General features: G+C 41.1%; 54 protein-coding genes (1 of these 54 running past the window's edge). 43 read left to right on the top strand and 11 right to left on the bottom strand.

The features are described 5' to 3' along the window. The 11 genes from PCY07_RS00270 to PCY07_RS00220 form a co-directional block, all read left to right on the top strand. Positions 1-1,395, top strand: partial view of an SEC10/PgrA surface exclusion domain-containing protein gene (locus PCY07_RS00270; protein WP_301354921.1) — the 3' portion only. 1,245 nt of this gene lie to the left of the window's left edge; only the last 1,395 of its 2,640 coding nucleotides appear in the window; the start codon falls outside the window, past its left edge; the stop codon is at positions 1,393-1,395. Between the two features lie 78 nt (positions 1,396-1,473). After that, positions 1,474-2,799: a DUF6287 domain-containing protein gene (locus PCY07_RS00265; RefSeq protein ID WP_301354922.1), complete on the top strand. Its 1,326-nt coding sequence runs from the start codon at positions 1,474-1,476 to the stop codon at positions 2,797-2,799. An 18-nt stretch (positions 2,800-2,817) separates the two neighbouring features. Further along, the gene (locus PCY07_RS00260; protein WP_301354923.1) at positions 2,818-3,555 is read left to right on the top strand and encodes a hypothetical protein; all 738 of its coding nucleotides are present in this window, start codon (positions 2,818-2,820) and stop codon (positions 3,553-3,555) included. Between the two features lie 370 nt (positions 3,556-3,925). Next, positions 3,926-6,148, top strand: coding sequence for a polyribonucleotide nucleotidyltransferase (pnp, locus tag PCY07_RS00255; RefSeq protein WP_301354924.1), 2,223 nt, complete (start codon positions 3,926-3,928; stop codon positions 6,146-6,148). A gap of 24 nt (positions 6,149-6,172) precedes the next feature. Continuing rightward, positions 6,173-6,790 (top strand): serine O-acetyltransferase, encoded by a 618-nt coding sequence (cysE, locus tag PCY07_RS00250; protein WP_003013745.1) that lies wholly within the window; start codon positions 6,173-6,175, stop codon positions 6,788-6,790. Between the two features lie 12 nt (positions 6,791-6,802). Further along, positions 6,803-7,669, top strand: a complete 867-nt coding sequence (locus tag PCY07_RS00245; RefSeq protein WP_301354925.1) for a GNAT family N-acetyltransferase — start codon at positions 6,803-6,805, stop codon at positions 7,667-7,669. A 20-nt stretch (positions 7,670-7,689) separates the two neighbouring features. Then, a complete protein-coding gene (gene cysS / locus PCY07_RS00240) occupies positions 7,690-9,033 on the top strand; it encodes a cysteine--tRNA ligase (protein ID WP_301354926.1) in 1,344 nt (447 codons plus the stop codon). After that, positions 9,026-9,424 (top strand): Mini-ribonuclease 3, encoded by a 399-nt coding sequence (locus tag PCY07_RS00235; RefSeq protein WP_301354927.1) that lies wholly within the window; start codon positions 9,026-9,028, stop codon positions 9,422-9,424. The genes cysS and PCY07_RS00235 overlap by 8 nt, the downstream gene beginning before the upstream one ends. Next, a complete protein-coding gene (locus tag PCY07_RS00230; RefSeq protein ID WP_195915815.1) occupies positions 9,421-10,281 on the top strand; it encodes a helix-turn-helix domain-containing protein in 861 nt (286 codons plus the stop codon). The genes PCY07_RS00235 and PCY07_RS00230 overlap by 4 nt, the downstream gene beginning before the upstream one ends. A gap of 124 nt (positions 10,282-10,405) precedes the next feature. Continuing rightward, entirely contained in the window at positions 10,406-11,536 is a 1,131-nt protein-coding gene (locus tag PCY07_RS00225) for an ABC transporter ATP-binding protein (protein WP_118228587.1), read from the top strand. Positions 11,537-11,602: 66 nt separating this feature from the next. Continuing rightward, a complete protein-coding gene (locus PCY07_RS00220; RefSeq protein ID WP_301354931.1) occupies positions 11,603-13,270 on the top strand; it encodes an alpha-glucosidase in 1,668 nt (555 codons plus the stop codon). A 491-nt stretch (positions 13,271-13,761) separates the two neighbouring features. Here the strand turns inward: PCY07_RS00220 and PCY07_RS00215 are convergent, their stop codons facing one another. Continuing rightward, complete coding sequence (locus PCY07_RS00215) at positions 13,762-16,983, bottom strand: LPXTG-anchored zinc carboxypeptidase (protein ID WP_301354933.1); 3,222 nt, start codon at positions 16,981-16,983, stop codon at positions 13,762-13,764. 165 nt (positions 16,984-17,148) lie between these two features. Continuing rightward, entirely contained in the window at positions 17,149-18,111 is a 963-nt protein-coding gene (locus tag PCY07_RS00210) for an aromatic acid exporter family protein (RefSeq protein WP_301354935.1), read from the bottom strand. 96 nt (positions 18,112-18,207) lie between these two features. On the opposite strand from PCY07_RS00210, the gene rlmB reads away from it, so the two are divergent. From rlmB to rpsI, 5 genes are all read left to right on the top strand, one after another. Further along, positions 18,208-18,936 carry a 23S rRNA (guanosine(2251)-2'-O)-methyltransferase RlmB gene (rlmB, locus tag PCY07_RS00205; protein WP_042760193.1) on the top strand — a complete coding sequence of 243 codons (729 nt, stop codon included), beginning with the start codon at positions 18,208-18,210 and terminating at the stop codon, positions 18,934-18,936. 18 nt (positions 18,937-18,954) lie between these two features. Next, positions 18,955-19,467, top strand: a complete 513-nt coding sequence (locus PCY07_RS00200; protein ID WP_301354937.1) for an NYN domain-containing protein — start codon at positions 18,955-18,957, stop codon at positions 19,465-19,467. Next, on the top strand, positions 19,467-20,330 hold the full coding sequence (locus PCY07_RS00195) for a DegV family protein (protein ID WP_301354939.1): 864 nt from the start codon (positions 19,467-19,469) through the stop codon (positions 20,328-20,330). The genes PCY07_RS00200 and PCY07_RS00195 overlap by 1 nt, the downstream gene beginning before the upstream one ends. A 152-nt stretch (positions 20,331-20,482) precedes the next feature. Next, positions 20,483-20,929, top strand: a complete 447-nt coding sequence (gene rplM, locus PCY07_RS00190; RefSeq protein ID WP_002876943.1) for a 50S ribosomal protein L13 — start codon at positions 20,483-20,485, stop codon at positions 20,927-20,929. 18 nt (positions 20,930-20,947) lie between these two features. Then, complete coding sequence (rpsI, locus tag PCY07_RS00185) at positions 20,948-21,340, top strand: 30S ribosomal protein S9 (RefSeq protein ID WP_000075969.1); 393 nt, start codon at positions 20,948-20,950, stop codon at positions 21,338-21,340. A 106-nt stretch (positions 21,341-21,446) separates the two neighbouring features. On the opposite strand, the gene xerC is transcribed toward rpsI, so the two are convergent. The 7 genes from xerC to PCY07_RS00150 all read right to left on the bottom strand — a co-directional run bounded on the left by xerC (position 21,447) and on the right by PCY07_RS00150 (position 26,333). Then, positions 21,447-22,664 carry a tyrosine recombinase XerC gene (gene xerC, locus PCY07_RS00180; protein WP_214255267.1) on the bottom strand — a complete coding sequence of 406 codons (1,218 nt, stop codon included), beginning with the start codon at positions 22,662-22,664 and terminating at the stop codon, positions 21,447-21,449. 65 nt (positions 22,665-22,729) lie between these two features. Next, the gene (locus PCY07_RS00175; protein WP_018364576.1) at positions 22,730-22,993 is read right to left on the bottom strand and encodes a helix-turn-helix domain-containing protein; all 264 of its coding nucleotides are present in this window, start codon (positions 22,991-22,993) and stop codon (positions 22,730-22,732) included. Continuing rightward, complete coding sequence (locus tag PCY07_RS00170) at positions 22,984-23,583, bottom strand: replication protein (protein ID WP_301354975.1); 600 nt, start codon at positions 23,581-23,583, stop codon at positions 22,984-22,986. The genes PCY07_RS00175 and PCY07_RS00170 overlap by 10 nt, the downstream gene beginning before the upstream one ends. A 121-nt stretch (positions 23,584-23,704) precedes the next feature. Next, a complete protein-coding gene (locus PCY07_RS00165; protein ID WP_301354976.1) occupies positions 23,705-24,316 on the bottom strand; it encodes a hypothetical protein in 612 nt (203 codons plus the stop codon). Continuing rightward, positions 24,316-25,401, bottom strand: coding sequence for an AAA family ATPase (locus tag PCY07_RS00160; RefSeq protein ID WP_214255270.1), 1,086 nt, complete (start codon positions 25,399-25,401; stop codon positions 24,316-24,318). The genes PCY07_RS00165 and PCY07_RS00160 overlap by 1 nt, the downstream gene beginning before the upstream one ends. Further along, a complete protein-coding gene (locus tag PCY07_RS00155; protein WP_214255271.1) occupies positions 25,401-25,715 on the bottom strand; it encodes a hypothetical protein in 315 nt (104 codons plus the stop codon). Before PCY07_RS00155 ends, PCY07_RS00160 begins: the two co-directional genes overlap by 1 nt. Before the next feature lie 99 nt (positions 25,716-25,814). Next, a complete protein-coding gene (locus tag PCY07_RS00150) occupies positions 25,815-26,333 on the bottom strand; it encodes a hypothetical protein (protein ID WP_367316941.1) in 519 nt (172 codons plus the stop codon). A gap of 337 nt (positions 26,334-26,670) precedes the next feature. On the opposite strand from PCY07_RS00150, the gene PCY07_RS00145 reads away from it, so the two are divergent. The 4 genes from PCY07_RS00145 to PCY07_RS00130 are packed head-to-tail and all read left to right on the top strand — an operon-like array spanning position 26,671 to position 32,935. Next, positions 26,671-27,867 (top strand): helix-turn-helix transcriptional regulator, encoded by a 1,197-nt coding sequence (locus tag PCY07_RS00145; RefSeq protein WP_301354977.1) that lies wholly within the window; start codon positions 26,671-26,673, stop codon positions 27,865-27,867. Beyond that, positions 27,867-29,474 carry a site-specific DNA-methyltransferase gene (locus tag PCY07_RS00140; protein ID WP_301354978.1) on the top strand — a complete coding sequence of 536 codons (1,608 nt, stop codon included), beginning with the start codon at positions 27,867-27,869 and terminating at the stop codon, positions 29,472-29,474. Before PCY07_RS00145 ends, PCY07_RS00140 begins: the two co-directional genes overlap by 1 nt. Further along, on the top strand, positions 29,471-31,690 hold the full coding sequence (locus PCY07_RS00135; protein WP_301354979.1) for a DEAD/DEAH box helicase: 2,220 nt from the start codon (positions 29,471-29,473) through the stop codon (positions 31,688-31,690). The genes PCY07_RS00140 and PCY07_RS00135 overlap by 4 nt, the downstream gene beginning before the upstream one ends. A gap of 39 nt (positions 31,691-31,729) precedes the next feature. Further along, entirely contained in the window at positions 31,730-32,935 is a 1,206-nt protein-coding gene (locus PCY07_RS00130) for a hypothetical protein (protein WP_301354980.1), read from the top strand. A gap of 271 nt (positions 32,936-33,206) precedes the next feature. On the opposite strand, the gene PCY07_RS00125 is transcribed toward PCY07_RS00130, so the two are convergent. After that, positions 33,207-33,623, bottom strand: coding sequence for a hypothetical protein (locus PCY07_RS00125; protein ID WP_214255274.1), 417 nt, complete (start codon positions 33,621-33,623; stop codon positions 33,207-33,209). Positions 33,624-34,162: 539 nt separating this feature from the next. On the opposite strand from PCY07_RS00125, the gene PCY07_RS00120 reads away from it, so the two are divergent. The 6 genes from PCY07_RS00120 (at position 34,163) to PCY07_RS00095 (ending at position 38,585) form a co-directional block, all read left to right on the top strand. Then, a complete protein-coding gene (locus PCY07_RS00120; RefSeq protein ID WP_214255275.1) occupies positions 34,163-35,503 on the top strand; it encodes a nucleotidyltransferase domain-containing protein in 1,341 nt (446 codons plus the stop codon). Then, positions 35,500-36,072 (top strand): SLATT domain-containing protein, encoded by a 573-nt coding sequence (locus PCY07_RS00115; RefSeq protein WP_214255276.1) that lies wholly within the window; start codon positions 35,500-35,502, stop codon positions 36,070-36,072. The genes PCY07_RS00120 and PCY07_RS00115 overlap by 4 nt, the downstream gene beginning before the upstream one ends. Positions 36,073-37,110: 1,038 nt before the next feature. Next, on the top strand, positions 37,111-37,320 hold the full coding sequence (locus PCY07_RS00110) for a helix-turn-helix transcriptional regulator (protein ID WP_031576108.1): 210 nt from the start codon (positions 37,111-37,113) through the stop codon (positions 37,318-37,320). Continuing rightward, entirely contained in the window at positions 37,317-37,505 is a 189-nt protein-coding gene (locus tag PCY07_RS00105) for a hypothetical protein (RefSeq protein WP_013904663.1), read from the top strand. The genes PCY07_RS00110 and PCY07_RS00105 overlap by 4 nt, the downstream gene beginning before the upstream one ends. A gap of 13 nt (positions 37,506-37,518) precedes the next feature. After that, on the top strand, positions 37,519-37,869 hold the full coding sequence (locus PCY07_RS00100; RefSeq protein ID WP_301354981.1) for a PspC domain-containing protein: 351 nt from the start codon (positions 37,519-37,521) through the stop codon (positions 37,867-37,869). 14 nt (positions 37,870-37,883) lie between these two features. Next, a complete protein-coding gene (locus PCY07_RS00095) occupies positions 37,884-38,585 on the top strand; it encodes a DUF3169 family protein (RefSeq protein WP_301354982.1) in 702 nt (233 codons plus the stop codon). Positions 38,586-38,865: 280 nt separating this feature from the next. Here PCY07_RS00095 and PCY07_RS00090 read toward each other — a convergent pair whose 3' ends face one another. Next, the gene (locus PCY07_RS00090) at positions 38,866-39,069 is read right to left on the bottom strand and encodes a CsbD family protein (RefSeq protein ID WP_049489171.1); all 204 of its coding nucleotides are present in this window, start codon (positions 39,067-39,069) and stop codon (positions 38,866-38,868) included. Positions 39,070-39,395: 326 nt separating this feature from the next. On the opposite strand from PCY07_RS00090, the gene PCY07_RS00085 reads away from it, so the two are divergent. The 17 genes from PCY07_RS00085 to PCY07_RS00005 form a co-directional block, all read left to right on the top strand. Beyond that, positions 39,396-39,986: a rhomboid family intramembrane serine protease gene (locus PCY07_RS00085; protein WP_301354983.1), complete on the top strand. Its 591-nt coding sequence runs from the start codon at positions 39,396-39,398 to the stop codon at positions 39,984-39,986. Positions 39,987-40,130: 144 nt separating this feature from the next. Next, positions 40,131-41,252: a VanZ family protein gene (locus PCY07_RS00080; protein ID WP_301354984.1), complete on the top strand. Its 1,122-nt coding sequence runs from the start codon at positions 40,131-40,133 to the stop codon at positions 41,250-41,252. Between the two features lie 284 nt (positions 41,253-41,536). After that, a complete protein-coding gene (locus tag PCY07_RS00075) occupies positions 41,537-41,803 on the top strand; it encodes an ACT domain-containing protein (protein ID WP_003004214.1) in 267 nt (88 codons plus the stop codon). A gap of 18 nt (positions 41,804-41,821) precedes the next feature. Next, positions 41,822-43,159: a PFL family protein gene (locus PCY07_RS00070; RefSeq protein ID WP_013904669.1), complete on the top strand. Its 1,338-nt coding sequence runs from the start codon at positions 41,822-41,824 to the stop codon at positions 43,157-43,159. 82 nt (positions 43,160-43,241) lie between these two features. Then, complete coding sequence (locus PCY07_RS00065) at positions 43,242-43,931, top strand: histidine phosphatase family protein (RefSeq protein ID WP_013904670.1); 690 nt, start codon at positions 43,242-43,244, stop codon at positions 43,929-43,931. Between the two features lie 116 nt (positions 43,932-44,047). Continuing rightward, positions 44,048-44,749, top strand: coding sequence for a histidine phosphatase family protein (locus PCY07_RS00060; protein ID WP_301354985.1), 702 nt, complete (start codon positions 44,048-44,050; stop codon positions 44,747-44,749). Beyond that, positions 44,739-45,512: a M15 family metallopeptidase gene (locus tag PCY07_RS00055; RefSeq protein WP_301354986.1), complete on the top strand. Its 774-nt coding sequence runs from the start codon at positions 44,739-44,741 to the stop codon at positions 45,510-45,512. Before PCY07_RS00060 ends, PCY07_RS00055 begins: the two co-directional genes overlap by 11 nt. 167 nt (positions 45,513-45,679) lie before the next feature. Beyond that, on the top strand, positions 45,680-46,714 hold the full coding sequence (hrcA, locus tag PCY07_RS00050; protein ID WP_301354987.1) for a heat-inducible transcriptional repressor HrcA: 1,035 nt from the start codon (positions 45,680-45,682) through the stop codon (positions 46,712-46,714). A 24-nt stretch (positions 46,715-46,738) separates the two neighbouring features. Further along, the gene (gene grpE, locus PCY07_RS00045) at positions 46,739-47,263 is read left to right on the top strand and encodes a nucleotide exchange factor GrpE (RefSeq protein ID WP_301355021.1); all 525 of its coding nucleotides are present in this window, start codon (positions 46,739-46,741) and stop codon (positions 47,261-47,263) included. A 242-nt stretch (positions 47,264-47,505) separates the two neighbouring features. Continuing rightward, on the top strand, positions 47,506-49,329 hold the full coding sequence (dnaK, locus tag PCY07_RS00040; RefSeq protein ID WP_013904674.1) for a molecular chaperone DnaK: 1,824 nt from the start codon (positions 47,506-47,508) through the stop codon (positions 49,327-49,329). 208 nt (positions 49,330-49,537) lie between these two features. Beyond that, entirely contained in the window at positions 49,538-50,170 is a 633-nt protein-coding gene (locus PCY07_RS00035; protein WP_301354988.1) for a DJ-1/PfpI family protein, read from the top strand. Between the two features lie 216 nt (positions 50,171-50,386). After that, the gene (gene dnaJ / locus PCY07_RS00030; RefSeq protein WP_013904676.1) at positions 50,387-51,520 is read left to right on the top strand and encodes a molecular chaperone DnaJ; all 1,134 of its coding nucleotides are present in this window, start codon (positions 50,387-50,389) and stop codon (positions 51,518-51,520) included. Positions 51,521-51,681: 161 nt separating this feature from the next. Then, positions 51,682-55,221, top strand: coding sequence for a family 20 glycosylhydrolase (locus PCY07_RS00025; RefSeq protein WP_301354989.1), 3,540 nt, complete (start codon positions 51,682-51,684; stop codon positions 55,219-55,221). A gap of 287 nt (positions 55,222-55,508) precedes the next feature. Continuing rightward, positions 55,509-56,255 carry a tRNA pseudouridine(38-40) synthase TruA gene (truA, locus tag PCY07_RS00020; protein WP_301354990.1) on the top strand — a complete coding sequence of 249 codons (747 nt, stop codon included), beginning with the start codon at positions 55,509-55,511 and terminating at the stop codon, positions 56,253-56,255. After that, a complete protein-coding gene (locus tag PCY07_RS00015) occupies positions 56,248-57,009 on the top strand; it encodes a bifunctional hydroxymethylpyrimidine kinase/phosphomethylpyrimidine kinase (protein WP_070590502.1) in 762 nt (253 codons plus the stop codon). Before truA ends, PCY07_RS00015 begins: the two co-directional genes overlap by 8 nt. Next, complete coding sequence (locus tag PCY07_RS00010; protein WP_175742826.1) at positions 56,999-57,469, top strand: ECF transporter S component; 471 nt, start codon at positions 56,999-57,001, stop codon at positions 57,467-57,469. The genes PCY07_RS00015 and PCY07_RS00010 overlap by 11 nt, the downstream gene beginning before the upstream one ends. A gap of 3 nt (positions 57,470-57,472) precedes the next feature. After that, positions 57,473-57,671: DUF436 family protein (locus PCY07_RS00005; RefSeq protein ID WP_301556721.1), on the top strand; the 199-nt coding region annotated here is incomplete at its 3' end.

The following is a 57,671-nucleotide window of genomic DNA, read 5'->3' as shown; positions in this document are numbered from 1 at the left end:
AAAAAATATTCGGATTTTTACAAGAATAATGGTGGGACTCCGGAGATAGTACTGACAAACTTTAAACATCTATTTGATGTGTTAATTGAATATAGTGCAAGAGAATCTCTTGGCCAACTTTTACCTGAATGGCATAAAGAAAACATGGGTGGATACACTATGTTGAACTTGAAACAAGATATTGCTAGTTCTATCCGTCAAATGATGTTTGCTGACGGCGATCAATCAAATGGTCACACTAAACACTTGATTAGTCTTCAAGGTACTGGAATCGGTATCAGCGTAAGTTCTGGTTCACTTCACATCTTGTCAACAAGACAGTCTACAAATCAGGATAAAGCTGATTACATCAGTACGGATGCCGAATATAAAGCATCTTTGACAGCTTCTGTAGAAAAAGAAGAACAAGTACTACAAGCAGCTAAAGATAAGAAAGCGATCGCTGACCAAGCGGTTAAAGCTGCTGAAAATGACCTTGCTTCTGCAAAATCAGCTCAAGTTGACGCTCAAACAGCCTTAAACGCAGCCCAAAACACTATCGCTAAAGCTCAAAAAGCATACGATGACGCTCTCGCAGTTAAAGAACAAACACCTACGGCTCAAACTAAAGTCGATGAAACAGCAAAAGCTCTCGAAGCTGCAAAAGCAGAACTTGCAACAGCTAAATCAAATCTTGCAAACTTGCAACAAGTTCGTGCGCAACGCGAATCTGAATTGAAAGATGCTAAAGCTAAATTGATTGCTCAAGAAGAAGCTCTTAAAGTTGCTCTTAAAACAGCAATCGATGCTGAAAACGATTTGAAAGCAAAAGGTCGTGCTACGACTGAAGCTAAAGCTCAAGTTGAACGTGCTAAACAAGCTGTTAAATCAGCTGAACAAGCTGTACAAGACGCAAAAGATTATCTTGAATTGCTCAAGAATGCACCTGTGAAACTTGCTGAAGCTGAAAAAGTATTGGCTGAAGCAAAAGCTAAAACAGCTGAAGCTAAAGCAATTCTTGAAACGGAAATTGCAAAACTCGAAGCATTGAAGTTGAAAGCTAAAGTGTCTCAAGAAGATTACAAACGTGTCTTCGAAGCATACCAAAAACTCGTTCAAGCAAAACAATTGGAAGAAACAATTCGTCGTGAACAAGAACGTATCAAACACGAAAACGAAACTCGTCGCAACGAACCAGTTCGTCATGAACCAACTGAAAACAAAGTGATGAAGACAACTAATCCAACTGCAACAGTAACACCTGGTGCAATCACACCAGCAGTACCTCAAACTAAACAAGCAAACACTAAAGAATTGCCATCAACTGGTGAATCTGCAAGTGCACTTGGACTTATGGGGCTAGCAATGGCTGCTCTAGGTCTTGCTGGATTGAAACGCAAACGCGAATCAAAATAAAAACACTATTTAGGCTGGGGAAACCCAGCCTAAAATGATATAATTTTAAGAAAAAGATTGTTAAATGGGGAATTTTTTATGAAAAAGGTCATGATTTCACTATTGGCGGGTGCATCCGTTTTATCTTTGGTGGCTTGTGCGCCGAAGCGCTATGAACGCCAAAGTAAACCAAAGACAGCAACGTCATCAGCTGTCAAAAAAGAAAAGAAGGATACAGGTCAGAAGTATTATCAAGAGGTTTTGAAGCGGTATGCTAAGTATGATACAGCTCTTAAAAATGGGGATAAAGCAGGCCTGTTTGCAGAATTGGGTAAATTGCCAGCTGGTTCAGAAGAAAGCACTTATCTAGATGCTTTGGAACGCTTGGAAACTCCGGTTACCTTCCAATATGCATTTACAGACTTGAACCAAGATGGAGTGGATGAGCTCTTGGTGTCTAATCAATACACTGGAAATAAACAGTATGTTTCTGCAATCTATTATCTCAAGGGTCAAAAAGCTGAATTGCTCCATACAGCTTATACAGCTGCGGTGGGTGGCTATCGCTCCAGCTTAGATGTTTTTGACAATGGACAAATCGTCTATGCCACTTGGCAATCTATTAATCCAGAAATGGAATTGAGCCTTTATTCGCTAGGAAAAGGGGAGGCCAAGGAAGAAAAGAAAGCAACCATTCAAATTGGTGGGGATCAAACAGCAGAACAGGCTCTTGGAATTTCAGCCAAGAAGTTAGACCTCAGTAAGCTAGACTGGAAAACGTTTGATAGTTCAGGGGGTTCCAAATCAACAGCAAAAGCAGAAGAGAAAAAATCAGGAAGCTTCCAAGTACAAGTTAGCGTAGCCAACCTTCGTATTCGAAAAGAACCGTCTACTTCCGCCCCATCTGCAGGAATGATCGCAAAAGGGACTCATACCATTACGGAAACCGTAGAGGCAGATGGTCATACTTGGGGCAAATTGGAATCTGGACAAGGCTGGATCGCCCTTGACTTCACAACGCGTGTGGATGGTTCTAAAGCAGCGAGCTCAAGTAAGAAAAGCAGCGGAATGAATATTCAAGAAATTCAGAACGGAAATTTCTCAAGTATTGCAGGAACCTGGAAAAATGGTCTAGGTTGGGTTCTGGAATTTGATAAAGATGGTTTGACAGGAAAAGGATTTGTAACAGATGGTAGTGGAGTTGTTGATAGAATTAATCCTGATCACGGCTATATTAGTGGGGGGATCCATAGTTCAAAACCAAATACAGCTGGTGGAGCTGCGATCTCTTTCTTGCCAGCAGGAACACCTATGAGGCCTGATAGTGATCAGAATAGTGATCCATCAGATACATCAAAAGATCGTATATGGGTTGGGCAACAATATATTTGGGATACTGACTCGTTCTTCTACCGTGTGGACTAAGAGAACATGGAGACAAACATGAAAAAAATTGGAACCTACCTACTAGCTACTGTACTCATGCTTTCCCTAGCAGCCTGTGCTCCCAAACGCTATGAGCGCAAGCACAGTCCGGTAGGAACTTCATCGGTCAAAAAATCATCTGACAAAGCCCAAGAAAAAGAACAAACAGAAGGAAATAAGTCAGATGAACATGATAAAGAAGCCATTGGGACCTTGTCAAAAGCGGACCAAGCGGATATCTATGCGATTATTGAAAACAGTGCGTCTTTGACCTATTCGCTTCAGGTGCAACCGACTCGCTTGCTGGAGTTGAACAATGATCACGGTGCGATTGACGGTTACTCGCAAGACATGTTCATTGATTACTACAATACCTACACGCCAGAAACCTATCAGTTGCAAGATATCATTGATAAATTGGATGCAGAAGAGACATCGGACTCTATCCGCAGTCTTTCCCAAGACAAGCTGATCCAGCTTACAAATGAAAAGAAAGACGGCTGGATCTATTCGACAAAAGATAAGGCCTTCTACGAAATTGTACCTGGTGGTCGTGGCGGAGCGATGCCACCGATGGAAATCCCTTCACCGGATGAATGGGTGATCAATGATGATTCGGTTGAAGTGACGACGACCATCCAAGGAACTTCTGAACCATACAGACGTTTTGTCTTGAAACGAAACAATAAGGACTACAAGGGTGGAACACATAAAACACGCTTTTATGTCGACAGCACTGAATTCGCAAAATCGTAAAAATAATCAGAAGCTATATCTAGCTCTAAAATTTTTATATAGAACTTGCTGAAGAATCAAAGAAAAAGGCCCTCAAAGCCTTTTTCTTTTGGGCTTGAATATGTTAAAATAAAAGGTATACGTGCTTGGATACAAAGATGAGGATATAACATACAGATATGCTGTTGAAATTCCTATCTCGTTGAGTTGCTTGACGGCTTGGTATCTTGATAGTTGAACACGGGCTAAATCCCTAGTGAAAAAGATAGATTTCCTAGTGTGCGTGGCACACTGCGTCAATCTCCTATTTTCATACGGGATTCTTCACGCCCTTTGTATCCTGATTTTTGTAGGCAAGTCGTATAATTTTATCAATCCAAAGGGGATTACAATGACAAAACAAGTGTTTCAAACGACTTTTGCGGGTCGTGAGTTAATCGTAGAGACTGGTCAGGTTGCCAAGCAAGCAAATGGCGCTGTTGTCGTACGTTACGGTGAGTCAACTGTCTTGACGGCAGCTGTCATGTCTAAGAAGATGGCAACTGGGGATTTCTTCCCACTTCAAGTCAACTACGAAGAAAAAATGTATGCTGCTGGGAAATTTCCTGGTGGCTTTATGAAACGGGAAGGACGTCCTTCAACAGATGCGACTTTGACAGCGCGTTTGATCGACCGTCCAATCCGTCCAATGTTTGCGGAAGGTTTCCGTAACGAAGTGCAAGTCATCAATACGGTTCTTTCTTACGATGAAAATGCATCTGCACCAATGGCAGCCATGTTTGGTTCATCATTGGCCTTGTCTATCTCAGATATTCCATTTGACGGACCAATCGCTGGAGTACAAGTAGGTTATGTGGATGGGGAGATCGTCATCAACCCAACGCAAGAACAAGCAGAGCGCTCGCTTCTTGAATTGACAGTAGCTGGTACCAAACACGCTATCAACATGGTAGAGTCTGGCGCTAAAGAATTGTCAGAAGAAATCATGTTGGAAGCCCTTCTGAAAGGGCACGAAGCTGTTAAAGAATTGATTGCCTTCCAAGAAGAAATCGTAGCAGCAGTTGGGAAAGAAAAAGCAGAAGTAGAATTGCTTCACGTGGACGCTGAATTGCAGGCTGAAATCATTGCAGCCTACAACAGTGACCTCCAAAAAGCAGTCCAAGTAGAAGAAAAATTAGCTCGTGAAGCTGCGACTCAAGCGGTTAAAGACCAAGTGACAGCCGTTTACGAAGAAAAATATGCAGACCACGAAGAATTTGACCGGATCATGCGTGATGTAGCTGAAATCTTGGAACAAATGGAACACGCAGAAGTGCGCCGTTTGATTACTGAAGACAAGGTTCGCCCTGATGGTCGTAAGGTCGACGAAATCCGTCCTTTGGATGCGGTTGTTGACTTCCTTCCTCGTGTGCACGGTTCAGGTCTCTTTACGCGTGGACAAACGCAAGCTCTTTCTGTCTTGACCTTGGCGCCAATGGGTGAAACGCAAATCATCGATGGTTTGGATCCTGAGTACAAGAAACGCTTTATGCACCACTATAACTTCCCTCAATACTCTGTAGGGGAAACTGGACGTTACGGTGCACCTGGTCGTCGTGAAATTGGTCACGGTGCTCTTGGGGAGCGTGCTCTTGCTCAAGTCTTGCCAAGCTTGGAAGAATTCCCATATGCGATTCGTTTGGTAGCAGAAGTTTTGGAATCAAACGGTTCTTCTTCTCAAGCCTCTATCTGTGCGGGAACGCTTGCCCTTATGGCGGGCGGTGTGCCAATCAAGGCACCAGTAGCTGGTATTGCCATGGGTCTGATCTCAGATGGAAACAACTATACCGTATTGACAGATATCCAAGGTTTGGAAGACCACTTTGGAGACATGGACTTTAAGGTTGCTGGTACGCGTGACGGGATTACAGCCCTTCAAATGGATATCAAGATCCAAGGGATTACTGCAGAAATCTTGACTGAAGCTTTGGCTCAAGCCAAGAAAGCCCGTTTTGAAATCCTTGATGTGATCGAAGCAACTATTCCAGAAGTGCGTCCAGAATTGGCGCCAACTGCTCCGAAAATTGATACCATCAAGATTGATGTGGACAAGATTAAGATTGTCATCGGTAAGGGTGGAGAAACCATCGATAAGATCATCGCTGAAACAGGCGTTAAGATTGATATCGACGAAGAAGGAAATGTTTCTATCTACTCGAGCGACCAAGCTGCCATTAACCGTGCTAAAGAAATCATTGCAGGCTTGGTTCGTGAAGCCAAAGTGGACGAAGTCTACCATGCCAAAGTGGTTCGGATCGAGAAATTTGGTGCTTTTGTCAACCTCTTTGATAAGACGGATGCCCTCGTTCATATCTCTGAAATGGCTTGGACGCGCACCAACCGTGTCGAAGACTTGGTAGCCATCGGTGATGAAGTCGATGTGAAGATTATCAAGATTGACGAAAAAGGTCGTGTCGATGCTTCTATGAAAGCTCTTCTCCCTCGTCCGCCAAAAGCAGAAAACAGCGAGGAAAAAGGTGAAAAAACTCATCGCCATGGCGATCGTCCTCGTCACCACAACAAAGACCACAAACCTAAAAAAGACTTTACTATTACACAAAAAGATTCAGAATAATCATTAGAAAAGGAGGAGCACGGTATGGGATGGTGGCGTGAAACCATCGATATTGTAAAAGAAAATGACCCAGCAGCGCGTACCTCGCTGGAGGTCCTTTTGACCTATCCAGGCGTCAAAGCACTGGCAGCTCACCGTGTTTCCCACTTTTTGTGGAACCATGGATTTAAGCTCTTGGCGCGGATGCATAGTCAGTTCTGGCGTTTTTGGACCCAGATTGAAATCCATCCAGGTGCGACCATTGCTTCCGGTGTCTTTATCGACCATGGAGCGGGCCTCGTTATCGGAGAAACGGCCATTGTTGAAAAAGGCGTCATGCTCTACCACGGGGTGACCCTTGGGGGAACAGGGAAGGATGTCGGTAAACGCCATCCAACGGTTCGTGAAGGAGCCTTGGTCTCCGCTCATGCCCAAGTCATCGGCCCAGTGGAAATCGGAGCAAAAGCCAAAGTAGGAGCAGGAGCTGTCGTGGTCTCAGATGTACCAAGTGATGTAACCGTTGTCGGTGTTCCTGCCAAGATTGTGCGGGTGCACGGTCGAAAAGATGAACCAGTCATTCATCAAGAAGAAGAAAAACGGGAATACTACATGAACAAGCTGGAGCATGCTAAGGAAGCTAGCCATCGGTCTTCGAGCTTGTAAGGAGATCGCTACGTGATTCAATCAACCAATACATTGAATGACCACCAACTACTGGAAGCAAAGGCCCTTATTGCCATCTGTCAGAAGTATGACGGAACGTTTCGGGATCCTTATCTCTCCAATATGCTCAATTTTGACCCCGATATGCCTGCCTTTTTCCTTTATTATGAAAAAGATGAACTTGTTGGCCTATTAACCGTCTATGCGGATGACCCAGATGTGGATGTGGCGATCCTGGTCCACCCTAATCATCGTCGTCAGGGAATTGCGCGTGCTTTGTATAGAAGTTTTGAGAAAGAAACGGCATCTTATCCAATTGAGTCTGTGACTTTTCAGACAGAGCGTATTTTTTTAGAGAATCATCCTGATTTTGCCAGCAATTGGGGACTGGTCGAGGATGAAGAGACTGAAACCTGGTTAGGACGTGATCGAACCGCTTATGCATTAGATTCCCGTTCGGATGTCGATGTGCTCTTGGCAGAACCTTCTTATCTTGAAGCCATTGCCCAGCTCCACCACCAAACCTTTTCAGATGAAGTGGAAGCACCAGAAGTGAGCCACAGATACATTTCGGAGGCCTTGAAGGATCCTGATAGTCTGCTTTACATATTACTCAAAGAAGGTCAAGTGATTGGTGTTTGTACGGTCGATGTGTCTGGAAAATGCAATTACCTTTATGGACTTGCGATTGCTGAAGTCTATCGTGGGCAAGGTTACGGGAGCTATCTGGCAAAATCCCTCATCAACCAACTCATGGAGCAAAATGATAAGGCATTTCAGATTGCCGTGGAAGATAGCAATGTTAGTGCCAAACGCTTGTATGAAAAGATTGGCTTTGTCACACAGACTCAGGTGGTTTATTTAAACCCAAAAGAGTAGAAACAGAAAGGAAATGAAGCGTGTTAAAAATTTATGATACTATGTCTCGTGATTTGCGAGAATTTATCCCCATCGAGGAAGGAAAGGTCCGCATGTATGTCTGTGGGCCAACGGTTTACAACTATATCCACGTAGGGAATGCCCGTTCAACGGTAGCCTTTGACACGATTCGTCGCTACTTTGAGTATCGTGGCTACGAAGTTGCCTACATTTCCAACTTTACAGATGTGGATGATAAGATCATCAACCGTGCCAAAGAAGAAGGCATCACACCTCAGGAAGTGGCAGACAAGTACATTGCGGCCTTTCGTGAGGATGTGACAGCTCTTGGCGTGAAACCTGCAACCCGCCACCCTCGTGTGGTCGAGTTTATGGATGACATCATTCGGTTTGTCGCTGACTTGATCGAAAAAGGCTATGCCTACGAGAGCCAAGGCGATGTCTATTTCCGTGTGGAAAAATCTCACAACTATGCAAAATTAGCCAATAAAACCCTAGAAGACTTGGAGTTAGGTGCTTCTGGTCGGACAGATGAGGAAACAGCTCGCAAGGAAAATCCAGTCGACTTTGCCCTCTGGAAAGCTGCCAAACCAGGAGAGATTTCTTGGGACAGCCCTTGGGGACCTGGTCGTCCGGGTTGGCACATCGAGTGTTCGGTCATGTCAACGGGGATTTTAGGCGATACCATTGATATTCACGGTGGTGGGGCCGATCTTGAGTTTCCACACCATACTAATGAAATTGCCCAGTCTGAAGCTAAAACAGGCAAGACTTTTGCCAATTACTGGATGCACAATGGCTTTGTCAATATTGATAATGTAAAGATGTCCAAGTCCTTGGGCAACTTCATTACTGTGCATGATGCATTGAAGACTATCGACGGCCAAGTGCTTCGCTTCTTCTTTGCAACCCAGCACTACCGCAAGCCCATTAACTTCACAGAAAAAGCGGTGCGCGATGCGGAGACCAACCTCAAGTATTTGAAAAATACCTATGAGCAACCGTTCACAGGAGAAGTGGATCCAGCAGACTTGGAAGGCTTTGTGGACAAGTTTATCGCGGCTATGGATGAAGATATCAATGCGGCAAACGGGATTACCGTCGTCTTTGAATTGGCTAAATGGATCAATTCTGGTCACTACAATCAAGACGTCAAGGATGCCTTGACCAAGATGTTAGAAGTCTTTGGAGTGGTCTTTGTCGAAGAAGTCTTGGATGCAGATATTGAAGCCTTGATCGCTGAACGTCAGGAAGCGCGGGCTAAGAAAGATTTTGCGCGAGCAGATGCCATTCGCGATCAATTGGCTGCGCAAGGAATCAAGCTCTTGGATACAAAAGAAGGTGTAAGGTGGACACGTGATTGATGTCAATCTAATCAATGGGATTGCCCTTGCCTTTGAGGGAGATGCGGTCTATTCCATGTATATTCGCAGACACCTGATTTTTCAAGGGATGACCAAGCCCAATAAGCTTCACCAGGCTGCCACCCGCTATGTCTCTGCTAGAGCTCAGGCCATCTTGATTGAAAGCATGCTGGAGCAAGAAATTCTGACGGAAAAAGAGTTGGAGATCTACAAGCGCGGTCGCAATACCAATAGCCATACCAAGGCCAAAAATGCCGATGTCGTGACTTATCGGATGTCGACGGGCTTTGAGGCTGTCATGGGTTATCTCCATATGACGGGGGAACTCTCTCGTCTAGAAGAGCTGATTGACTGGTGCATCCAGCAAGTAGAAGAAGGAACAAAGCAGTGAAAAATATCAGAGAGTGGTTTCCTCATGCAGAGGTGACGGATCAAGCCAATCCACCAGCTGGTTATGTAGCCATTCCCCTTCAGGCTCATCAATGGTTGCTGCTGAAGGAAGAAGAGCTAACCGAGCGAGAAAAACAATTGATTTCCTGGTTGGGCGGTGAAGAAGAGGTTGCCCCTAATCCTTGGTACCAATACCTGATCGATGGAAAGGGAGAAGCCCCTCAAGTTATCAAAAAAATACAGCTCGTCTATTGCCACCTCTCGCATTCAACAGCGGAAGGAACAGCTTCTTGGTTAGAGATGATGCAGACACTCTTGCCCAACTTCCGAGCAACCTTGCAACTGAGCGGACAAGATTATGTGCTTATTCTGGACCAAGATCAGACTTTGCCTGTGGCCGATATCTTAAAAGATACCGTCTCTGCCATGGAGTATGACTTCAATATTCGTTTATCTATCCTGGTCGGTCAAGTATGGACCGAGTCTAAAGACGGGAAAGTGTCTCCTGTCATCCGAGCAGAACAGGCTGTCTTTCGAGCTTGGATTCGAGAAGGTCATCAAGGTGTTTACCGCTTTTCTCAACTCTACCTGTGGGGGATCGAGCAGGCCGATTTGGATCTGACCCCAATCAAAGCAAGTTTGCATCAGTTGATTGAAAGTCAAGATCAATTGCAAGACATCATTGTCGCCCTCTGGGACAATGGGGCAGTCGTCACCAAGGCGGCCCAGCAACTCTATCTCCACCGCAATTCGCTCCAATACAAGATTGATAAGTGGGAGGAGTTGACGGGTCTTCAGTTGAAAAATCTGACAGATCTAGCCCTGTGCTATCATTTAGTTTTACAAGATGTGATTTAAACGGAATCAATCCAGAGTTTTGTGCAACTTGCACAAAACTCTTTTTCTTTTTTGTGAGACTTGCCATAGATTTGTAAAACGTTTTCATTTACAATAGAACTATAAAAATCAAAGGAGTACCATCATGGTAGAATTGAATCTTAAAAATATATACAAAAAATATCCAAACAGCGAACACTACTCAGTTGAAGACTTCAACTTGGACATCAAAGACAAAGAGTTTATCGTTTTCGTAGGTCCTTCAGGATGTGGTAAATCAACGACTCTTCGTATGATCGCTGGTCTTGAAGATATCACAGAAGGTGAATGTTCCATCGATGGTGTCGTTGTAAACAACGTGGCACCTAAAGACCGTGACATCGCCATGGTATTCCAAAACTACGCTCTTTACCCACACATGACTGTGTACGATAACATGGCATTTGGTTTGAAATTGCGTAAATACAGCAAGGAAGATATCGACAAACGTGTACAAGAAGCAGCTGAAATCCTTGGCTTGAAAGAATTCTTGGATCGTAAACCAGCTGACCTTTCTGGTGGTCAACGTCAACGTGTGGCCATGGGACGTGCTATTGTCCGTGATGCAAAAGTGTTCTTGATGGACGAACCTTTGTCAAACTTGGATGCGAAACTTCGTGTATCGATGCGTGCTGAAATCGCGAAAATCCACCGTCGTATCGGTGCTACAACCATCTACGTAACTCACGACCAAACAGAAGCGATGACATTGGCTGACCGTATCGTTATCATGTCTGCTACTAAAAACCCTGCAGGTACTGGTACTATCGGACGTGTGGAACAAATCGGTACTCCTCAAGAAGTCTACAAAAACCCAGTCAACAAATTTGTAGCTGGATTCATCGGAAGCCCTGCTATGAACTTCATTAACGTAAAATTGGAAGGCGGACACATCGTTGCCAATGGATTGAACTTGAAAGTTCCAGAAGGTGCTTTGAAAGTCTTGAAAGAAAAAGGCTATGATGGTAAAGAATTGATCTTTGGTATCCGTCCAGAAGACGTGAATACAGAAGCTGCTTTCCTTGAAACTTTCCCAGAATCAGTAGTAAAAGCAACGATCTCTGTATCTGAATTGCTTGGTTCTGAATCTCACTTGTACTGCCAAGTTGGTGACAACGAATTCATCGCTAAAGTAGATGCACGTGACTACCTTGGAACTGGTGAAACCATCGAACTTGGATTTGACTTGAACAAAGCTCACTTCTTCGACAAAGAAACTGAAAAAACAGTATACTAATACCTACTGAAATTGTAGAGACTGAGACGATATGTCTCAGTCTCTTTCATTTTAAGGAGACAAAACGTGGAAAAAGACTGGTGGAAGGGGAAGGTCGCTTATCAGATCTACCCAAAAAGCTTTAAGGATAGCAATGGTGATGGCGTTGGAGATTTGAAAGGCATCACGGAAAAACTTGATTACCTTCAAAAATTAGGAATTGATATTCTCTGGTTATCCCCTATTTATAAAAGTCCTTTTATTGACCAGGGCTATGATATTTCTGACTATTATGCCATTGATCCTATTTTTGGAACTATGGAAGATATGGAAGAGCTGATCGCGGAAGGCAAGAAACGGGGCATTTCCATCATCATGGACCTGGTGGTCAACCACTGCTCCAGTCATCATGAGTGGTTCCAAAAAGCTCTAGCAGATCCAGATGGCCCTTATGCGGATTACTTTTACTTCATCGAAAGTGACAAGGAACCCAACAACTGGGAAAGTTACTTTGGAGGCAGTGTCTGGGAACCGGTTCCTGGCACCAACAAATACTATCTCCATTCTTTCCACAAGGATCAGCCGGATCTCAATTGGCAAAATCCTGTCTTACGCGAAGAGATTTACAAGATGATCAATTGGTGGTTGGACAAGGGAATCGCGGGCTTCCGGATCGATGCCATCATCAACATCAAAAAAGACCTGGAATGGCGTTCGCTTCCGTCCGATCGTGATAATGGCTTGGTCCCGGTACCGGAGTCTCTGGTCAATGCGCAACCGATTGAACCTTTCTTGCAAGAGTTAAAGGAGCGGACCTTCGCCAAGTACAATGCCTTCACAGTAGGGGAAGTTTTCAATGAAACTGACGAAGAATTGCATTTCTTCATTGGAAAAGATGGTGTCTTCTCTTCCATCTTTGACTTCAAACAAACCATGCTGGGTCAGGAAGGAAAAGGCTGGTTTGATCATAGTCTTCCAACAGCAGATGAACTCAAGGAAAGTATTTTCCAAGCCCATGAGCGCGCGGATAGCATTGGGATCCTCTCTACCATTATCGAGAATCATGACGAACCTCGTGGTGTGTCCCACTATATCGCGGAAGGTCCAGTAAACGATACCAGTAAAAAAGCCCTGGGAACCATTCAAATCTTGCGCAAGGGAATTCCTTTTATCTATCAAGGCCAAGAAATTGGAATGGAAAACCAAGTCTTTGAATCGGTGGAGGATTTTGATGATATCGCGACCATCAATGGCTACCATGTGGCTAAAGAAGCTGGTTTGAGCGAGGAAGAAGCCTTAGCAGTTATCGCCAAATACAGCCGGGATAATGCACGGACACCCATGCAGTGGTCAAGAGAGCCAGGTCTGGGCTTTAGCGATGGGTCAGTCTGGTTGATTAGCCCAAAACCAGATGTTGCCATCAATGTGGAAGATCAGGAAAAGGATCCCAATTCCATCTTGAATTATTATCGCCAGCTGACCGCCTTGTACCGCCATCCCCTATACGGAAATACCATTCGGTTTGGAGATATGATCCCGGCTTATCGGGACCGTGAAAACATCATTGCTTTCGAACGCCGTGAGGATAAGCGCCTCTTGGTGATTAGCAATTTCCAAAATCGTGAGGCCACCCTGGAGTTGCCAACTCCGATTAAAACGGTCGTTTTAAATAATACTGCAGGATTATTCCAAGAAGGAGAGCAAGTGCTCGAATTGGTCCCTTACCAAACGGTTGTGTTGGAATTGGTGGAATAAGGAGAAACTTTGCATCAGTGTTAGGATTTAATGTAGAATAGTATGTTCATTAAATATTCTGGAGAACATTATAAAAGTTTTCTATACTTTAGAATCAGTCAAGTATAAACTGAAACTTTCCGCTGTGAGAAAAGTGTTTGAAACATTATTGTTTCAAACACTCGGGAGTTTTGAGAGTAAAACAGTTTGGGAAACTGTTTTAGCCTGAGCCAAGAAATTAAAGAGCGAAGGGGTTCAAAACAAATTGAACACGGGCTGCGGATCGTGTCAAAAAGATAAGTTCTCCTAAAATCTAAAGATTCTGCGTCAAACTTCCTATTTTGACTGTATCCGCAGACGCCCTTTGTATCTTGATTTAGTCATGGAACTTCGAAGAAGTTCGCTGACGTCCGTACTCACCTAAGGAAAGTTTTGAAAGATATTTTATCTCCAAAAAGAACCTTCGCGTCTGCGAAGGTTCTTTTCGTGTCATCCAAGTCTAAACCTGGAACTTACTCAACTTCTTTCTTTTTCAAGAGGAGGAAGCCTCCGCTAACGGCTAACAAGAAGCCGGAAAGAATGAAGTGCGCAGTTGTGTCTTCTCCAGTTTGTGGCAATTGTGCCTTGGCTGGACTTTCTTGGAAGCTTTGTCCTACTTGGTAAGTCAAGGCTTGCACGCTTTCTTCATTTTTAGTTGTCATTTCTTTTTGTGGAAGGAGCACTTTAGGAGTATCCTTCTTGGCTAAGATTGGCTGTGGATTGGTTGTTTGGTTATGAATTGGAACCACCACTTGATCTGGTTCTTTAGCTGGAACGTAATCCATCAAGCTGGCCAACTTGCTGCCAAAGATCGCATTGGTTACCCAGCGGAAGAAGTGGACAGGGTGTTGACGGTTGGTTGGATTTCCTGCATAGACAAAGAGTGGTTGTCCCATCAGTTCTCCAGAGATGGCCATGACTTTGTTGGCCAGAACATCGTTATGTGGCCACCAACCTGCAATATAATAATCGCTTGGAGCGATGCTCATCAAGGTCTTGAAATGCTCTGGAACCTTTTCAATCCAGTTTCCTGAGTTGGAGTAGAAGAGGGTATTCTTCTTGTATCCGCTGGTCAATGGATCCTGATCATCAATGATGGCTTTCATCAAGCCTTCGTAGTCACTACCGCCTTTTAGTTTTTCAGCGTCAAATCCTGTAAGAACTCCCAATTTTTCCAGTTTTTGCATGGCTTCTCCGCCAATGACAAGGGTTGGTTTTTTACCAAAAATGGAAGCGTCAAAGCGGTTGCTTTCCAAAATAACAACATCTGCTTCTTCTGGAGTATTGACGATTTGGAAGCCTAATTTTTCAAGGACCAGACTAGTATGAGCAGGAGCATCTACTCCGGCCCAATTATAGTGGTAGTTTGGAGAGTAGACCTTCATCGGTTTCAAGGTTGGGCCACTTGGTACCTTGTAGAGGGCATCGCCATAGATGGCATAGTTTGGCAGGAGCGAAGCAAAGGTATCGCGGTCAACGATGTAGCCATCATCTGTTAGGTAGACGGATTTTCCTTGTGCAATAGCCTGGTTGACAGCTTTAACGGCACTGGCTGAAGTATTTGCGATCACATAGTAAGGAGCTTTTGGATCGATCTCAGAGGTACGAGTGGCGCGGGTGGTGGTGACTTCTCCTAATTTTCCGTTGAAAAGACCATCCGCAAAGACAGGTTCGGACTTGAACCCTCTCATATCTGGGAAGTTGACCAGCAGCTCTGCATACATAGCAGCCCAGGCAGATTCGTTGGAGCCCTTGTAGAGAATATGGTTGGCATAGCCACGTTTGGCTTGGGCCATGTCAATGACTAAGTCCCCTTTTTTATAGTTGCCAATATCTTCTTTGAGTTCCTTGACGAGGACACCATTGCGTTTGAAGTAGTCGATCATATTGAAGGCTTCTTGGGCATCGTTGTCTTTGTCGAGGCTCATTGGGATGACGTAGTAGTCTGGGAAGAATTTCGGACGACCGTTTTTCACACGTCCAACGATTTCTCCATTTGGGCCGACCAGTTCATTTTCGGCTTTTGGATCTTCGGTTTTATTGAGACCGCGCAGGTAGAAGTTGAGACGCATCTCAAGGAGACGGTCTGGATCTTGGTTGAGGAAGTCAATTCCGCCTAGGACAGCATTGCGACCCGCGTTATAGGACTCTTGGTTAGATTCCGGAATTTCGATAGTATGGCCTAAAATACCATGGTAGACAGCATAAACCCCTGTATAGCCAGAGAAGGAGTCATCCCAGCCATCGCCCCAATCCAGTTTTGGAATGATGTAACTATTGTATTTAGAATTGGCAACTCCTGCCCGTCCCATATGATGGGCATTTTCTAGCATCAGGTCTGACAGAAGATCGTATTCGAAGTTCGGATCATGTGGGGGCGTTGCAGGTTCGATTAAGAATTCTTTGACAAAACCGTGTAAGTCGTAGAGAGCGATCGGATTCCATTTGTTGATCATTTGGATAACCGTGCGAACTTCAGGGTTGGTTTGGTAGCTGGCATCCCGGTTTGGATCGAGCCCGTTTGCTAGGGCCCGCAGGTTGAGAGCATCCCCATCTGGGTTTTCCGTGAAGTCAAATAAGAAGATGAATTTATTGAGCAAGGTTGGAATATCTAGCGTGACTGTTTTAGCATTTCCAGCTTCATCGGTGGTGTTAAAGGTCACCTTTTCCTTGGTCGCAAAAGTATTGAAGAGGCCTGTGATGATATCAATGCCTGGTTGTTCATCCGCGTGGGTGTTGTGGACTAAGACAGGTAATTTGTAATCCAAGGTTTTGTCTTTTAGTGCGGCCAGCATTTCGCTTGGCTTAGTCAAAGCTGTAGGGTTGGTACTAGACAGGTAGTGATCGATGCTGGCTTGGTCCTTGCTCACGATCCCCATCTTCATATCCCGTCCTTGGGCACTCTTGCCAAGGGTTTCCAGCTGCACTAAACGATCGGGTTTCGCTTCTTCCTTGGATTTTTCGATGGCAGCCAGCATTTCTTCATGTGTATGGTAGTCCTGATAAGGTCGAAAAACAAGGGTCTTATTGATGGTGATCCCTAAGTCTGCATTGGTTCCGACCAGCTCATGATTGCCGATGTAGTTGCGGTAAGTCCGGCGAATATTATTTGGGCTACGAAGACTGAGATCTTCACCAAAGAGATCCTGCACGTCAATGTGGAGATCTAAATCATTTCCGTTTGCGGTCTCTGTGATGGTAAGGAATGGATCCTTGCTCAGTGTTCCTGTCTCCATATCCCAGGTTTTCCACTCAGAGAGAGGCTTATTGTCTAAGGTCCAGCTGATCTTGCCAGCAGCTTGAGCTTTTTCTTGGACTTTGTCATCAATCGTACTCTTTTCAGAGAGATAAATGGTGCTATCTGCCAATCGTGTCGCTTGGTCTGCGGTCGTTGTAGCACGGTTAGTGCTTGGACTAGCGGTTGGCGCAACTTCTGTAGTAGAAGTCACATCAGAAGTCGCTGCGGTTTCTGCAGGACTAGCAGGAGTTACTTCTGTGGCTGTAGCCGAACTGGTCGTCTCGGCTGTCACAGGTTGCTCAGAAGTAGGTGTCGCTTCAAGGACTGTGCTCGGTTCTGTTTGAGGCCTTTCTAAGCTATCGGCTGAAGCTTGGCCATGCCCAATAACGGAAAGCAAGACAGCCGCTGAGAGACTGAGTGTTGTAGTGTACAAATGTTTCTTATACGAAGACTTCATATAGAAGACCCTCCTTAAAAATGTTATTACAGTTCCAGTATATCATTAAAAGAAAACGTTTACAATACATGTGCAAAAAAGAGGGTGGATAAAAATCCAGCCTCTTGAAATGACATTTGAAAAACAGATGATAGGGTAATTGCTTCCTCGAACAGTCTCCCCTATTTATTCGTTAACTTTATGAAATTGTTGGTAAAAATCAACCTTGATCTGGATGAAATTTTCTAAGTCTCTTAAAAGTTGGAGTAAGGTAGCGCGTGTTTCAAATTCCTCACGAGTCTTAGGAAGAGGGCGTTCGCGGAAGATCGCCAAATACTGAGTAATATCATCTAGAAGATCTTGGGCAGGATTTTCCTGACTTAACTGTTGAGCCGTCTTCTTAAAAAGTTGAGCAAGGATCATACTTTCACTCGCCGCCAACTGACAGCGGTTGACGTTTTCTGCCATATCTCGCAGGATATCGTTTTGTCGCTTGCGCATTTCGAAGTAGTGAATATGGTAGTTTGTTTGGTGAAAGAGGTGGTTGGAATGGTCTAGATAAACTAGATTTAAAGCGTCCTTTAGGATACCATCCAACTCCTTAATCAAGCGAGCATCATTGCGACCATCCCCTTTACCAAGAAATTCCGCAAAACGACCAAGGATCTTTTTCAGTTGGTCTTCAACAACATCATGGTAATGATCGATCGCCGCCTGATTCGAAGGCATATAGAGATTGGCCAGCAAGGCAAAGCTGGTTCCAATTAAAAAGAGAGCAAGTTCATTGAGCAAGAGTCCCCAGGAAGTAGACTGCTCAATCAAGAGATGGGTGACCAGCACCGTACTAGGCGTGATGCCGATCTGCCAGCCCAATAGAAAGGCACAAGGAACATAGAGAGCGATAAAGACACCCAATGCCCAGAGGTTGAACCCTAAAAAGGAAAAGGTGAGACTTCCGATAGCAAGGGCCAGCAAGGTTGACATAAAGCGCTGGTAGGCCTGCTTGATGGTGCTACGACGTGTATCCGAGATACTCAAGATGGCAATGACGCCAGCTGAGATGGCATAGGTCAAGCCCAGAGCATAAGCAAGGGCTGCTGCTAAACAGGTGGCCAAGGTGAGCTTGATGGTTCGTTGAAAAAGAGGCATGGCTTCCTTTCTAGTTCGGTTCGTTCATTGAGATAGATTTGATTTCATTATATCATGAATTGGCCTCTTCCTCCTTTCTTGTGGTATACTAGTTCTATGGAAAATAACGATATCGTATACGGTGTTCACGCAGTCACCGAGGCTTTACAAGCCAATACAGGCAATAAATTATATATTCAAGAAGACCTACGAGGAAAAAATGTCGACAAAATCAAGGCCTTAGCAGCTGAGAAAAAAGTGTCAATTTCTTGGACTCCAAAGAAAACCCTGCAGGAAATGACAGAAGGAGCTGTTCACCAAGGCTTCGTTCTTCGTGTGGCAGCCTTTGCTTATACAGACTTGGCAGTGATTCTGAAACAGACAGCCCAAGAAGAGAACCCGCTTTTGTTGATTCTCGATGGTTTAACAGATCCGCACAATCTTGGATCTATCTTACGGACAGCTGATGCGACCAATGTCTCAGGAGTCATCATTCCTAAGCACCGGGCAGTTGGGGTAACCCCAGTGGTGTCAAAAACTTCTACCGGAGCCGTGGAACACATTCCCATTGCGCGTGTGACCAATCTCAGCCAAACCCTAGACAAGCTAAAGGAAGAAGGTTTCTGGATCTTTGGAACCGACATGAACGGCACGCCATCTCATCAGTGGAATACGGCTGGTAAGTTAGCCTTGATCATTGGCAATGAAGGAAAAGGGATCTCAGCCAATATCAAAAAGCAAGTCGATGAGATGATCACCATTCCCATGAATGGTCATGTGCAAAGCCTCAATGCCAGTGTAGCAGCAGCCATCCTTATGTATGAGGTCTTTCGTAATCGACTATAATCCTAGAAAGGCAATGATATGAAACGAAAAATCTTATTGGTTGACGGCTATAATATGATTGCCTTTTGGCAGGAGACCCGCCAGCTCTTTCAAAAAAGTGAGCTCGATGCAGCCCGCAATATCCTCCTGCAAAAACTGAGCCACTATGCTAGCTTTGAAGGGATCGAAGTCATCTGTGTCTTTGATGCCCAGTATATGCCAGGAGTGCGGCAGACCTATGAGGAGTTCAATGTTCAGGTGGTCTTTACCGGTGAGGATGAGACGGCAGATGACTATATCGAGCGCTTGGCGGCAGAGCTCAATACGCCCTTCCACCAAGTATCAGTAGCGACTAGTGACTTAAATGAGCAATGGACCGTCTTTGCTCAAGGAGCCCTTCGGGTGTCTGCCAGAGAGTTAGAAAAACGGGTCGCAGTCGTCAAAGGAAACCTTAATCAAGCGCAGCGAGTGGTCAACGATCAAAAACCACCCATGCGACCGCTCGATCACGAAGTATTGCGACAATTACAAGAAATGATGGGAGACAAGTAATGACATTTGCTATTTTGACAGATTCGACCGCAGATTTAGATCAGAACTGGGCCAAGGAACACCAGGTGACCATTCTTGGGTTGACCATTGAGTTAGATGGGACGGTTTACCAGACAGTTGGCGAAGGTCAATTGACCAGCCCTGAGCTTTTAGAAGCCATGAAAAATGGAGCTAAACCGACAACCAGTCAGGTCAATGTGGGCCAATTTCAGGAAACCTTTGAACAATTTGCCAAAGAAGGAAAAGACCTGCTTTATGTAGCCTTTTCATCGGTCTTATCCGGGACTTATCAGAGTGCAGTCATGGCACGAGACCTGGTTTTAGAAGACTACCCGGAAGCCGTGATCGAGATTGTCGATCCGAAGGCGGCTGGGATTGGAGAGGGATATCTGGTCATGCGGGCAGTAGCTGCGCGTGATGCAGGTCGTTCATTGGCAGAAGCTAAAGAAGAAATCATGGACTTAGCGCCAAAACTGCGGACTTATTTCCTTGTCGATGATCTCTACCACCTCATGCGTGGAGGCCGTCTCTCAAAAAGTGCCGCGATCATGGGAAGTTTGGCCAGCATCAAACCCATTCTCTGGATTGATGCGGAAGGGAAAATAGTGCCAATTACGAAAGTTCGTGGACGCAAAAAAGCTATGCGAGAACTACTGGAGCTGATCAAAGCAGATATTGGTGAAGGTACAGCTTTAGTCTCTTATACCAACGATCTAGAAGGAGCAGAAGCACTGAAGCAAGAAATGCTTGTGCTTGAAGGGATTGATGAAGTCCTTGTGATGCCCCTTGGACCGGTTATTTCAGCCCACGTCGGCCCGAATTCCTTGATCGGATTTGTCATTGGAAAAGAAAATCGCAAATAATTTTCCAAATCGGTTGACTTTTATCTTAGAATTTTGATACAATAGTAGGCGGTATTGTTTACCCCATTTGTAAGGCCCCGGAACCTTTCAAATAACTCGCGGACCGGAACATCCGCCCTGTAAACAAAAACGACATTCATATAGGAGAAATCATGAACAAAACTACATTCATGGCTAAACCAGGCCAAGTAGAACGCAAATGGTACGTTGTTGACGCAACTGATGTACCTCTTGGACGCCTTTCAGCAGTTGTTGCTAGCGTGCTTCGCGGAAAAAACAAACCAACATTCACACCACACACTGATACAGGTGACTTCGTAATCGTTATCAATGCTGAAAAAGTTAAATTGACTGGTAAAAAAGCAACTGATAAGATCTACTACACTCACTCAAACCACCCAGGTGGATTGAAATCAATCTCTGCTGGTGAACTTCGTTCTAAAAATGCAGTACGTTTGATCGAGAAATCAGTTAAAGGTATGCTTCCACACAATACTCTTGGCCGCGCTCAAGGTATGAAATTGAAAGTATTCGTTGGAGCTGAGCACACTCACGCTGCACAACAACCAGAAGTTCTTGATATTTCAGGACTTATCTAAGGAAAGGAACAATAAAGTATGTCACAAGCACAATATGCAGGTACTGGACGTCGTAAAAACGCTGTTGCACGCGTTCGCCTTGTTCCAGGAACTGGTAAAATCACTGTTAACAAAAAAGATGTTGAAGAGTACATCCCACACGCTGACCTTCGTTTGGTCATCAACCAACCATTCGCAGTTACTTCAACTGTAGGTTCATACGACGTTTTCGTTAACGTTGTAGGTGGTGGATACGCTGGTCAAGCAGGAGCTATCCGTCACGGTATCGCTCGTGCCCTTCTTCAAGTAGACCCAGACTTCCGCGATTCATTGAAACGCGCAGGACTTCTTACACGTGACTCACGTAAAGTTGAACGTAAGAAACCAGGTCTTAAGAAAGCTCGTAAAGCTTCACAATTCTCAAAACGTTAATCAATACGATTATATCAACGTTTCAAAGCACTCAAGAGTTTACCTCATGGGTGCTTTTTTTATGTTTTTTGAAAAAGTTCACCTCAAAGTTTACCTTATTTTAACCTTATTGTTTTAGAGACTTTAAGGCAAATTCACCGACTGCCATAGGGACTACATTAGAAGTATTGACATAAATCTGTGTTGTACCTGTGTCGCTATGTGTCAGAGCTTCGGAAATAGCTTCTAAGCTCATTCCTGCCTGTTTAGCAAGTGTTGCTCCCGTATGACGTAGTTTATGTGGTGTAGCGTGTGTAAGCTCTGGGTGTCGCTTTTTGATAGTTTTCATCTTATTATTAAGATAGTCAGCATGTAAAGGTTTATTGATATTCCCTCTGGTATCTATATAAGTGAAAATGAATTGTTCTGAATTGCTGATGATGCCAAACTTTGCAAGTTCATATTTTTGTTGTTTTTTCCATAAAGTCAGAAGTTGAAGCAAGTCACTAGAAATAGAAAAGATAGTTTTTTTATTTCCTTTGGTAGATTTTACTTGTCCGTATCTGTCTAAAGCCTGAATTAACTGAATCTGAGATTTTGAAAAGTCGATATGTTTCCACTGGAGAGCATATGTTTCTGATTTTCTATCTCCAAGGAAAAAGGTGAGATAAAAAAGGACGTAATCTTTGAGTGAGATTTTATCGTTCTCTAAATCTTCTTTAAAAGCTGAGAACCATTCTTGGAGTTGTTCATGAGTTAAATATAAATCTTCATCACGTTTTGATTCTGCAAGTTGAATTTTTTTGACGGCCTTAATTCGTCTTAAAGTTTTTGCAACTCTATTTGCTTCAATATATTCAAGTTCTTCTGCCCAATCAAAAATAGAAATAACGTAACTTCGTAAAGTTTTGAAGTTGGCATATTCGTTGGCTTTTGCCGTCATCAAATTTAGAATAACCTGTTTATTTTGGTTTAAAAATTGAATCGTATAGTTGCCAAGAAGTGGTAGTATATGCTTTTCAAAACATGTTTTGGTATTAGCAATTGTTGACCTGCTTGGTGGCTTCGAAGTAGATGTAGTTTGTCCTGCTTTGTAGGATTCCCACCAAATATTATTATAGAAGTCCGAGAAAAGAATATCTTCTTTTCCTAGTCCCGAAAAGACGTTATCTTCAATTTGGTTTAGCTTCGTCAGTAGGTCTATCTCTGCTTGTCGTGCTTCCTTTCTTGTTTTAAATCTCTTATCATAATAGTTATTGTTAACGATACCAAGAGGCATTCGTGCTTCTAATGGTATATAGACTTTTAAGCGGTAAGTTCCGTTTTTTGTCTTACTGATAGTCATGATATTCTCCTTTATATCGAACCAGAAAATATCATGACCATTATAAAATAAAAATCTTGATTTTTCTAGTTGTTACTGTTTAGCCAGCGGTCAATAGCGTCTTTGTGGAATCGAATTGTTTTTCCAATTTTGATTGATGGAAGCCCCCTTTGAATCCATGAATCAAGAGTATTGTTGGAAATTCCTAAATAGTCGCAAGTCTGTTGTTTGTTCAAATAGGGACAACTTAAAGTATTTTTTTCTATTTGCTGTTCAATTTCTTTTTGGATAAGGTTTGATAGCAATAGTTGAATCTGATGAATCTGTTCATCAGGAAGAATCACTTGCATTTATTATCCTCCTTCTTATCTTGGTTCCTCATTGGATTGCATCGACGTGAATCCAAATACTTAGCAAAAAAGTAGGTACGCTCAATGATAAGTCCAAGAAGTGGTGTGTGATTAGCTCGTGCATACCAGACGAGTTCTTCAAACTCTGTGAAGTCATTCTGCTCAATAATATCCACAACTTCATGCATGAAATCATCTGAGTTATTTTCTACAAGAAATTTATCAAGATTAAAACCACATCCAACTTCAATATCATCTATATCATATTGAGTTTTCTCCTTATTTTCGCCATGAATGAAGTAGTCAAAAAGTCCTTTGGGTGATTGTACGATTTCTACATGAGCAGGGCCATTCAACTTGTCCTTGATTAGCTCAGAAACTTGTTTATAACTTTTGAGAGAATCAAAGAAGAAAGCTCCGTGTTTGTGAGATTTTTTCAGTTCCCCAGTTTGTCGATTAATATCCTTATCGTGCCAAGGACTCAGGACGAAGGGGATGTGTAGTTCTTCAAGAACTTCAAGGTAGTCAGCAGGGGCACTTTCTTTGTAAAAAAGGAATGTCCACTTGCTAGAGCGTTGTTCTTTTGTCATTTTGATACGCCTTTCTGATTACTGATTATAGGATAATTGGGGGTCGTAGTAACCCCAATTATCTTGGAAAATGCTAGAAGGGGCTATCTGGCTACTGCTTAACGCAAGCCATAGCCCCTTTTTATCGTTTTTTACCAACTAACCATAGCTTATTATGAATCCGATTAGGTGCTGAAAAGTAGTAGTCAGGATGTTGACTCGAAACCTCTTCTTTCAGTTGAGAGGTCATGTCAGCCAAAATTTTTTGCCCCTGCTGGTCTCTAGGGACTTTGATAAAAACCGTCACATCATCTTTTCGTATGTCTACGACACTCTTATGTGCACAGTGATTAAAACTACTATTTATGGGATTAAAGGTAGTTATATTCTGATTGTCAATCGTTGTTATTTTTTCTGATTTCTCACGTTGCGTTAAAAACTGACGAAGTTTGAATGTAAAGTATACGGACTTAAAATAGTTGAATAGACTATCAAATCGAAATCGATTCAGAATTTCAAACATTACAGAAACAAATAGTGTAAGTAGAAGGAAGGACATTGCTGTATAAGAATATTTGCTTCCTAAATCTAAATAGCCATTGAACTGGGAGAGGTCAAAAAAACTCAGAGGATTTAGTTTAAACTGATTTGATAGAAAATCCAGAGACCATCCTATAAATCCTGCTAGAAATGAAACTAGAATTAGATTGATATTGATGTTGAATGTCCTCATGAAGTAAGATTTTTTCACCATTAAAGAATTCCTTTCTTTGTGTAATACGTTGGACATAGTAGCGGAAGTACCTGATAAGGATGTTCGTTATCAATTACTTGAATCAGACCTGTTCCATGCCCGATAGGGATAACAATACCTTCTGGGTCGAGGTCAGGGAATAGAAATTGTGTCGTCTTCTTGTTAATGTTGCCAATCTGGATGAGGACATTAAGTTGTTCACGAACAGAAATGGGAATCGTAGTGTGATCGAATCTTTGTGAAACAAGTAACAAGTGAAGTTTTGTAGCACGTCCGAGAAGTGCGATAGAAGATAAGAGTGAGAAAAACGATTCTTTAATCGTCTTATTGACTCCCTCAGATAATGCAAGAACTTCATCAATCACAATTGTCATATGGCTGAACTCATGACGTGGATTCTCGTATAGGATTGATTGACGTTTGTGAATCAGTTCTAGACATTGACTTAATTTCTCATTGATTTCTGATACAAAGTCGGACTTAGAGCGATTTTCAACGGGGTGAAGCACTGCAATTTGATGTTCACGAGCCCAACGACTAGGTGTGTCAAATTTTGGGTCTACTATAATTAAATCAGATTGATGTTTGAGTACACTCAGTAAATAGGTGAGAGCATAGGATTTACCCGAACCACTATTTCCACAGATTGCCATGTGATTGACCTTATCAAGATTGAGAGTGAAATTTTCCATAATTGGAATTTGATTTTTTGGTAAACTTGTTGTGTATCTATCAAGGTCAGGAATGACTAATCGTTTTGAAATTCCCACCCTCCACGGAAAGAAAAGTCCTCGCTGAATATGGATATCATCCGTTTTTAGAGGGACGAAGTATGTGGCATTTTGCTTCAATAATGTGTAATGTGGATATAGGGTTGCGTTAGCAATCAAGAAGATTTTATTATAGAGCTCATCATCTAAAATATAGGCACAGGGAAGCCGTGGGATGAAAATGAAACCGTTTTCTTGAATAACGATGTTAAAACTGTTTGTATAACTCGTTTCGCCTTGCATCAAGGCTCCAAGAGCCATATTAAGGCTCTGGAGCAAGTATGAATGCAAGACGGTATCTGTTTTAGATACCATTATTTGACCTCCTTAACATTGTCAGCTTTGAAGTAGACGTTAAAGCCAACTTCGCAGGCTTGAAGATTATCAAACCGTACCAATGACATATAAGATGGTAGCTCCACTTCAGTTTCGAATTTGACAGTGAAGGGCGGGAGTCCTTTTTGTGAGAACCAAGCTTTATAAGAGATAATTTCCCCTGTTGGTTGACCGTCTTCAAATTTAATTTGTGCTTCTAGTTCGGTGCTTAAGCTGAGAATTCCCTGCTTGTTGTCAATATATTCATTAGCAGTATTAGCTGAGTAGCCACCTTTGCGATTGCGTGTTTTCATTAGATTTACCTCGTGTTTGATTATTTGTCTTAGCTAAGAACAATCTTAGTTTAACGTAATTTCATGAAGCAGACTGTCAATTTTTATGACAGTCTATCTTTAAAATTGTGATATGAGGCAAGCAAATTCAGATAACCAATCAGTTAATTTTTCAGCAATTTGATAGGATGTCTCTTCTTCTGGAAACTCAGAGATAAAATTTAATAGAGAAGTAATAAGAGTTTCTTGATAATAGTCAGTAAAGTCGGATACTTGCTCGTTTGACGAAATGGAATAATTTCTAAGTTTTTGTTTTAAAATTTTTTTGAGTAAACTATTATCAAAAATGGGGTCTGTTAAAATTGCAATTATCAAGTTTTGAAAAAGTTGGAGCATAAACTCTTTGTTTGGAAAGAATAGTTTTCTTGGTGTTGGGTAATTGAGGCTAGTTTGAAAAGCTAGTGAAGCATTAAAACTAAGATTCCTTTTCCCTTTGATAATTTGCCCAACAGTTGTTTCTGATAGAAGTTCAAATTCTCCCTCAGGTGTTTCAAAACCAATTTGATTTTGTAAGATTTGTAATTCTTTAAGACGCTTGTGTATTGATTCTCCGAGTAGTTTACAATATAATTTCGTCATAATCTTCTTATAAGTCATTTTCTTCCTTATCGTCCTTGGACGGAAAGAAACTTAATAGAGTTTAACCGAATAGTACAAAAAAGCACACCAAATAAACGGCGAAACTTCACAAAATATAGATAACTAATATGACTGTCTATATTTTGAGTTTCAATCCGTCAATTTGATGGCCATCAAAAAGAACTATTTAATTATTTATCAAGATTTTTCTTGATAATTCTATTTTATCTGAAAAAAATAATTTATTTTTCTACCAATAAGATTATTAAATCAATGATCAGGAAGTTTTGTAGCTTTTTAAAAAAGGAAACTTCCTAAAAAATGATATAATTAAATTATGGAAAGTAAAAATTTTGATTATAAGAAGTTAAATACCATTTTACAAAATAAGAATATCTCAGTTGAGCAACTTGCCAAAATGACAGGAAAAACGACCAGAGCAGTTCGTCCATGGTTAAATGGAACCAGTACACCACATAAAAGTACCTTAAAAAAAATAATTGAAGTTCTACATATCTCTGAAGAGAGTATTTCAAAGACAGGTGTATCAATAAGAAATAAAGAGTACGAAGTGATAACAGAAACACTAGATTTTCTTTTTGACTACTACCTACCGTTATTTGCATACTATACTCGAAGTAATGAAGGATATCAGTTAAATAAAAATATAGACAAACTCAATAAATTAAATTCAATACATAGCGATTCTATTAGATATAGATCTAATAAAGAATTATACAAAAACAAGACATCATTAGATCGCTCTCTAGATAGCATTATTAGTGAGATAAAAGAGTATGTTCAGAAAAATGATTTCCCCTTGGAGGAGATGAAAGAGATTTCAAAGAATATGATCTATGAGATAGCAAAATCTAGTATACGTAAAGAATATAGCAATCTTGATAAATATGAACTTTACCGCTCTACTTGCCTTGAAAGCATAACGACAATAGACAGAATTTTAAAATCCTCGCCAACTCTATTAAGAATGTTAGGAGAAAGAACTATTTTAAATTATTCGGATGAGTTACTTAAAGATAAAGCTACTCTTTCTTCAAAACACGAGATAGATTCTCACATGGGCATTATTGTAAATATCTTTTCTTCAAATATAAGGTTAATGAAAGATATCTTTATTCACGAACTAGAGCGATTCAGTTATTTTTCTGCATATTATTTATTTCTATACGAGCAAAGCATTTTAGATCAGAATTTTATAAATTTGCCAGTTCCTAGCAAAGAATTTGTGATATATTTGAATTGGAAGATATACAAGAGTGATGATGACAAATTTGCTAAAACTATACTTGACTCTTTGGAAAAACTGATACAAGACAAAGTTGATTTCCTTTCTAGTCATAGTTTTAATATTGAAGAAATAATTGATGATTTTGCTCCACTAGTAAAAGATGATGTTCGATTAGCCTGCGTATCGTATTTGCAAAAAAATATAACAGACTATTCAATAACATTGTTAAGCTTTCTAGAGGATCTACCGGTACAATTGACAAGAAAAGAGGAGGATTATTTATAATGGTCGAACAATTTAATGAACGTCCACGAAAAAATGAAAAGGATGAAGCAATCCATTATGTTAGAAGTCTGCTTGCAAAAGCTCGTGAAGATAATCGAAACGAAGATATAGAAAAATTAGAAGAATTAATTCGATTACTACACACCAAAAAATATGGTTTAGTTTGGGAAGAACATGCTGAATTCGTTGAAGAAGAGATGAAAACAAAAATTCCAGTCTTTGTAGAGGACCGAAATAAAAAAATTACAGGTAATCCTAACTCAACTGACTATAATTTTTTGCTAGAGGGAGATAATCTACACAGCCTTCATTTACTTGAAAAAACACACACTGGTAGGATAGATGTTATCTATATTGATCCGCCATATAATACCGGAAACAAAGATTTCAAATATAATGACAACTTTGTTGAAAAAGAGGATTCTTTTAAACACTCTAAATGGTTATCATTTATGAGCAAGAGATTGAGAATAGCTAAAAATTTATTGTCTGATACCGGAGTCATTTTAGTTAGTATGGACGAAAACGAACACTGTCAGCTCAAATTGTTAATGGACGAAATTTTTGGTGAAAATAATTTTGTAGAGTCTATTGTTTGGGATAAAAAATCATCTGCAAAGGGTGTGCCGCCAAGGAATATGATGGTCGGTGTACATGAGTATATTTTAGCTTATCAAATATCGGATAAATTCAGATTTTTGGGAGAAAAAAGAGATGAATCAGGATTTAAGAATCCAGATAATGATCCAAGAGGACCTTGGAGAGAATCCAATATAAAAAGCACGACTAAGCCTATTGAAGATGCCTTTACAATAAAAGATCCTAACACAGGAAAAGAATATACGAATACATGGGCGTTCTCAAAAGAGTCATTAGAAAGAATGATAGCAGAGGATAGAATCATTTGGAAAGAAAATCTTCCTAAACAGAAAGAATTTTTGAACAATATGAGAAATCCAACAAAAGCATTAAAATCAAATTGGGGAGTTTTTGATAATCAAAAAACAACAATGTTTTTAAAAAAATTATTACCATCTGTTCAATTTAATAATCCTAAACCATTAGAATTGATGAAATATTTGATTGAAGTCACAGTCCCGGAGAATTCTATTATTTTGGATTTTTTTGCTGGTTCAGGAACAACTGCCCAAGCTGTCATTGAAGCTGGAGGCAATAGAAAATTTATTCTAGCTACCAACAATGAAAATAACATTGCAAGTGAAATAACTCATGCTAGATTATTAAAATTGTCTGAGGGAACAGATTTTTATGTTCCTCAAAATTTTAACTTAAAATATTTTAAAACAGACTTTGTTGATAAAAGCCAATTCCCTGATATTACACTTGAAGAAGAATTACTTAAATATATAACTCCCCTTGTTGAACTGGAATTTGGTGTTGACATCTCTGACCCTTCTGTTCAAATTATTCTAACCGAGGAACATTTGGAAGATCTTTTGAAAAATGAAAAACTTGTTCAAGGGGCAACTCTCTTTATTCATCCTGATGTTTTTCTTGATAGCACTGAAGAGGAAAAACTCAATCAGCTAAATATCACTCTACAAGAAATTCCTGATTACTTCTTTGGAAAGGAACTTTGGTCATGATTACTTTAAAAGAATTTCAAAAAGATATAGTCGATAAATTACTCAGTTTTATTGCTCCTGAATACCGAGTCAATGAGCTCGTTATTAAGGCCCCTACGGGTTCCGGAAAAACAATCTGTCTTTTATCCTGGATTAACGATTATATTTCAACTACACATGATAACGTGGCTTTTGTCTGGTTCACTCCCGGAGCCGGTGAACTAGAAGAACAAAGTCAAGATAAAGCTAAAAACTTTTCAAGTATCAAACCTCAATCTGTCGACGATGCTCTGCTTCATGGATTTGATAATGGAACAGTAACTTTTATTAACTATGAGCGTGTTGTCGGGAAAAAATCTAAGGCGATGCTAACGGATAGTGAACGAGATAATCTCGATGATAAGATTGAAAAAGCATTTCAACAAGACAGACATTTTATCCTTGTAATCGACGAAGCGCATAGAAATGATACAAAGAAAGCTCGGGATATTATCTCACGATTTAAAGCTTCAAAAACAGTTAGAGTATCGGCTACAATTGATGACCCTAAAACGCCAGATATATCTGAATTTTATGAGGTGTCGGAAGAGTCTGTTATATCATCTGGGCTCATCACAAAATCAGTTGTCGTGAATGAAGGGATAAATATCAATCTTGAAGTTAAAGATGAGTTTGAAATTCTCTTTGAAGCAGCAGAACAGAAACGAAGAGAGATTGTCCAAGCATACTCTGATAATAATGTGCAAGGAGTGAATCCTCTTGTTATCGTTCAACTCCCTGATAAATCCGATTCAGAAGCCGAACTTGTAACACGAGTTGAAGACTATCTCAATAAAAAACTCAGAAAAAACTATGAGGACGGAACACTCGGAATTTGGTTAGCTGATAAGAAACGAAACCATCTTGATGTGACTAATCTTAATAATGAAGTCGAATATCTTATTATTAAGCAAGCTATCGCCACAGGATGGGATGCCCCCAGAGCAAAAATCCTTATTAAGATTCGTGAAAAAATGGGTGAAGCCTTCACTATACAAACTATCGGACGTATCCGTCGTATGCCACAGCCTCAACAAGGCCACTACGAGGTCGATGTTTTAGATAACGCTTATCTATACACGTTTGATAGTGATTTCTTGAATGGTGCTTTTGCCCAAGGTGGAGCTGTTGTTCCTACCCCACTTCTGCGATTAAAGGATAAAGCGAGAAGTTTAAAACTAGTAAGTGAGCGTATTATTAATGAATCAGAAGAGAAGAGCGAAAAAGTCATTCTTCAAAACCTCTATGAAGGATTGAAAAGAGATTGGGGACTCACTGATAATTTCGAGGCAAACCGAAATACTGTCGAAAACATTGGATTAAACATTGGACGTACAATAAAAACAACCTATAAACAAGGCCGTTTTGATACACTAAAACATACTGATCGGTTACAAGACCTTAATCGCCAAGTAGAAGTTGACTATAGAGGAAACCGTCTTGATCTACTTCACGCCTTCCACGAACTTGACCGTGTAATCCATCTCCCGATTTCAAAAGTCGAAGCAATTTTAAAACGTTTTTTCCTAAAAGATGGAAGAGCAAAGAAAGAAACCCTTCTACAATTAGATGCACAAGAATGGACAGCATTTATACTTAATCATTGGAGAGCTCTTCGAGAGGAATTTAGAAAAATTGATGTCGAAAAAGCAATGGTTCTAGAACTAGAAAATATTCAACAAAATGATTTTTCACTTCCATTGGAGGAGCGATACAGCTATAATCCTAAGATAGAAGCTGAGCCTGTTTATAGTAGTGCCTACGAGGGCTATTCTACAGCATCCATCGCTGTTCGACCTAGTCTAGTAGAACGTCTTTTAGAACGATATTTAGAAAATCGTGACGATGTTGATTTTGTTTATAAAAACGGTGATAAAGGACCTCAGTACTTCTCTCTAGCATACGGTACCAATGGTGGACGAAGTCATTTTTATCCAGACTTTATCGTTAGAATGAAAAATGAGGATATTTATATTATTGAAACCAAGGGTGGTGAAACACACTCAGGTCAGGATAAAAATATTGACCCCTATGCACCAGCTAAGTACGAAGCGCTAAAAAACTATGCAAAACGGCATGGTGTGAAATGGGCATTTATTCGTGACTATGATGAGAAACTTTGGTGTCTAAATGATGGGGAATGGTGCGATGAAATGGGGAACGAAAATTGGAAGCCAATCGATAATTTATTTAACTAATACCTGACACCACCATCTTGTTTTTTTAGGAGGATTAAAGTGGAAAATTTAGAAAAATTATTAGGAACTCTGCAGGAGCAAAGCTTTACCTTCAATTATGGAGATAGAGAAGCGAGGATTGATTTAGATACATTATTGTCTGATTATGATGATGGAACCTCATTTATAGACTACATATCAGATTTTTATTACGTTCAATCTGTTTATCAAAAATTAAAAAATAGTGAAGGTGCTGATCCTGTAGAATTCTTTAAAGAATTCTCTAATAGTAATAAATCATACTATAAACTATTATCATTTATTAAATTCTACTATTCAGAACTTGAAAGTTGCCTTCAATCGCTTAATGATAATGGTATTGAACTAGAAGAATATTGTCTTTTTGCCATTTTCGAATTTAGTTTGGATTTATATTTTGATAATGTGGATAAAGAGGTAAGCTTGAGCCGTTATTTTTATTTTTTAGAAGAAACATCAAATCCACTGCATAAATTTATTTTCTTGGTCAACATTTTAGAAATATTAATTTGGGATAAATTGGATTCACCTCTATATTATGAATCATTTGATGAACTCTTTGAACATTTATCATATCTATTATATGCTTTAACAGAAGAAGTTCAAAAATTACTAAGACGCCGACTCTCTAATGACAAGCTCTATCTTATTTCAGCCCCAATACATGATTGGTTTGGAAAAATAACTAGAAATAAGTCGTTTTCAATTGTTTTGAATAATTTGACAAAAACACAAGATGAGAAATTAAATTGTTATGCGGTTGCCTATGGTAATGACTTCTATTACTATGCAATAAATCATATGGACGGAGAGGACCGAAAAAAACTTCATGATACATTTAACAGCTTTCTAGAAAATATTCCTGCTGCACGATTGACAGATCAAGTAAGATATTTTTTACCTAATGAAATAGATTATATAACATATGAAGAATTCCAAAGCTTACCAGATAAACCAGATGGAAATTTTAATCGGATGTTTACTTGTTGTGAGAGGAAAATATTCGCAAAGCTAAGAACGGATAAACCAGCAGACAAATATGTCAATATAATTGTTACACAGGCTCCTTGTGAATATTGTTCAAGGGAATTACGTTATATTAAAAACAATAAAACATTAACTATTGATATAAATTATCCTGAGTTAAGTAATATCAATTCTTACGATAGTTTAGCACGCAAAATATTTGATTCCTGTCCACGTCATATGGGGGGGACAGATATTTAAATTTAATAAATAAAATATTATGTTTATCAAATGGCGTGATTTAAATGTTAAAAAAAGACCTCTTGAGGTCTCAGACTGAAGAAAAGTCCATTTTAGACAATTTTCTCCGGTCTTTTTCTTTTATTAGAGAAATTAAAAAACTCTTAAGAACAGCGTAATATCAACATTCCTAAGAGTTTTCACTATATGTTAACCAACCTACAAAATGATAATTTTTCTATTGCTGGTAGGGTTTGTATACGTTATGAAAGATCTCATAAGGTTTTTTTGTTTAATGTAGGTATTTTTGAACTTCCTCAAATGGCTTACAAAAAGCAGTTGCCCGCCCACCTAAAGGATGAATTGATTTCCCAACAAGTTGTTCAGTATCTTCTGCTAGAGTCATGGTATCAAACGTTATTTTTCTTGTAGTTCTAACATTTTCCCCATCAGGAGTCTGAGTTAGAGTTCGGTAATACTTAACAGTGTAACTTCGACGATAATCATCAGTCCATAGCTTTGCTGTTGCTAAAATTCTTCCAGAATCCTCTCCTGTGGAGATAATTAGAACACGCTGAACGTCCTCACTGTAATCAGGTGCGATCTTCCACTCGCCTCTAGCCCTAGTTAAAAGATCATTCAAAGATAAATCTTGAGCTTGCGAAACCTTTAGTATAAGTGTTTTATCCTTCATGGGATTTGTAGCCATTTAAACCACCTCGATTCGTATTTGATACATATATATTACCAAACAAGAACTTAAATGTCAAGTAAAAACTGTAAGTTTCTCTAAAGATTACAGTTTATATAAAGTTGGAGTATTTTGAATTTATAAGACTACCTTTTCTATTTATTTCTTCCTTTAATTCAGGAGAATAGTAACGATTCTTCCCTTTTTAACAAATTCCGTAACTATCAATCAATTTAACCATGTACTGAAGATTAGAAATGTTTATCTCAAATTGGTTTGAAAGACGTCTAAAGCTTTCTCAATTCCCTCATAAGTTGATTTCATAATAAAATAGTCCAAAAGCTAGATTTTTTTCTGTCTAACTTTTTGTATGCAGTTCATTACATTCAAATTAGAGTGTTGCATGTTAAAAAACACAATATATTGTGTTTTTTAAATAGCAGTACACAACATATTGACAAAAACTAATATTTAGTAGTATAATCATCTTATATAAGTCGCTAGATAAAAAACTTTTAAAAGTAAAGCAATGATAAAAAATTAAAACAGAGGTACAGATGCTAGAATTTGATGTAATTGAACACTTTAAAACGTTTGAAAAAAACTTGAGGACTTCTGATGATGATGTAAAGACTATAAGTGAGAGAGTAAAAGTAATTACCAAAATAATTAACAAAGCTTATTGGAATATAAATTCTGAAGTTTCACATAGTATATTGGTAGGTTCATATGGACGGGGAACGGCGATACACTTGAGTGATATAGACTTACTTGTAGAGCTTCCAGAAAATCAAAAAGATCGATTTGGTAAGTATAGCGGAAACGGTCAGAGTGCCTTGCTTCAGGATCTGAAAAGCAAATTATTGAAGCACTATTCAAATTCGATTATTAAGGGAGATGGACAGATTGTTAGTATTGAATTTTCTGACGGTATTCGCTTTGAGGTATTACCAGCTTTTAAAATATCTGGTACAGATAAGTATGAATATCCCAATGCTAATGACGGTGGTAGTTGGGAAGAGACAGACCCTAAACTAGAACAATATAAACTAACGGACCAGAATAAACAATATAATTATGCTGTAAAAAAATTTTGTCGTATGTTACGTGCATGGAACGATGCAAACGATGTTGGATTGCATGGAATTGCCATTGATTCATTAAGCTATAAATTTTTTGAAACTTGGGATGAGTCTAAGACAGGGTATATATATTTTGATCAGATGTCGCGCGATTTTTTCAGGTATGTAATAAAATTTATAGAAAATAATAATATTCTACTCTCACTAGATGGAAGCTACAGCATTGAGGTTGACACTGCTATAAAACGTAAGGCAGAGAGTGCTCTAAGGAATTGCGAAGCAGCTATTGTTTTCTGTAGGGATAATCAGAAATCAGAAGAGTATTGGAGTAAAGTCTTTGGAAAAAATTTTCCAAAACTGTTATCTGGAAAAAATTTCCAAACTGACAGAGTTTCAATCTCAAACCGTAGCACTAGAGAACCAATCGGCACTGCTACGGATACTGAGCAATTTGCAGATGAAATGGGGTGGGATATTGCTATAGAAAAGATTATTGAAATCCAATCAAGTTTAGAGATCAATGGTTTTAGGAAAGGTAGCATTTCACATAAATTTAGAATCCCAATAAAACCTAACTCAAAAATAATCTTTTCAGTTAAAGATATTCCTGGTATTTATTGGTATTGGAAGGTTAGAAATGTTGGAGCGATAGCCAATAGTAGAAATGCAATCAGAGGTCAAATTGTAAAAAGGACATATAAGATCGTTGAACCTATTAATTTCAAAGGCAATCATTATGTAGAAGTATACGGGGTACATCAAGGTAGAGTGAAAATTTATGGGAAAATAGATGTGCCTTTGGAGGATTTCTTATGAGTGAAAATATTATGTATCAAAAGTTATGGCAGCAAATCGTTGAACAACATGCCAAGTTAGTATATAGTTTTACTACAGATGAAAAAGAAATAGCTCGTATATTATGGTGGGCGAAATTTCGACAAGTAATATCTATTATTTCGTCTGCAATAACAGTTAGCCCCGCTCTTTCATCTTTGTTTGGTCATAATGTGTGGTGGAAGTTTTTTTCTGCAATAGCTGGTATCGTTTTATTATGTTTATCTACTTACAATCTTAAAACAGATAATGACGGTAAGGTGATCGCTTTAAGAAAGTCAGCGGATACTTTGTGGGAAATTAGAGAAAAATATATATCTTTATTAGTTGACTTTGATAATTTTACGATAGAGGAAATTAGAGATAGAAGAGATGAGCTGATTAAAGAGACTGCTAATGTTTATAAAAATAGACCTAAGACAAGTCTACGTGCTTATAGAAAAGCTCAAAAAGCTTTACAAGTTGAAGAAGAGCAAACATTTAACGAGGGAGAAGCAGAGCAACTATTACCCAGGTCGCTAAGAAACAGGTATCCAATATCTAATCATTGATATATAAAAAGATAACAGATTTACCTCTGTTGTCTTTTTATATATCCGAACATCTAATTTATTTCACAAAAAATGTAGTCAAAAATGTAGTCATTCGGTTGATTTTTATTGCAATACATTGAAATTCGAAAACTCAAGAATTGCATTAAATCAAGGTTTTTTCGTCTCTACTGAAACGTAATGACCTATTATTTAACTTCTGTAAAAACTAAATAAGGTAAATTTTTGATATTCTGGTTCGATTTTCGCTTATTTTTTATGAAAGTTTACCTTATTTTAATGAAACTGATTGAAATTAGTTAAAATTTTATTTTTTGAAAAGTTATGAAAACGTTGATTTTAAAGCACTTTGAAATTAGATGAAATAAGTGGTGCCCCAACCAGGTCTTAAGAAAGCTCGTAAAGCTAGCCAGTTCTCTAAACGTTAATTCGTTACTGGAATACAGAATACAAACGGAAACACTTTGCATCTTGCAAGGTGTTTTTTGTATCAGAACTGGCGGTGCGCAATTAGGATAGCTCTAGCGACTTTAGTCGCGTAGAGATATGCTATGCACAGTTGCCCCAAGAAAACAAGCGAAGCGATGTTTGATTGGATGGCAACCACTGCACTCAAAACGTTAATCAATACGATTATATCAACGTTTACAGACATTCAAGATTTTTCTCTTGGATGTCTTTTTTGATGCAAAAATACAAAGTTCACCCTAAAATTCACCTTATACCTTTTGTGATGTTAAGCCTTCATATTGTCACTGTTTAGAGAAATGCTCTAAGCCATTTTGAATCAGAATGAGCAACTTGACTTAAATTGTTTACAAAATGACAAAAATAATGATATTTCTGACTAATATCATTGTCAAAAATAAAAAGATATGTTACAATGTAATCAAGTTAAAGAAATAAGAACTTAGATAGGGAGGAACTATGTGTGCATCGTTAATACTATCTTATTTAATAGCAAAGGAGGAAAGATCAAATTCTACCGTTTTTAGGCTATCTAAGCCAAGTGGTTGAATTTGATAGACAATGGTAAATATGAAGCTAAAAAATCGTTTAAAAGAGCTTCGCGCTCGTGATGGTTTAAACCAAACCGAGCTTGCAAAGCTAGCAGGTATATCAAGGCAGACTATTAGTTTGCTAGAGCGTGATGAGTATACCCCCTCTATTATTATTGCCTTGAAAATCTCTCAGATATTTCATGAGCCAGTAGAGTCGGTATTTCGCTTAGAGGAGGAAGAATCATGAACAAATATAGAGTAATTTATTATCTTTGTATCATTGCCTTTGTAGCAAATGTTTCGATGATGATCGGGACCTTGCTGGGATGGTTTCACATTTTAGACAGTAATTATTTTTTCTGGAGTAGCTTGATTTTTAGTTTAGTATTTGAGCGGATAGAAAAGAAAGTAAAAGAAAGAGAAAAAGTATAAAAGGAGTAAGATTATGAAAGAGTTTTTGGCAGATTTTCAAGTAGATACCGAACACAAAGAAATTGCAGGGGTTTGTGCCGGTATAGCTAATTATTTCAATATAGACCCTCTGATGATTCGTGCACTGGCTTGTTTGCTTTTTCTATCTTCGATAGAAATTAGTCTTCTCACCGTTATAAGCTATGCTCTTTTAGCTGGCTGGATGGGGAGTGAATCTCTTGAAGAGGTCATCAAAAAATCAGGGTACAAGATTCTATTTTTCTATATAGTTGCAATTCTCCTGAATAGTTTTGGTGATCAAGTGTTAACAGCTGCTTTTGGATTTGGGCATGCTCTGATTCAAGGACTGCTAGGTTTATTTTAGAAAGAAGATAGAAAATGAAAAAGAAACATTTATTATTATTACTAGGAAGTTTATTGTTGGGTGGGTTAATCGGAATGTTTGGTGCAGCCTTCACGAATCTTCATTTAAAAATTTCTCAAGAGCAAGTACAGTTTATTTTAACAACCTTCTTTTTCTGTCTGGGAATACTATCGACAATAGTAGCTCTCTATTTTATCATGAATAGTAGGAAAGTTTATGCTAGCTACCTAGCAGAAGAAGATGATGAATTAAACGAGCTAGCTTATATTAAGATGTATCGCTCTCTAGATTATGGGACAGTTGCTTACAATGTTTTGCAAGTTAGTATGCTTTTTAGCTTGCTTACAGTGTTGCCTAGCCACGATTTACCGATATCAGCTTTTCTCTTAGCAGTATTAACCATTCTTGTTGGAAGTTTCTGCATCAAAACAACGAGCAAAATTCGTAATTACCAACTCTCTATTTTAGCCACACCAAAAGAGGTATTAGATTATCTAGAAACCTATGACGAGGGAGAGAAACAAGCGGAAATGGAAGAGGCTTATTTAATCTTGTTCAAACTCAATCAGCTAATCTTACCATCTGTCTATATCATCTTGTTTGCCCTATCCATTATTCTTGGAGAAGTACAGTTAGTTGCTGCCCTTATAACTGCTGTCATCCATCTCTACATCAATATTGCACAATTAAGAAAAACAAAACGTTACTTTAAATAACAGGGATTTCTATGAATCGTGTCGCAAATGTAGGTGACGATGTTGAAAGGAATGAATCAATCAAAATAAATTTCATTCCAAGATAGAGCTAAAAATAAAATTCTAAAAAGTTTGTAAAGTAGCTTTAGTAAACGTTCTTTTAAAAGAATGCTAATCATTACAATGAGCACCCTTCGGGGTGTTTTTTCTATACCTAAGATAAATGGAAAATAAAAACCCACCCTATCTTCCACAGTCAAACATGACTGTAGAAAATAGAGTGGGTCTAGGATGTTAAAGACTATTTGTCGTCTTTATGAAAGATATTTTTAACACCCTTGATAGCTCCTTCGACAGCTTCTTTTGCATCTTCAGCAACTTCTTTTGCTTTTGAAGCAACTTTTTCAGCAGTGCCTTCAGCTTCTGTTTTTGTATCGCCGGTTAATTTACCAAGGCCTTCTTTAACAGAGCCTTTTACTTGGTTCAATTTTTCTTCTAATGACATAGCGTCACCTCCATGAAGTTAGTCGTTTATTTCTCTGAATGCAATACTGTTGATTTAAAAAAATAAAAAATATTTGTCTCAGATTAGAGTGAGTATATTCTTTTTAATATAGAAAGTCAAATTTTTGCTACGGTATTCTGAAAGCAGGATCGATTTTTGATCTGAAGGCAAATTGTGAGCGACTAATAAGTCACGACATTTCGTTTTTACAGCAAAGATTTGAAACGAAAGCAGCAAAAAACTTTTCTATCTCCAATGAAATAAATGGTATAATGGTCGTGAATGGAGACATCGTAACGCTGTTTTTTGAAAAAGAGAAGATAAATATGAAAAGAATCCTTACAACCTACCCGGTTATCAGTACTTTAGCTCTAATCTGTTTATTGCTCGGTCTATTGACTTCCTTTTATGGGGATGCTATGTATGATCTATTGGCTTTTCATTCGAAGCCGGTCTATGGTTGGCAATATGTCAGTGGGACCCTGATGCACGGTAGCAAAGGAGCCCCTATCTGGTTTTTATGGGTTCATTTGTTGTTAAATGGACTCATGATCCTTCCCTTCGGAGGACTGCTAGAAAGAAAAAGAGGCTCCAGACAAGTCTTGCTCGTTTTTGTGACGGCGACAGTCCTCTCTTCCATCGTTTTTCACCTTTTAACCCAGGAGCAAGACATTCAGGCAACAGGGATCTCTGCTGTAGGATACGCCTTTGTAACCGGAGGGGTTATGCTCCTGCCAAACGTGTGGAAAGAATTTTCGCGCACCGTAAAATGGCTTTATCTATTCTTAATTTTTCTATCTGGCCTCATGCTCTTACCAGCAATTACCGGATGGATCTCAACGCTATTGCATCTTTCAGGGATTGTGAGTTATCTATTGGTTTTTATCGGAAGTAATATCTTGAAGGGGAGAAGCTAACCATTAAGACGGCTACTTAGTGAGGTTTTCATCGTACTTCCTTGACTCTTCCTCTACCAGGCCGTATAATATTCTATATCAATGAAGAAATCACCTTTTGTCATTGTGCAAAGGGTGATTTTATAACGAAAAAAAGGAGACACAATGGGGTATATCTCTACTATTAAAACGGCTGTTCAGCTCTTTCCTTTCCTGGCATTTTTGCTGACCTTGCCCTACATGATTTTGAATTATCGCAAATATGGTTCGGTCAATAAATTGCGGGTGCTGATTTTCTATTCTTTTATGCTTTACTTGATGACGGTCTATCTCTTGGTGATCTTGCCTCTGCCGGATCCAAGTAAGATTCATACTAGCTACTCGGAAATGGTCAATCTCCATCCCTTTGCTTTTGTGGTGGATTTTTTCAAGGAGAGCCCTTTTGATCTAGCGCAGACTGGTACATGGATTCAAGCCCTTAAGCATCCAACTTTTTATGTGCCTGCCTTTAATGTCCTGATGTTGATTCCTTTTGGGATGTATCTACGCTATTATTTCAAGTGTGGTTTTAAGAAAACGATCCTTCTGACAGCCCTCTTTAGTCTCTTTTTGGAGCTGACCCAGTTATCAGGTCTCTATTTTCTGTATCCGGGTCCTTACCGCCTAGCAGATGTCGATGATATTATTCAAAATACCACCGGTGGTGGAGTGGGTTATCTGCTCGGTTGGTTCCTGGTTTGGTTATTGCCGACGCGAGATGAAATTGACGAGCATTCTTTCCGAGTAGGGACGAGAGTATCTGGTTTCCGGATGGGTCTTGCCTTCTTGATTGACTTTGTAATGCTATCCTTGCTTTACGCGCTGATTCAGCGTTTAGAGATGATTCCTTATGTAGCGGTTTTGGCTGTTTATTTTGCCTTGATTCCTTTGTGGCGGGGTAAAACCTTGGGAATGGCTTTGTTGAAATTCCGCCTGCATTTTGACAAGCAAAAATGGCTTCGCACCATCTGGCGGGGAATCCTAGTAGTAGGCTATTTCTATCTGATTCCTCAAGGGTTGTTCTATTTGATTTCGCTTTTGAATAGCGATTTGACGGACAATTCCCTCTTAACCCTGTCTATGATTTTATTGCTCTTCTTTATGCTTTTATTGTACCTGATCCTCACTCTCGCCATCGTCTTGCTCAATCGTCGCTTTCCCTTTGACCGTCTAGCTGGGGCTGAGTATGAGAGTACGGTGCGCGTGAAGAAAGAGCTCTTAAAAGATGAAACTGAATCGTCAAAATAGAGAGAGTGGGACAGAAATCGGTAATTCGTTAGAATTCGATTTCGTCGCCTCACCTCCGCACAGTTGAGTAGGGCTGTAAAAGCTGATGAAATCAGCGTAGTAGAGTCCACTCAACCACTGCGTCTTGCTCGACAATCCAAAAACAATTAAGAGGCTAGGACTTTTGTCCCAGCCTCTTAATTTTTTTATACACGTTTAAAATATCCGAATGTTCCCAGTTGAGAAGGGCGATTTTAACAGGATTGTGCTACAATGGAAGAAAATAGATAGAATGGAGCAGTGAAATGAAAGCAATTATTACAGTCGTTGGTAAAGACCAAAAAGGAATCGTAGCGGGTGTTGCAACGAAAGTGGCAGAATTAGGACTCAATATCGATGATATCTCTCAAACCGTATTGGATGAATACTTTACCATGATGGCGGTCGTATCGTCAGATGAGAAAAAAGATTTCACACAGCTCCGTTCAGAGTTGGAAGAATTCGGTCAGTCTCTTCATGTGAAAATCAATATCCAAAGCGCAGCGATTTTTGATGCCATGCACAATTTGTAAGATAGGGGTTGAGAATTTATGGACATTAAACAGGTAACAGAAACCATTGCCATGATTGAAGAGCAGAACTTCGATGTTCGGACCATCACCATGGGGATTTCGCTTCTCGATTGTATTGATCCGGATATCGAAAAGGCAGCGGAAAAAGTCTACAATAAGATTGTGACAAAGGCCAAAGACTTAGTGGCTGTGGGGGATGAGATTGCGGCAGAACTTGGGATCCCTATCGTAAATAAACGGGTTTCGGTCACTCCGATATCCATTATCGGAGCCGCAACAGATGCGACAGATTATGTACCTTTTGCCAAGGCACTAGATCGTGCGGCCAAAGAAGTTGGGGTCAACTTTATTGGTGGCTTCTCAGCTCTGGTTCAAAAAGGCTACCAAAAAGGGGATGAAATCCTTATCAATTCTATTCCTCGCGCCCTTGCGGAGACAGATTTTGTCTGCTCTTCAGTCAATATCGGATCGACCAAGACAGGGATCAATATGACCGCTGTCCGAGACATGGGCCGTGTTATTAAAGAAGCATCTCAAGCAGATCCAATGGGGCCTGGTAAGCTCGTAGTTTTTGCCAATGCAGTAGAAGATAATCCATTTATGGCAGGAGCCTTCCACGGTGTCGGTGAAGCGGATGTTGTCATTAACGTTGGGGTTTCAGGACCTGGTGTCGTCCAACGGGCGATCGAAAAAGTTCCAGGCGCTAGCTTTGATGTATTGGCTGAAACGGTCAAGAAGACAGCTTTCAAAATCACCCGTGTCGGACAATTAGTTGGTCAAATGGCTAGTGAACGTCTCGGTGTTGAGTTTGGAATTGTTGACTTGTCCCTTGCTCCAACACCAGCTATTGGAGACTCTGTAGCCCGTGTCCTTGAAGCGATGGGGCTTGAAGTGGTAGGAACCCACGGGACAACAGCAGCCCTAGCTCTTCTCAATGACCAAGTGAAAAAAGGTGGCATTATGGCTTGTAACCAAGTCGGTGGTTTGTCAGGTGCTTTTATTCCGGTCTCAGAAGACGAGGGGATGATTGCGGCGGTCCAATCAGGCCATATCAACCTAGAAAAATTGGAAGCCATGACAGCTATCTGCTCAGTTGGTCTTGATATGATTGCCATCCCAGCAGATACACCAGCAACAACCATTGCAGCCATGATCGCGGATGAAGCAGCTATCGGGGTCATTAACCAAAAAACGACAGCAGTCCGGATTATTCCTTATGGCGAAGAAGGCGATATGTTAGAGCTCGGAGGGCTTCTTGGATCAGCTCCAGTTATGAAGGTTAACAAAGCTTCCTCAGCTGATTTCATTGCCCGTGGTGGTCAAATTCCAGCTCCGGTTCATAGCTTTAAAAACTAAGAGAAATCTAGTATAATAGAAACAAGAATGGAAAAGTCTGAGATAAGGAAATTCAGACTTTTTTCTTGTAAAAGGAGACAAGATGGCTAAAACAAGATTATTTATTATTCGTCATGGAAAAACAATGTTTAATACAATCGGTCGAGCTCAGGGATGGTCAGATACGCCTTTGACCGCAGAAGGAGAACGAGGGATTCAGGCTCTAGGAATCGGCTTGCGTGAGTCTGGTTTAGAGTTTGCTCGAGCGTATTCTAGTGACTCAGGTCGCGCCATCCAAACCATGGGAATTGTTCTAGACGAATTGGAATTGAAAGACCAAATTCCTTACCGCTTTGATAAACGGATCCGTGAATGGTGCTTTGGAAGCTTTGATGGGGCTTATGGTGGCGAGCTCTTTCATGGTGTTGTCCCACGCGTATTGGACGTTGAAGATTATAAGAAGTTAACACTTGAAGAGTTAGCGAATGGAATTTACCAGGTAGATACTGCAGGTTGGGCAGAGCCTTGGGAGGTTTTGAAAGAACGGATCCTAGAAGGTTTTGAGGCGATCGCAAAAGAAGTAGAGGGTAATGGCGGAGGCAATGCCCTTGTAGTTAGTCATAGTATGACTATTGGAGCTTTGGTTTGTCTGTTGCATCCAGCAACCAAACTGAATCCAGGTGTTCAAAATGGTAGCATAACTCTATTAGAATATGAGAATGGTCAGTTTGAGGTCAAAACTATCGGAGACATCAGCTATCGTGAAGTCGGAGAGAAGATTTTGGAAAAGTAATTACAAATAATATAAAGATGCTGGGGCTTACTGTTCTGGCTTCTTTTTGTAAGAGCTTTCCTACTTTCTTTTTGCAAAAAATGATATAATGAAAGGGATGCTACGGAGGTAATACAATGACAAAAACCAGATTATATATTGCTCGGCATGGAAAAACCATGTTTAATACCATCGGACGGGCGCAAGGATGGTCAGACACTCCACTGACAGAAGCAGGAGAGCGAGGAATTCGAGAATTAGGTCTCGGTCTCAAGGAAGCAGGTCTTTCTTTTGAAGAGGCTGTTTCGAGTGATTCTGGACGCACCATTCAAACCATGGGAATTATTCTTCGAGAGCTCGGTCTGACAGGAAAAATCCCTTATCGTTATGACAAACGGATCCGTGAATGGTGTTTTGGTAGTTTTGACGGTGCTTATGATGGCGATCTCTTCATGGGAGTTTTACCCCGTGTCTTTAAGGTCGATGATTTCCATCAGTTGAGCCTGATGGAGTTAGCAGAAGGAATCGTCGAAGTGGATACCACTGATTGGGCTGAATCCTGGAGCGCCTTGAGTGGCCGGATTAAAGAAGGATTTGAGGCCATCGCAAAAGAGGTAGAAGCAGCTGGCGGTGGCAATGCTATTGTGGTTAGTCATGGTATGACGATTACGACCTTGATTTATCTCATCGATCCAAAAGCGGTCGAAGAATTGGTCTTGGACAACGGAAGCGTGACGGTTTTGGCCTATGAGGATGGTGCTTTCAGTATTGAAAAGATTGGGGATATGTCCTATCGTAAGGTTGGAGCAAAACTTCTAGAGGGTGGCAATGACGAATAAGTATAGACGCGCAAGAAAAAAACGTAAGAAATGGTGGCCCTACCTATTGAGTTTCTTTCTTCTTGTGGTCCTTGGATCAGGAATTGGTGCTTACTTAGCGAAGCCAAGCTTGTTTTCAGGGCTTCAGTTTTGGAAGGCTAAAAAAACAGCTGTAACGACTCATTCTTCTTCTAAGAAAAAGAAAGAAAAATCAGATTTACCAGCCGTTTCGACCAAAGACTGGCAGTTGATCTTGGTTAATCGTGACAATGTGAAGCCTGAGCTGAACCCACAATTAACAGATGTGGATGCTATCAAAGTGGATAGTCGGATTGTAGAACCGACTCGTCAATTTTTAGAAGCGGCTCGAAAAATTGCCCCAGAAGAAACCTTGATATCAGGCTATCGAAGTGTGGCCGAGCAAACAGAGCTCTATAATGAACGTGTTGCGCAACTAGAGGCTAGCGGCCTTTCGCACGAAGAAGCTGAAAAGCAGGTGCAGACCCAGGTACAGGTCCCTGGTGCGAGTGAACACCAGACGGGGCTTGCGATTGATATGAGTGTCGAAGCTGGTCAAAGTGATGAGTTGGGCATGCAGCTGGCTGCCATCGCACCGCAATATGGCTTTGTCCTTCGCTACCCAGATGGGAAGAGCAACATCACGGGTGTGAATTTTGAGAATTGGCATTTCCGTTATGTTGGCGTAGAAAATGCTCAGTATATGGCCAAGCATCAGCTAGTATTGGAAGAATATATTCAACTCTTGAAAAAAGCTGGCAAATAAGAGGAGATTCACTTCTCTAGGTCTTAAGAATGATTTTTAGCACTCTTGAAAAAAGAGTGCTAATTTTTTGGATTTTTCTCTTGACTTTCTTTTGGATGGGTGTATAATAGAATCATGGTTTAGCACTTAAGTGTTTAGAGTGCTAAAAACGAAAGAGAGGTGAGGTCATGGTTACAGAACGTCAAAATGAGATTCTAAATCTTGTCGTCGATATCTTTACCAAGACCCACGAACCAGTCGGTTCAAAAGCGTTACAAGATGTGATTCAATCCAGTAGTGCGACCATTCGAAACGACATGGCTGCCCTCGAAAAACAAGGTTTATTAGAAAAGGCCCACACTTCGAGTGGCCGGATGCCTAGCCGAGCTGGTTTTCAATATTTTGTTCAGAACTCGCTTGATTTAGAGTTGATTGATGAGCAAGATGTCTACCAGGTGGTAAAAGCCTTTGATTTCGAAGCCTTTAAGTTAGACGATATCTTGGATGCTACGGCCAAGTTACTAGCCCAGATGACGGGTTACACCGCAGTGATTCAGGATGTTGAACCGACACGGCAGCGCTTGACTGGTTTTGAGATTGTTCCATTATCCAACCACGATGCCTTGGCGGTTCTGACCTTGGATGAATCAAAGCCTGTCACCGTCCAGTTTGCCATTCCAAAGAATTTCTTAACCAGTGACTTGGAAATCTTCCATCAGCTGGTTCAAGAGCGTTTCATTGGAAATACGGTCTTGGATATCCACTACCGCCTGCGGACGGAGATTCCACAGATTGTACAGCGCTATTTCAAGACGACAGACAATGTGCTGGATCTCTTTGATTACGTCTTCTCGCAACTGTTTCAAGAACTGGTCTTTGTAGAAGGAAAGGTTGCATCATTAACCTACGCCGATCTTCAGACCTATCAGTTCTTAGATAATCCCCAACACGTAGCCTTGGAGTTACGAGGGGGAATGCCAGAAGACCAAATGACCCAGATCCTGGTTGCAGAATCCCAAGAAAAGGCCTTGAAAAATGTGACGGTGATTAGCCACAAGTTCCTAGTGCCTTATCGTGGGATGGCCCTCATGCATGTGATCGGTCCCGTAGAGATGGATTACAGGCGTGTGATTAGCCTGGTCAATGTCATCGGACGGGTACTGGTTATGAAGTTGACGGACTACTACCGTTACCTCAACAGCAACCATTATGAAGTAAATTAAGACCAAATGAAAGGGGTGTATGCCTTGACAGAAGATATCAAAAAAGAAGACGTGAAAGAAGAGGAAGTTGCCCAAACAACTGAAGAAGTTGTAGAGGAAAGCAACCAACCTTCTGAGTTAGAAGAAGCACAAGCGCGTGCCGAAGAATTTGAAAATAAATACCTTCGTGCTCATGCAGAAATGCAAAACATTCAGCGCCGTGCCAATGAAGAACGTCAACAATTACAAAAATACCGTAGCCAAGATTTGGCAAAAGCGATCTTACCATCACTGGACAACCTCGAACGTGCCCTTGCCGTCGAAGGATTGACAGATGATGTGAAGAAGGGCTTGGAAATGGTCCAAGAAAGTTTGGTACATGCTTTGAAAGAAGAAGGAATTGAAGAAATTCCAGCGGACGGAGCCTTTGACCATAACTACCACATGGCCATCCAAACCTTACCTGCAGATGATGAACATCCAGCAGACACCATCGCACAAGTCTTCCAAAAAGGCTACAAACTCCATGACCGCATCCTGCGCCCAGCCATGGTAGTGGTTTATAACTAGTCTGCCTTGTCCGAAACGACACTAAACTATGAAAGAAAGATAAACAATGGTTCAGCTTTACCAATAGTGAGCGAAGCGAACCAAAGGCGATACTCTTCGCCGTGGCGCTATATGCGCAAACTTTGAGACCTTAGGCTCAAAGTTTAGTCAAAGAGATTGACGAAGTCAAGCTCTGACGGCGTCGCCACTTAAGAAGAGTATCAAAAAGAAAAAAAGAGAAAAAATAACGAGGAGAAAAACATATGTCTAAAATTATCGGTATTGACTTAGGTACAACAAACTCAGCAGTAGCAGTTCTTGAAGGAACTGAATCAAAAATCATCGCAAACCCAGAAGGTAACCGCACAACTCCATCTGTAGTGTCATTCAAAAACGGTGAAATCATCGTTGGTGACGCTGCAAAACGTCAAGCAGTTACAAACCCAGATACCATCATCTCTATCAAATCTAAGATGGGTACTTCTGAAAAAGTTTCTGCAAACGGTAAAGAATATACACCACAAGAAATTTCAGCTATGATTCTTCAATACTTGAAAGGTTACGCTGAAGATTACCTTGGTGAAAAAGTAACGAAAGCAGTTATCACAGTTCCTGCTTACTTCAACGATGCGCAACGTCAAGCAACTAAAGACGCTGGTAAAATCGCTGGTCTTGAAGTAGAACGTATCGTCAACGAACCAACAGCAGCAGCTCTTGCTTACGGTTTGGATAAGACTGATAAAGAAGAAAAAATCTTGGTATTCGACCTTGGTGGTGGTACATTCGACGTATCTATCCTTGAATTGGGTGATGGTGTCTTTGATGTATTGGCGACTGCAGGGGATAATAAACTCGGTGGTGACGACTTTGACCAAAAAATCATCGACTACATGGTTGAAGAATTCAAGAAAGAAAATGGTATCGACTTGTCAACAGACAAGATGGCGCTTCAACGTTTGAAAGACGCAGCTGAAAAAGCGAAGAAAGACCTTTCTGGTGTGACTTCAACTCAAATCAGCTTGCCATTCATCACCGCAGGCGCTGCTGGACCTCTTCACTTGGAAATGACTTTGACTCGTGCGAAATTCGATGATTTGACTCGTGACCTTGTAGAACGTACGAAAACTCCAGTTCGCCAAGCCCTTTCAGATGCAGGTTTGAGCTTGTCAGATATCGACGAAGTGATCCTTGTCGGTGGTTCAACTCGTATCCCTGCCGTTGTTGAAGCAGTTAAAGCTGAAACTGGTAAAGAACCAAACAAATCAGTGAACCCTGACGAAGTAGTTGCCATGGGTGCTGCGATTCAAGGTGGTGTGATCACTGGTGATGTGAAAGACGTTGTCCTTCTTGACGTAACTCCATTGTCACTTGGTATCGAAACAATGGGTGGTGTCTTCACAAAACTCATCGATCGCAACACTACGATTCCAACTTCTAAATCACAAGTCTTCTCAACAGCAGCAGATAACCAACCAGCCGTTGATATCCACGTTCTTCAAGGGGAACGCCCAATGGCAGCAGATAACAAGACTCTTGGACGCTTCCAATTGACTGATATCCCAGCTGCACCTCGTGGTATCCCACAAATTGAAGTAACATTCGACATCGACAAGAACGGTATCGTATCTGTTAAAGCGAAAGATCTTGGAACTCAAAAAGAACAAACAATCGTTATCCAATCAAACTCAGGTTTGACAGACGAAGAAATCGACCGCATGATGAAAGATGCAGAAGCAAACGCTGAAGCAGATAAGAAACGTAAAGAAGAAGTTGACCTTCGTAACGAAGTAGACCAAGCTATCTTTGCGACTGAAAAGACCATCAAAGAAACTGAAGGCAAAGGCTTTGATGCAGAACGTGACGCAGCTCAAGCAGGACTTGATGATCTTAAGAAAGCTCAAGAATCAGGTAACCTTGAAGAAATGAAAGCAAAACTTGAAGCCTTGAACGAAAAAGCACAAGCATTGGCTGTTAAACTCTACGAACAAGCTGCAGCAGCGCAACAAGCACAAGCAGGAGCAGAAGGCGCACAAGCAACAGGCAACGCAGGCGATGACGTCGTAGACGGAGAGTTTACGGAAAAATAAGATGCAAAGCCCGTTAAAACCTCACAGTGAAAATAGGAAATCTGACGCAGAAACTCTAGTTTCTAGGAAGATTTATCTTTTTCACCAAGAGGTTAGGGCGTGCTCAGTTTTAGCCGAAACTCAATTCAGCCTAACTAGTAAATGATAAAAAGAAATCCAGAGGTTGCAACCCAGCCTCTGTTTTTCGGTAAAATAGAGGATGCTGCCTATGAAAAAAGTACTTTGTATCATTTATCCTAATTTTTCTCTTTATGAGATTACTGCTTTAACGAGTACTTTAGCTCTGTCTTTTGATATTACGATTGATTATGCCGCTTCAGATCATTCGATGGTGGTCTCTGAGGATGGCTTGCCCTGTCAACCAACGAAAACACTAGATCAAATCTGTATAGAAGAGTATTCTTGTGTGATTTTGCCAGGAATGGTCAATATAGGACCTGCCCTACAGGATGAGAAATTGATTTCGTTCTTGAGGGATCTTGGTGAGCAAGATATCCTCATTGCAGCCATTTCTTCAGCGCCTCTTTTATTAGCGAAAGCAGGTCTGTTGAAGGACACGAAATTTACAGGTGGAATTTGGCAAAACTTCTTTGACTATTTTGAATTTCTTCCACGTGAAAATTTCCAACCGAAAGTTCTTGTGCAAGATAAACAGATCATTACGGCTATCGGTTTTGCCCATCAAGAGTTTGCAAGAAAAGTGATTCTAAGCTTAGGCTTGGCAGCTAATACAGACAACTATTTTAAAGAACAGAACGAGTATGCTGAAGAGGATTTGATATTTACTTTATCGGACCAAGAGTTTGATCAAGTGAAGCGAAGTATAGAAAACACCCTCTAAAGATGTACATGAAAATTATAGAAAGGAACAAAGAGTGTTCGTAACTGAACACGGGTTCCAGAAATTCTTACTCAATATGAAAGAAAGGAACAAAGAGCGTTCGGGGAATTGAACTCGAGCGGAAAGCTTGGAAATTAGATAAACCGCCTAAGAAATCAGGATTTCTTGTCGGTTTCCTAAATTTCAGTCGCTTTCTGTTCGCTCTTAGTATCTTGTATGAACAATACTGAATTTTATGACCGTTTGGGCGTTTCAAAGAATGCATCTCAAGATGAGATCAAGAAAGCCTATCGGAAATTATCTAAAAAATATCACCCAGATATCAACAAGGAGCCTGGTGCTGAGGAAAAGTACAAGGAAGTTCAAGAAGCTTATGAGACTTTGAGTGACGAGCAAAAACGGGCTGCTTATGACCAATATGGTGCTGCGGGTGCCAATGGTGGCTTCGGTGGCGGAGCAGGTGGTTTTGGTGGCTTTGATGGTGCTGGTTTTGGTGGCTTTGAAGATATCTTCTCTAGCTTCTTTGGTGGTGGTGCAAGTCGTAATCCAAATGCACCTCGTCAAGGGGATGACCTCCAATACCGCGTCAATCTCAAGTTTGAAGAAGCGATTTTTGGTGCGGAAAAAGAAGTCAAGTACCATCGGGAAGCTAGCTGTCATACCTGTCATGGTTCTGGAGCTAAGCCAGGGACTAGTCCAGTGACCTGTGGACGCTGTCATGGTTCTGGAGTCATCAATGTGGATACGCAAACCCCTCTTGGGATGATGCGCCGTCAAGTGACCTGTGATGTCTGTCATGGTCGTGGTCAAGAAATCAAAGATCCATGTAGCACTTGTCGTGGAACAGGTCATGAAAAACAAGCTCATAGCGTGAACGTCAAGATTCCTGCAGGAGTTGAAACAGGTCAACAAATCCGCTTAGCTGGTCAAGGAGAAGCTGGCTTTAACGGTGGACCTTATGGTGACTTGTATGTCGTTGTCAATGTTGAGCCGAGCGATCGCTTCGAACGAGATGGCTCAACCATCTACTACAAGTTAGACTTGAACTTTGTCCAAGCAGCTCTTGGAGATACGGTCCATGTGCCAACTGTTCACGGAGATGTCGATTTGGTCATTCCTGAAGGAACCCAAACCGGTAAGAAATTCCGCCTCCGTGGAAAAGGGGCTCCAAGCTTACGTGGTGGTGCCATGGGAGATCAATATGTATCCGTCAATGTCGTCACCCCAACTGGTTTAAATGACAAGCAAAAAGAAGCCCTTCAAGCCTTTGCAGAAGCAAGTGATTTGAAGGTCAACCCAAAGAAAAAAGGGTTCTTTGACAAGGTCAAAGATGCTTTAGATGATTTATAAAAATGAACGAGTTTCCTTTTGAGTAAGGAGCTCGTTTTATTTTGGATCGAATCCAAGAACTTCCTCTCCTAATTAAAGAATAATGAGGGCCCTCATTGAATTTATTAAGATATCGTGCTAAATTTAAGAAAACGATTACAAAGACAATTTAGGAGGTCCTGATGAAATCACATCAACCACGTTATGCCATTCGCAAGTATGCAGTAGGAGCTGCTTCGGTGCTCATAGGATTTTTTGCTGGCGCGAATGTTGTAGCAGCTGATACGCCAACGGCTACAGACAGCCCTTCAACGACAGTTCCAACTCAGCCAAACGAGAGTGAGTCAACTATTTCCCTTAATGAGGAAGCTTCTCAGCCAGCAGTAGAAAAACCAACGGCTCCTGCCCCAATCGTCGATCAAAGTCAACCTACACTGCCTGATCGTGAATTGCGGGTATCAGATCTTGACCGTTTGATTCGCGAAGAAGCAAGTTCTGTCGCAGAGTCGGATGTGACAACTCAACCAACGACAGCAACGACGGAAACGCCTGCTAAAGATCCTGACCAAGAAGAAAAATTAGCCAAGAAAAAGATTGTTTCGATTGATGCCGGTCGAAAGTACTTCTCACCAGACCAAATCAAGGAAATCATTGATGAAGCAAGTAAGACGGGCTATACAGACTTGCATCTTCTAGTTGGAAATGACGGCTTGCGCTTTGTGCTGGATGATATGTCTTTGAAAGTGGGAGATACTTCTTATTCTAGTCAAGCCGTGACGGATGCGGTTGAAAAAGGAACGAAAGCTTATTACGATGATCCGAACGGGACAGCTTTGACCCAGGCTCAAATGGATGATATTTTGGCCTACGCCAAATCCAAGAAAGTAGGTGTCATTCCAACCATTAATAGTCCAGGTCACATGGATGCGATTCTGACAGCCATGGAACAATTGGGGATCGAAAACCCTCACTTTAATTATTTTGGTACAAAGAAATCAGCTCGGACAGTTGATTTGGACAACCAAAAAGCCATCGACTTCACCAAAGCCCTGGTAGACAAATATGCAGCTTATTTCAGTGGCAAGACAGACATTTTCAATATCGGTTTGGATGAATATGCCAACGATGCCACAGATGCCCATGGTTGGCAGGTTCTCCAAGCCAGCAAGCATTGGCCAGGTGAAGGCTATCCAGAAAAAGGCTATGAAAAATTCATCCAATATGCTAATGATCTAGCAGCTATTGTGAAAAAACACAAGATGAAACCAATGGCCTTTAATGACGGGATCTACTACAATGGCGATACTTCCTATGGTACTTTTGACAAGGATATCATTGTCTCCTACTGGACAGGTGGCTGGAACGGCTATGATGTCGCTTCTTCAAAACTCTTGTCTGAACTAGGTCATCAGATTCTTAATACCAATGATGCTTGGTATTATGTGCTTGGACGGGACAAGGCTGGATCTGGTTGGTACAACCTTGATCAAGGTCTCGAAGGAATTTCCAAGTCAGCGATTGATGTCGTTCAAAAAAATGATGGGTCTAAGGTGCCCTTCATCGGTGGGATGGTAGCTGCCTGGGCAGATACACCATCCGCAACCTACAAAAAAGACCTTCTCTTTAAGTTGATGCATGCCTTCGCGGACAAGAATGCGGACTACTTTGTTGCAGATCTTGAAGTCGTCGGAAAAGCTCTTTCAGAAGCTCCAACTGATTTGGATCACTATACACCGGAATCTCTAGTAGCCTTTACGGCAGCCAAAAAAGCTTTAGAAGGGGTAGGAGCAGACACGACTCGAGCAGAGGCCAAAACCTTGATCGATCATCTTAAAGCAGCTCAAGATGCTTTGGTGTATACAGAAAGCTACGCGAAAGAAGTTGCTGCAAAAGAAGCAGCAGAAAAACTCGCCATGAAGAAGGTCATCTCGATCGATGCAGGTCGCAAATACTTCTCGCTGGATCAGTTGAAACGGATCGTAGATAAGGCCAGTGAGCTGGGTTATTCTGACTTGCACCTCCTTGTCGGAAACGATGGTATGCGCTTCGTCCTCGATGATATGACGGTGGAAGCCAATGGCAAAACCTATGCCAGTGATGATGTGAAAAGAGCCATTTTAGAAGGTACCAAGGCCTATTACGATGATCCAAATGGCCAAGCCTTGACCCAAGCAGAAATGGATGAGCTCCATGCTTATGCTACTGCTAAAGGAATCGGCTTGATTGCGGCAGTCAATAGTCCTGGCCACATGGATGCTTTGTTGGTGGCCATGGAAAAATTGGGCATTGAAAATCCACAAGCCAGCTTTGATACTGTTTCAAAAACAACCATGGATTTGACCAATGAAGCAGCAGTCAACTTTACCAAAGCCTTGATTGGCAAGTATATGGACTACTTCAAAGACAAGTCTAAGATCTTTAACTACGGAACAGATGAATATGCCAATGACGCTACCAGTGCGCAAGGTTGGTACTACCTCAAGTGGTATGACCTCTATGGTAAGTTTGCGGAGTATTCCAATAGTCTTGCAGCCATGGCGCGTGAAAAAGGCTTGCAGCCAATGGCCTTTAACGATGGCTTCTATTATGGAGATGAAGATGATGTTGCCTTTGACAAGGACGTCTTGATTTCATACTGGTCTAAAGGATGGTGGGGCTATAACCTCGCATCTCCACAGTATTTGGCAGATAAGGGTTATAAATTCCTTAATACCAACGGAGACTGGTACTATGTTTTGGGAAGAACACCTGAAACGGGTGGTGGTTATATTGAGAAAGCGATTGCCAATGCAGCTGCTACTCCATTTAGACAACTCCCAAGTACAACGTATCCTGAAACATCTTTGCCGATGATCGGTAGCATGGTAGCTGTTTGGTGTGATACCCCAAGTGAAGAATACATCGAAAAAAATGTCTTTGATCTCATGGAAGCTTTTGCCAACCACAACAAGGACTATTTCAAGGCGGACTTCACTGCTCTTAGAAAAGCAGTTGCTACGGTGCCAACAGATCTAGACATTTACACACCAGAATCGCGCGCAGCCCTTGCGAAAGTCTTAGATAGCTTGAATTGGAATGTGAGCCGTGCTCATCAAGATCAGGTGGATCAAGAAGTGGCCACTCTGACTCAAGCCCTTGCGTGGCTCAAGCCAATCACGCAAGTAGGTAGCTTGGCTGAAAATGACGTCAAAGCCCTAGTGGAAGACAAACCAAGTCTTGAAATCGTAGAAAAAGAACTTGATTTTGACCTTGTGGAACGGAGCAATCCAGATCTCGCTAAAGGAGAACGCAAAGTGATCCAGGCTGGGGTTAAAGGGCAAGGTATTGAGTATGTAGAGGTTTCGGCACTTGATCAAAGTCGAAAAGTGATTGCTACAGAAGTTGCCACAGAGCCGGTTGCAGAAATTGTTGAAGTCGGTACCAAAGAAGTCGTGATCCCAACAAGCCCTTCCGTAGAAGCACCAGTGAAATCAGACTTGCTCGTAAACAAAGTGGTTCCAGATCATTCAACACCTCAAGTGATCTCGAAAGATCAACCAGTAGCACCAGTAAATACCCCAACGCCAATTCCAGCAGCTGTGGAAAAAGAGGTTCGTTCAGAAGCAGTATCTTCTAACAAGCAACTCCCAGAAACAGGAGTGGAATCTGCACTTGGACTCGCTTTACTAGGAGCGATCTTAGGAGCAGCAGGAATAGACTTGAAAAATAAAAAAAGAGACTGAGACCTAGTTGACTTGTAACAGGTCGAAGTTAGGAGAGTGGGACAGAAATCGGTAATTCGTTAGAATTCGATTTCTGTCCCACCTCCGCACAGTTGAGTAGGGCTGTAAAAGCTGATGAAATCAGCGTAGTAGAGCCCACTCAACCACTGCGTCTTGCTCGACAATCCAAAAATAATTGAGAGGCTAGGACTTTTGTCCCAGCCTCTTTTTGTGCTCGCAAAACTGTACCCGGACAGTTTGAGCTTTTCACTCTTGTAACCCCTTCTATATCCTGCTAAAATAAAACCATGACACGATACAAAGCAACCATTTCATATGACGGGACCTTGTTTGCAGGGTTTCAACGCCAACCGCATGCCCGCAGTGTGCAAGAGGAAATCGAGAAGACCTTGACGCGCCTCAATCAAGGAAGTCCTGTTACCGTTCATGGAGCAGGGCGAACGGATTCAGGTGTCCATGCTCTTGGCCAGGTGATTCATTTTGATCTCCCCCAAGCGCGGGACGAGGAAAAGCTCCGCTTTGCCCTCGATACCCAAACCCCAGAGGATATTGATTTCATCCGAGTGGAGCAAGTAGCAGATGACTTTCACTCACGCTACAAGAAACACAGCAAGACCTATGAATTTATCGTGGATTATGGTCGTCCCAAGAATCCCATGATGCGCCACTATGCCACCCACTATCCGTATCCTTTGGATGTGGAAAAGATGCAAGCGGCCATCCAAAAGTTGGAGGGAACCCATGATTTCACCGGTTTCACAGCTTCAGGAACCAGTGTGGAAGACAAGGTTCGTACGATTACAGAGGCTCGCTTGGTCGAGGATGCAGAACATCATCGCCTTGTCTTTACCTTTTCGGGCAATGGCTTTCTCTACAAGCAAATCCGCAATATGGTGGGAACTTTGTTGAAGATTGGAAATGATCGGATGCCGATCGAGCAGATCGATCTAATTTTAGAAAAGAAGGACCGCAATCTAGCAGGTCCTACAGCAGCGCCAAATGGCTTATATTTAAAGGAGATCCGTTATGAGTAATGAATTGATTCTAGCTATTTCAGGAAATGATATTTTTAGTGGGGGAGGTCTTCACGCAGACCTTGCAACTTATACGACTAACAAACAGCATGGTTTTGTGGCAGTGACTTGTTTGACCGCTATGACGGAGCACGGTTTTGAAGTGATTCCGGTGGATCCGACGACCTTTGCTCAACAGCTCAACTCCCTTAAAGATGTTCCTTTCTCTGCTATTAAACTCGGTCTTTTGCCAAATGTCCAAGTGGCAGACTTAGCCTTGGACTATGTCAAAGCCCATGCGGAGATCCCTGTGGTACTAGATCCTGTCTTGGTCTGCAAGGAAAGCCATGATGTTGAAGTTTCAGCTCTTCGAGACGAATTGATCAAATTCTTCCCTTATGTGACTATCATTACACCAAACTTACCAGAAGCTGAGATCTTGACCCAAAGCAAGATTCAATCGCTCGACGATATGAAGGAGGCAGCGCGTAAGCTCCACGAATTAGGAGCAGCGAATGTCGTGGTCAAAGGGGGCAATCGTCTCAATAAAGAAAAGGCCATTGATGTCTTTTATGATGGGACAGACTTCACCGTCATTGAAGAGCCAGTCTTAGAAAAGAACAATACAGGAGCTGGTTGTACCTTTGCGTCTAGCATTTCCAGCCAGTTGGTGAAAGGGAAATCACCGCTTGAAGCTGTTAAAGCCTCTAAAGACTTTGTCTTCCAAGCGATTCAACATTCAGACCAGTATGGAGTAGTACAATATGACATCTAATCGAACTCAACTCATTGCTCGCCTCTCTATCTTATGTGCCTTGACAGTTGTACTTGGCTACTATACAAAACTTCCAACTCCCACAGGGATCGTCACCCTGCTAGATCTTGGAGTGTATTTTACAGCCTTCTATTTTGGGCGTAAGGAAGGTGCTATTGTAGGTGGTGTCGGAGCCTTCCTACTCGACCTGATTTCAGGCTATCCTCAGTGGATGTTCTTTAGCCTCCTCTTTCACGGGGGGCAAGGTTACTTCGCTGGCTTCAAGGGCAAAGCTCGTTACCTAGGCTTGCTCCTTGCGACAGTCGTGATGGTAGGCGGTTACGCACTAGCTTCTGCTCTCTTTTTAGGCAATGGTTGGGGAGCTGCTATCTCGGACATTCCGAATAACCTCGCTCAGAATTTTGTTGGAATGGCTTTAGGCTATGTGGTCTATTATGCATTTCAAAAGAAAGGAAGCTAATTCATGGATCTGGAGCAACTGAAGAAGGATACAAAAGAAATCTTGGTAGATGTCTTGGAAAAAAGCCGTCTCCGCCAAGGACAAATCCTCGTCCTCGGGATGTCTTCAAGTGAAGTTGCAGGAGGACAAATTGGAAAAGCCTCCAACATCGACATTGCCGAAGCTATTGTCCAGACCTTGCTAGATGAGTTGAATCCAAGAG

The sequence above is a fragment of the Streptococcus sp. SP1 genome (assembly GCF_030440005.1).
Taxonomy (GTDB): Bacteria; Bacillota; Bacilli; order Lactobacillales; family Streptococcaceae; genus Streptococcus; species Streptococcus parasanguinis.
Note: the sequence above shows the minus strand (reverse complement) of the source record. Positions and strands in the feature narration are given on the sequence as shown.

Bases quoted from the DNA above. Each gene is read 5' to 3' on its own strand.
- PCY07_RS00265 (WP_301354922.1), top strand. From the start codon at position 1,474: ATGAAAAAGGTCATGATTTCACTATTGGCGGGTGCATCCGTTTTATCT.
- PCY07_RS00260 (WP_301354923.1), top strand. From the start codon at position 2,818: ATGAAAAAAATTGGAACCTACCTACTAGCTACTGTACTCATGCTTTCC.
- pnp (WP_301354924.1), top strand. From the start codon at position 3,926: ATGACAAAACAAGTGTTTCAAACGACTTTTGCGGGTCGTGAGTTAATC.
- cysE (WP_003013745.1), top strand. From the start codon at position 6,173: ATGGGATGGTGGCGTGAAACCATCGATATTGTAAAAGAAAATGACCCA.
- PCY07_RS00225 (WP_118228587.1), top strand. From the start codon at position 10,406: ATGGTAGAATTGAATCTTAAAAATATATACAAAAAATATCCAAACAGC.
- PCY07_RS00215 (WP_301354933.1), bottom strand. From the start codon at position 16,983: ATGAAGTCTTCGTATAAGAAACATTTGTACACTACAACACTCAGTCTC.
- PCY07_RS00210 (WP_301354935.1), bottom strand. From the start codon at position 18,111: ATGCCTCTTTTTCAACGAACCATCAAGCTCACCTTGGCCACCTGTTTA.
- rlmB (WP_042760193.1), top strand. From the start codon at position 18,208: ATGGAAAATAACGATATCGTATACGGTGTTCACGCAGTCACCGAGGCT.
- PCY07_RS00200 (WP_301354937.1), top strand. From the start codon at position 18,955: ATGAAACGAAAAATCTTATTGGTTGACGGCTATAATATGATTGCCTTT.
- PCY07_RS00195 (WP_301354939.1), top strand. From the start codon at position 19,467: ATGACATTTGCTATTTTGACAGATTCGACCGCAGATTTAGATCAGAAC.
- rplM (WP_002876943.1), top strand. From the start codon at position 20,483: ATGAACAAAACTACATTCATGGCTAAACCAGGCCAAGTAGAACGCAAA.
- rpsI (WP_000075969.1), top strand. From the start codon at position 20,948: ATGTCACAAGCACAATATGCAGGTACTGGACGTCGTAAAAACGCTGTT.
- xerC (WP_214255267.1), bottom strand. From the start codon at position 22,664: ATGACTATCAGTAAGACAAAAAACGGAACTTACCGCTTAAAAGTCTAT.
- PCY07_RS00175 (WP_018364576.1), bottom strand. From the start codon at position 22,993: ATGCAAGTGATTCTTCCTGATGAACAGATTCATCAGATTCAACTATTG.
- PCY07_RS00170 (WP_301354975.1), bottom strand. From the start codon at position 23,583: ATGACAAAAGAACAACGCTCTAGCAAGTGGACATTCCTTTTTTACAAA.
- PCY07_RS00165 (WP_301354976.1), bottom strand. From the start codon at position 24,316: ATGGTGAAAAAATCTTACTTCATGAGGACATTCAACATCAATATCAAT.
- PCY07_RS00160 (WP_214255270.1), bottom strand. From the start codon at position 25,401: ATGGTATCTAAAACAGATACCGTCTTGCATTCATACTTGCTCCAGAGC.
- PCY07_RS00155 (WP_214255271.1), bottom strand. From the start codon at position 25,715: ATGAAAACACGCAATCGCAAAGGTGGCTACTCAGCTAATACTGCTAAT.
- PCY07_RS00150 (WP_367316941.1), bottom strand. From the start codon at position 26,333: ATGACGAAATTATATTGTAAACTACTCGGAGAATCAATACACAAGCGT.
- PCY07_RS00145 (WP_301354977.1), top strand. From the start codon at position 26,671: ATGGAAAGTAAAAATTTTGATTATAAGAAGTTAAATACCATTTTACAA.
- PCY07_RS00140 (WP_301354978.1), top strand. From the start codon at position 27,867: ATGGTCGAACAATTTAATGAACGTCCACGAAAAAATGAAAAGGATGAA.
- PCY07_RS00135 (WP_301354979.1), top strand. From the start codon at position 29,471: ATGATTACTTTAAAAGAATTTCAAAAAGATATAGTCGATAAATTACTC.
- PCY07_RS00125 (WP_214255274.1), bottom strand. From the start codon at position 33,623: ATGGCTACAAATCCCATGAAGGATAAAACACTTATACTAAAGGTTTCG.
- PCY07_RS00120 (WP_214255275.1), top strand. From the start codon at position 34,163: ATGCTAGAATTTGATGTAATTGAACACTTTAAAACGTTTGAAAAAAAC.
- PCY07_RS00115 (WP_214255276.1), top strand. From the start codon at position 35,500: ATGAGTGAAAATATTATGTATCAAAAGTTATGGCAGCAAATCGTTGAA.
- PCY07_RS00110 (WP_031576108.1), top strand. From the start codon at position 37,111: ATGAAGCTAAAAAATCGTTTAAAAGAGCTTCGCGCTCGTGATGGTTTA.
- PCY07_RS00105 (WP_013904663.1), top strand. From the start codon at position 37,317: ATGAACAAATATAGAGTAATTTATTATCTTTGTATCATTGCCTTTGTA.
- PCY07_RS00100 (WP_301354981.1), top strand. From the start codon at position 37,519: ATGAAAGAGTTTTTGGCAGATTTTCAAGTAGATACCGAACACAAAGAA.
- PCY07_RS00095 (WP_301354982.1), top strand. From the start codon at position 37,884: ATGAAAAAGAAACATTTATTATTATTACTAGGAAGTTTATTGTTGGGT.
- PCY07_RS00090 (WP_049489171.1), bottom strand. From the start codon at position 39,069: ATGTCATTAGAAGAAAAATTGAACCAAGTAAAAGGCTCTGTTAAAGAA.
- PCY07_RS00085 (WP_301354983.1), top strand. From the start codon at position 39,396: ATGAAAAGAATCCTTACAACCTACCCGGTTATCAGTACTTTAGCTCTA.
- PCY07_RS00080 (WP_301354984.1), top strand. From the start codon at position 40,131: ATGGGGTATATCTCTACTATTAAAACGGCTGTTCAGCTCTTTCCTTTC.
- PCY07_RS00075 (WP_003004214.1), top strand. From the start codon at position 41,537: ATGAAAGCAATTATTACAGTCGTTGGTAAAGACCAAAAAGGAATCGTA.
- PCY07_RS00070 (WP_013904669.1), top strand. From the start codon at position 41,822: ATGGACATTAAACAGGTAACAGAAACCATTGCCATGATTGAAGAGCAG.
- PCY07_RS00065 (WP_013904670.1), top strand. From the start codon at position 43,242: ATGGCTAAAACAAGATTATTTATTATTCGTCATGGAAAAACAATGTTT.
- PCY07_RS00060 (WP_301354985.1), top strand. From the start codon at position 44,048: ATGACAAAAACCAGATTATATATTGCTCGGCATGGAAAAACCATGTTT.
- PCY07_RS00055 (WP_301354986.1), top strand. From the start codon at position 44,739: ATGACGAATAAGTATAGACGCGCAAGAAAAAAACGTAAGAAATGGTGG.
- hrcA (WP_301354987.1), top strand. From the start codon at position 45,680: ATGGTTACAGAACGTCAAAATGAGATTCTAAATCTTGTCGTCGATATC.
- dnaK (WP_013904674.1), top strand. From the start codon at position 47,506: ATGTCTAAAATTATCGGTATTGACTTAGGTACAACAAACTCAGCAGTA.
- PCY07_RS00035 (WP_301354988.1), top strand. From the start codon at position 49,538: ATGAAAAAAGTACTTTGTATCATTTATCCTAATTTTTCTCTTTATGAG.
- dnaJ (WP_013904676.1), top strand. From the start codon at position 50,387: ATGAACAATACTGAATTTTATGACCGTTTGGGCGTTTCAAAGAATGCA.
- PCY07_RS00025 (WP_301354989.1), top strand. From the start codon at position 51,682: ATGAAATCACATCAACCACGTTATGCCATTCGCAAGTATGCAGTAGGA.
- truA (WP_301354990.1), top strand. From the start codon at position 55,509: ATGACACGATACAAAGCAACCATTTCATATGACGGGACCTTGTTTGCA.
- PCY07_RS00015 (WP_070590502.1), top strand. From the start codon at position 56,248: ATGAGTAATGAATTGATTCTAGCTATTTCAGGAAATGATATTTTTAGT.
- PCY07_RS00010 (WP_175742826.1), top strand. From the start codon at position 56,999: ATGACATCTAATCGAACTCAACTCATTGCTCGCCTCTCTATCTTATGT.